Origin of the sequence: Moraxella oculi (genome assembly GCF_023336735.1) — a bacterium.
Lineage (GTDB): Bacteria > Pseudomonadota > Gammaproteobacteria > Pseudomonadales > Moraxellaceae > Moraxella > Moraxella oculi.
In genome coordinates, this window is sequence record NZ_JAMBAQ010000014.1 from 1 (window position 1) to 52,043 (window position 52,043).

72 protein-coding genes are annotated in these 52,043 nt (G+C 42.8%); 52 read left to right on the top strand and 20 right to left on the bottom strand.

All coding sequences use genetic code 11. The annotated features are described in order from the left end of the window. Positions 1 to 79: 79 nt before the first annotated feature. Positions 80 to 478 (bottom strand): hypothetical protein, encoded by a 399-nt coding sequence (locus tag M2R47_RS07135; protein ID WP_249101000.1) that lies wholly within the window; start codon positions 476 to 478, stop codon positions 80 to 82. A gap of 36 nt (positions 479 to 514) precedes the next feature. Beyond that, the gene (locus tag M2R47_RS07140; protein WP_249101003.1) at positions 515 to 844 is read right to left on the bottom strand and encodes a BolA family protein; all 330 of its coding nucleotides are present in this window, start codon (positions 842 to 844) and stop codon (positions 515 to 517) included. A 213-nt stretch (positions 845 to 1,057) separates the two neighbouring features. Between M2R47_RS07140 and M2R47_RS07145 the strand changes: the two genes are divergently transcribed. Together M2R47_RS07145 and M2R47_RS07150 are read left to right on the top strand one after the other, a co-directional pair. After that, positions 1,058 to 1,303, top strand: a complete 246-nt coding sequence (locus M2R47_RS07145) for an oxidoreductase-like domain-containing protein (RefSeq protein ID WP_249101006.1) — start codon at positions 1,058 to 1,060, stop codon at positions 1,301 to 1,303. Then, the gene (locus tag M2R47_RS07150; RefSeq protein WP_249101009.1) at positions 1,296 to 2,537 is read left to right on the top strand and encodes a BaiN/RdsA family NAD(P)/FAD-dependent oxidoreductase; all 1,242 of its coding nucleotides are present in this window, start codon (positions 1,296 to 1,298) and stop codon (positions 2,535 to 2,537) included. Before M2R47_RS07145 ends, M2R47_RS07150 begins: the two co-directional genes overlap by 8 nt. A gap of 5 nt (positions 2,538 to 2,542) precedes the next feature. Here the strand turns inward: M2R47_RS07150 and aat are convergent, their stop codons facing one another. The 8 genes from aat to gatC all read right to left on the bottom strand — a co-directional run bounded on the left by aat (position 2,543) and on the right by gatC (position 8,363). After that, positions 2,543 to 3,286 carry a leucyl/phenylalanyl-tRNA--protein transferase gene (gene aat / locus M2R47_RS07155; protein WP_249101011.1) on the bottom strand — a complete coding sequence of 248 codons (744 nt, stop codon included), beginning with the start codon at positions 3,284 to 3,286 and terminating at the stop codon, positions 2,543 to 2,545. A gap of 199 nt (positions 3,287 to 3,485) precedes the next feature. Next, complete coding sequence (locus M2R47_RS07160) at positions 3,486 to 3,797, bottom strand: hypothetical protein (RefSeq protein WP_249101013.1); 312 nt, start codon at positions 3,795 to 3,797, stop codon at positions 3,486 to 3,488. 6 nt (positions 3,798 to 3,803) lie between these two features. Further along, positions 3,804 to 5,270 (bottom strand): Asp-tRNA(Asn)/Glu-tRNA(Gln) amidotransferase subunit GatB, encoded by a 1,467-nt coding sequence (gene gatB, locus M2R47_RS07165; RefSeq protein WP_249101016.1) that lies wholly within the window; start codon positions 5,268 to 5,270, stop codon positions 3,804 to 3,806. Positions 5,271 to 5,408: 138 nt separating this feature from the next. After that, positions 5,409 to 5,768 (bottom strand): PIN domain-containing protein, encoded by a 360-nt coding sequence (locus M2R47_RS07170; RefSeq protein WP_249101018.1) that lies wholly within the window; start codon positions 5,766 to 5,768, stop codon positions 5,409 to 5,411. Next, positions 5,758 to 5,976 (bottom strand): hypothetical protein, encoded by a 219-nt coding sequence (locus tag M2R47_RS07175; protein ID WP_249101022.1) that lies wholly within the window; start codon positions 5,974 to 5,976, stop codon positions 5,758 to 5,760. The genes M2R47_RS07170 and M2R47_RS07175 overlap by 11 nt, the downstream gene beginning before the upstream one ends. 223 nt (positions 5,977 to 6,199) lie before the next feature. Further along, positions 6,200 to 6,433 (bottom strand): hypothetical protein, encoded by a 234-nt coding sequence (locus M2R47_RS07180; RefSeq protein WP_249101026.1) that lies wholly within the window; start codon positions 6,431 to 6,433, stop codon positions 6,200 to 6,202. 3 nt (positions 6,434 to 6,436) lie between these two features. Next, positions 6,437 to 7,909 (bottom strand): Asp-tRNA(Asn)/Glu-tRNA(Gln) amidotransferase subunit GatA, encoded by a 1,473-nt coding sequence (gatA, locus tag M2R47_RS07185; protein WP_249101029.1) that lies wholly within the window; start codon positions 7,907 to 7,909, stop codon positions 6,437 to 6,439. Positions 7,910 to 8,060: 151 nt separating this feature from the next. Continuing rightward, positions 8,061 to 8,363: an Asp-tRNA(Asn)/Glu-tRNA(Gln) amidotransferase subunit GatC gene (gene gatC / locus M2R47_RS07190; RefSeq protein ID WP_249101031.1), complete on the bottom strand. Its 303-nt coding sequence runs from the start codon at positions 8,361 to 8,363 to the stop codon at positions 8,061 to 8,063. Between the two features lie 479 nt (positions 8,364 to 8,842). On the opposite strand from gatC, the gene M2R47_RS07195 reads away from it, so the two are divergent. The 5 genes from M2R47_RS07195 (at position 8,843) to M2R47_RS07215 (ending at position 13,256) form a co-directional block, all read left to right on the top strand. Further along, positions 8,843 to 9,874, top strand: coding sequence for a rod shape-determining protein (locus M2R47_RS07195; RefSeq protein ID WP_249101034.1), 1,032 nt, complete (start codon positions 8,843 to 8,845; stop codon positions 9,872 to 9,874). Between the two features lie 157 nt (positions 9,875 to 10,031). Further along, on the top strand, positions 10,032 to 10,862 hold the full coding sequence (gene mreC, locus M2R47_RS07200) for a rod shape-determining protein MreC (protein ID WP_249101037.1): 831 nt from the start codon (positions 10,032 to 10,034) through the stop codon (positions 10,860 to 10,862). A gap of 15 nt (positions 10,863 to 10,877) precedes the next feature. Beyond that, positions 10,878 to 11,363, top strand: coding sequence for a rod shape-determining protein MreD (mreD, locus tag M2R47_RS07205; RefSeq protein ID WP_407069033.1), 486 nt, complete (start codon positions 10,878 to 10,880; stop codon positions 11,361 to 11,363). A gap of 33 nt (positions 11,364 to 11,396) precedes the next feature. Beyond that, the gene (locus tag M2R47_RS07210; protein WP_249101046.1) at positions 11,397 to 11,978 is read left to right on the top strand and encodes a Maf family protein; all 582 of its coding nucleotides are present in this window, start codon (positions 11,397 to 11,399) and stop codon (positions 11,976 to 11,978) included. Between the two features lie 54 nt (positions 11,979 to 12,032). After that, positions 12,033 to 13,256 (top strand): Rne/Rng family ribonuclease, encoded by a 1,224-nt coding sequence (locus M2R47_RS07215; RefSeq protein WP_249101050.1) that lies wholly within the window; start codon positions 12,033 to 12,035, stop codon positions 13,254 to 13,256. A 229-nt stretch (positions 13,257 to 13,485) separates the two neighbouring features. On the opposite strand, the gene M2R47_RS09515 is transcribed toward M2R47_RS07215, so the two are convergent. Continuing rightward, on the bottom strand, positions 13,486 to 13,620 hold the full coding sequence (locus tag M2R47_RS09515; RefSeq protein WP_283162932.1) for a hypothetical protein: 135 nt from the start codon (positions 13,618 to 13,620) through the stop codon (positions 13,486 to 13,488). A gap of 93 nt (positions 13,621 to 13,713) precedes the next feature. Here M2R47_RS09515 and rpsJ point away from each other — a divergent pair, with 93 nt between their 5' ends. From rpsJ to rplQ, 28 genes are all read left to right on the top strand, one after another. Then, positions 13,714 to 14,025: a 30S ribosomal protein S10 gene (gene rpsJ, locus M2R47_RS07220; RefSeq protein WP_003656991.1), complete on the top strand. Its 312-nt coding sequence runs from the start codon at positions 13,714 to 13,716 to the stop codon at positions 14,023 to 14,025. A 52-nt stretch (positions 14,026 to 14,077) separates the two neighbouring features. Further along, positions 14,078 to 14,716: a 50S ribosomal protein L3 gene (rplC, locus tag M2R47_RS07225; RefSeq protein WP_249101053.1), complete on the top strand. Its 639-nt coding sequence runs from the start codon at positions 14,078 to 14,080 to the stop codon at positions 14,714 to 14,716. 14 nt (positions 14,717 to 14,730) lie between these two features. Further along, on the top strand, positions 14,731 to 15,333 hold the full coding sequence (gene rplD, locus M2R47_RS07230) for a 50S ribosomal protein L4 (RefSeq protein ID WP_249101056.1): 603 nt from the start codon (positions 14,731 to 14,733) through the stop codon (positions 15,331 to 15,333). Next, positions 15,330 to 15,659, top strand: a complete 330-nt coding sequence (gene rplW, locus M2R47_RS07235; RefSeq protein WP_249101059.1) for a 50S ribosomal protein L23 — start codon at positions 15,330 to 15,332, stop codon at positions 15,657 to 15,659. Before rplD ends, rplW begins: the two co-directional genes overlap by 4 nt. Positions 15,660 to 15,670: 11 nt before the next feature. Further along, positions 15,671 to 16,498, top strand: a complete 828-nt coding sequence (rplB, locus tag M2R47_RS07240) for a 50S ribosomal protein L2 (protein ID WP_249101062.1) — start codon at positions 15,671 to 15,673, stop codon at positions 16,496 to 16,498. A gap of 11 nt (positions 16,499 to 16,509) precedes the next feature. Beyond that, a complete protein-coding gene (gene rpsS, locus M2R47_RS07245) occupies positions 16,510 to 16,785 on the top strand; it encodes a 30S ribosomal protein S19 (RefSeq protein WP_249101064.1) in 276 nt (91 codons plus the stop codon). A 9-nt stretch (positions 16,786 to 16,794) separates the two neighbouring features. After that, positions 16,795 to 17,124 carry a 50S ribosomal protein L22 gene (gene rplV / locus M2R47_RS07250; RefSeq protein ID WP_029102633.1) on the top strand — a complete coding sequence of 110 codons (330 nt, stop codon included), beginning with the start codon at positions 16,795 to 16,797 and terminating at the stop codon, positions 17,122 to 17,124. A 2-nt stretch (positions 17,125 to 17,126) separates the two neighbouring features. Further along, positions 17,127 to 17,852, top strand: a complete 726-nt coding sequence (gene rpsC, locus M2R47_RS07255; protein ID WP_249101067.1) for a 30S ribosomal protein S3 — start codon at positions 17,127 to 17,129, stop codon at positions 17,850 to 17,852. A gap of 3 nt (positions 17,853 to 17,855) precedes the next feature. Then, positions 17,856 to 18,269: a 50S ribosomal protein L16 gene (gene rplP, locus M2R47_RS07260; RefSeq protein WP_029102635.1), complete on the top strand. Its 414-nt coding sequence runs from the start codon at positions 17,856 to 17,858 to the stop codon at positions 18,267 to 18,269. Next, positions 18,269 to 18,466, top strand: coding sequence for a 50S ribosomal protein L29 (gene rpmC / locus M2R47_RS07265; RefSeq protein ID WP_249101070.1), 198 nt, complete (start codon positions 18,269 to 18,271; stop codon positions 18,464 to 18,466). Before rplP ends, rpmC begins: the two co-directional genes overlap by 1 nt. After that, a complete protein-coding gene (gene rpsQ, locus M2R47_RS07270) occupies positions 18,463 to 18,735 on the top strand; it encodes a 30S ribosomal protein S17 (RefSeq protein WP_249101073.1) in 273 nt (90 codons plus the stop codon). Before rpmC ends, rpsQ begins: the two co-directional genes overlap by 4 nt. Positions 18,736 to 18,868: 133 nt before the next feature. Further along, positions 18,869 to 19,237, top strand: a complete 369-nt coding sequence (rplN, locus tag M2R47_RS07275; protein ID WP_029102638.1) for a 50S ribosomal protein L14 — start codon at positions 18,869 to 18,871, stop codon at positions 19,235 to 19,237. 16 nt (positions 19,238 to 19,253) lie between these two features. Beyond that, positions 19,254 to 19,571 carry a 50S ribosomal protein L24 gene (rplX, locus tag M2R47_RS07280; RefSeq protein ID WP_078275916.1) on the top strand — a complete coding sequence of 106 codons (318 nt, stop codon included), beginning with the start codon at positions 19,254 to 19,256 and terminating at the stop codon, positions 19,569 to 19,571. Between the two features lie 19 nt (positions 19,572 to 19,590). Next, a complete protein-coding gene (rplE, locus tag M2R47_RS07285) occupies positions 19,591 to 20,127 on the top strand; it encodes a 50S ribosomal protein L5 (RefSeq protein ID WP_249101076.1) in 537 nt (178 codons plus the stop codon). Between the two features lie 11 nt (positions 20,128 to 20,138). Further along, the gene (gene rpsN, locus M2R47_RS07290) at positions 20,139 to 20,444 is read left to right on the top strand and encodes a 30S ribosomal protein S14 (protein WP_249101080.1); all 306 of its coding nucleotides are present in this window, start codon (positions 20,139 to 20,141) and stop codon (positions 20,442 to 20,444) included. Between the two features lie 11 nt (positions 20,445 to 20,455). Next, positions 20,456 to 20,854 carry a 30S ribosomal protein S8 gene (gene rpsH / locus M2R47_RS07295; protein ID WP_249101082.1) on the top strand — a complete coding sequence of 133 codons (399 nt, stop codon included), beginning with the start codon at positions 20,456 to 20,458 and terminating at the stop codon, positions 20,852 to 20,854. 183 nt (positions 20,855 to 21,037) lie between these two features. Next, positions 21,038 to 21,571 carry a 50S ribosomal protein L6 gene (rplF, locus tag M2R47_RS07300; RefSeq protein ID WP_249101085.1) on the top strand — a complete coding sequence of 178 codons (534 nt, stop codon included), beginning with the start codon at positions 21,038 to 21,040 and terminating at the stop codon, positions 21,569 to 21,571. Between the two features lie 15 nt (positions 21,572 to 21,586). Then, a complete protein-coding gene (gene rplR / locus M2R47_RS07305) occupies positions 21,587 to 21,937 on the top strand; it encodes a 50S ribosomal protein L18 (protein WP_249101088.1) in 351 nt (116 codons plus the stop codon). 2 nt (positions 21,938 to 21,939) lie between these two features. After that, complete coding sequence (rpsE, locus tag M2R47_RS07310) at positions 21,940 to 22,437, top strand: 30S ribosomal protein S5 (protein ID WP_249101091.1); 498 nt, start codon at positions 21,940 to 21,942, stop codon at positions 22,435 to 22,437. Positions 22,438 to 22,454: 17 nt separating this feature from the next. Then, the gene (gene rpmD / locus M2R47_RS07315) at positions 22,455 to 22,634 is read left to right on the top strand and encodes a 50S ribosomal protein L30 (protein ID WP_249101094.1); all 180 of its coding nucleotides are present in this window, start codon (positions 22,455 to 22,457) and stop codon (positions 22,632 to 22,634) included. Then, positions 22,634 to 23,074, top strand: coding sequence for a 50S ribosomal protein L15 (gene rplO / locus M2R47_RS07320; RefSeq protein ID WP_249101096.1), 441 nt, complete (start codon positions 22,634 to 22,636; stop codon positions 23,072 to 23,074). The genes rpmD and rplO overlap by 1 nt, the downstream gene beginning before the upstream one ends. Positions 23,075 to 23,078: 4 nt before the next feature. Then, entirely contained in the window at positions 23,079 to 24,422 is a 1,344-nt protein-coding gene (secY, locus tag M2R47_RS07325) for a preprotein translocase subunit SecY (RefSeq protein ID WP_249101099.1), read from the top strand. 22 nt (positions 24,423 to 24,444) lie between these two features. Further along, positions 24,445 to 24,561 (top strand): 50S ribosomal protein L36, encoded by a 117-nt coding sequence (gene rpmJ / locus M2R47_RS07330; RefSeq protein ID WP_249101101.1) that lies wholly within the window; start codon positions 24,445 to 24,447, stop codon positions 24,559 to 24,561. Between the two features lie 128 nt (positions 24,562 to 24,689). After that, positions 24,690 to 25,046 carry a 30S ribosomal protein S13 gene (gene rpsM, locus M2R47_RS07335; RefSeq protein WP_249101104.1) on the top strand — a complete coding sequence of 119 codons (357 nt, stop codon included), beginning with the start codon at positions 24,690 to 24,692 and terminating at the stop codon, positions 25,044 to 25,046. Between the two features lie 20 nt (positions 25,047 to 25,066). Next, entirely contained in the window at positions 25,067 to 25,459 is a 393-nt protein-coding gene (gene rpsK, locus M2R47_RS07340; RefSeq protein WP_003656963.1) for a 30S ribosomal protein S11, read from the top strand. A gap of 12 nt (positions 25,460 to 25,471) precedes the next feature. Then, positions 25,472 to 26,113 carry a 30S ribosomal protein S4 gene (gene rpsD, locus M2R47_RS07345; RefSeq protein ID WP_249101106.1) on the top strand — a complete coding sequence of 214 codons (642 nt, stop codon included), beginning with the start codon at positions 25,472 to 25,474 and terminating at the stop codon, positions 26,111 to 26,113. Between the two features lie 24 nt (positions 26,114 to 26,137). Then, a complete protein-coding gene (locus tag M2R47_RS07350) occupies positions 26,138 to 27,142 on the top strand; it encodes a DNA-directed RNA polymerase subunit alpha (protein WP_249101109.1) in 1,005 nt (334 codons plus the stop codon). A gap of 17 nt (positions 27,143 to 27,159) precedes the next feature. Then, positions 27,160 to 27,519, top strand: a complete 360-nt coding sequence (gene rplQ / locus M2R47_RS07355; RefSeq protein ID WP_249101112.1) for a 50S ribosomal protein L17 — start codon at positions 27,160 to 27,162, stop codon at positions 27,517 to 27,519. Between the two features lie 339 nt (positions 27,520 to 27,858). Here the strand turns inward: rplQ and M2R47_RS07360 are convergent, their stop codons facing one another. Together M2R47_RS07360 and M2R47_RS07365 are read right to left on the bottom strand one after the other, a co-directional pair. Further along, positions 27,859 to 28,413, bottom strand: coding sequence for a Sua5/YciO/YrdC/YwlC family protein (locus tag M2R47_RS07360; protein ID WP_249101115.1), 555 nt, complete (start codon positions 28,411 to 28,413; stop codon positions 27,859 to 27,861). Between the two features lie 9 nt (positions 28,414 to 28,422). Beyond that, positions 28,423 to 29,148, bottom strand: coding sequence for an elongation factor P hydroxylase (locus M2R47_RS07365; RefSeq protein WP_407069057.1), 726 nt, complete (start codon positions 29,146 to 29,148; stop codon positions 28,423 to 28,425). 128 nt (positions 29,149 to 29,276) lie between these two features. Here M2R47_RS07365 and M2R47_RS07370 point away from each other — a divergent pair, with 128 nt between their 5' ends. The 6 genes from M2R47_RS07370 (at position 29,277) to lysM (ending at position 33,515) form a co-directional block, all read left to right on the top strand. Then, on the top strand, positions 29,277 to 29,813 hold the full coding sequence (locus M2R47_RS07370) for a YceD family protein (protein WP_249101121.1): 537 nt from the start codon (positions 29,277 to 29,279) through the stop codon (positions 29,811 to 29,813). A gap of 265 nt (positions 29,814 to 30,078) precedes the next feature. Beyond that, complete coding sequence (rpmF, locus tag M2R47_RS07375) at positions 30,079 to 30,261, top strand: 50S ribosomal protein L32 (RefSeq protein WP_249101123.1); 183 nt, start codon at positions 30,079 to 30,081, stop codon at positions 30,259 to 30,261. 207 nt (positions 30,262 to 30,468) lie between these two features. Then, on the top strand, positions 30,469 to 31,422 hold the full coding sequence (fabD, locus tag M2R47_RS07380) for an ACP S-malonyltransferase (protein ID WP_249101126.1): 954 nt from the start codon (positions 30,469 to 30,471) through the stop codon (positions 31,420 to 31,422). Beyond that, the gene (gene fabG, locus M2R47_RS07385) at positions 31,419 to 32,147 is read left to right on the top strand and encodes a 3-oxoacyl-ACP reductase FabG (protein ID WP_249101131.1); all 729 of its coding nucleotides are present in this window, start codon (positions 31,419 to 31,421) and stop codon (positions 32,145 to 32,147) included. Before fabD ends, fabG begins: the two co-directional genes overlap by 4 nt. A gap of 211 nt (positions 32,148 to 32,358) precedes the next feature. Continuing rightward, positions 32,359 to 32,592, top strand: a complete 234-nt coding sequence (gene acpP / locus M2R47_RS07390) for an acyl carrier protein (protein WP_249101133.1) — start codon at positions 32,359 to 32,361, stop codon at positions 32,590 to 32,592. Positions 32,593 to 33,017: 425 nt separating this feature from the next. Further along, positions 33,018 to 33,515: a peptidoglycan-binding protein LysM gene (gene lysM / locus M2R47_RS07395; RefSeq protein WP_249101137.1), complete on the top strand. Its 498-nt coding sequence runs from the start codon at positions 33,018 to 33,020 to the stop codon at positions 33,513 to 33,515. A gap of 69 nt (positions 33,516 to 33,584) precedes the next feature. Here lysM and M2R47_RS07400 read toward each other — a convergent pair whose 3' ends face one another. Further along, complete coding sequence (locus M2R47_RS07400; RefSeq protein WP_249101140.1) at positions 33,585 to 33,932, bottom strand: hypothetical protein; 348 nt, start codon at positions 33,930 to 33,932, stop codon at positions 33,585 to 33,587. A 607-nt stretch (positions 33,933 to 34,539) separates the two neighbouring features. Here M2R47_RS07400 and M2R47_RS07405 point away from each other — a divergent pair. Genes M2R47_RS07405 through ilvC form a run of 4 tightly spaced genes read left to right on the top strand, consistent with a single transcriptional unit; the run spans position 34,540 to position 38,139 of the window. Next, positions 34,540 to 36,258, top strand: a complete 1,719-nt coding sequence (locus tag M2R47_RS07405) for an acetolactate synthase 3 large subunit (protein ID WP_249101184.1) — start codon at positions 34,540 to 34,542, stop codon at positions 36,256 to 36,258. Beyond that, entirely contained in the window at positions 36,258 to 36,764 is a 507-nt protein-coding gene (gene ilvN, locus M2R47_RS07410) for an acetolactate synthase small subunit (protein ID WP_249101143.1), read from the top strand. The genes M2R47_RS07405 and ilvN overlap by 1 nt, the downstream gene beginning before the upstream one ends. Next, positions 36,764 to 37,066 carry a putative quinol monooxygenase gene (locus tag M2R47_RS07415; RefSeq protein WP_249101145.1) on the top strand — a complete coding sequence of 101 codons (303 nt, stop codon included), beginning with the start codon at positions 36,764 to 36,766 and terminating at the stop codon, positions 37,064 to 37,066. Before ilvN ends, M2R47_RS07415 begins: the two co-directional genes overlap by 1 nt. Positions 37,067 to 37,116: 50 nt before the next feature. Next, complete coding sequence (gene ilvC / locus M2R47_RS07420) at positions 37,117 to 38,139, top strand: ketol-acid reductoisomerase (protein ID WP_249101148.1); 1,023 nt, start codon at positions 37,117 to 37,119, stop codon at positions 38,137 to 38,139. 112 nt (positions 38,140 to 38,251) lie between these two features. On the opposite strand, the gene M2R47_RS07425 is transcribed toward ilvC, so the two are convergent. From M2R47_RS07425 to M2R47_RS07435, 3 genes are all read right to left on the bottom strand, one after another. Continuing rightward, positions 38,252 to 39,346, bottom strand: coding sequence for an AI-2E family transporter (locus tag M2R47_RS07425; protein WP_249101151.1), 1,095 nt, complete (start codon positions 39,344 to 39,346; stop codon positions 38,252 to 38,254). Positions 39,347 to 39,513: 167 nt separating this feature from the next. Then, positions 39,514 to 41,040, bottom strand: a complete 1,527-nt coding sequence (locus M2R47_RS07430; RefSeq protein ID WP_249101155.1) for a catalase — start codon at positions 41,038 to 41,040, stop codon at positions 39,514 to 39,516. 293 nt (positions 41,041 to 41,333) lie between these two features. After that, entirely contained in the window at positions 41,334 to 42,080 is a 747-nt protein-coding gene (locus tag M2R47_RS07435; protein ID WP_249101158.1) for an epoxyqueuosine reductase QueH, read from the bottom strand. Between the two features lie 112 nt (positions 42,081 to 42,192). Here M2R47_RS07435 and iscX point away from each other — a divergent pair, with 112 nt between their 5' ends. After that, complete coding sequence (gene iscX, locus M2R47_RS07440) at positions 42,193 to 42,393, top strand: Fe-S cluster assembly protein IscX (RefSeq protein WP_249101161.1); 201 nt, start codon at positions 42,193 to 42,195, stop codon at positions 42,391 to 42,393. Positions 42,394 to 42,641: 248 nt separating this feature from the next. Then, complete coding sequence (locus M2R47_RS07445; protein ID WP_249101164.1) at positions 42,642 to 44,210, top strand: AbgT family transporter; 1,569 nt, start codon at positions 42,642 to 42,644, stop codon at positions 44,208 to 44,210. 96 nt (positions 44,211 to 44,306) lie between these two features. Here M2R47_RS07445 and M2R47_RS07450 read toward each other — a convergent pair whose 3' ends face one another. Together M2R47_RS07450 and M2R47_RS07455 are read right to left on the bottom strand one after the other, a co-directional pair. Beyond that, positions 44,307 to 45,329: an ABC transporter ATP-binding protein gene (locus M2R47_RS07450; RefSeq protein WP_249101168.1), complete on the bottom strand. Its 1,023-nt coding sequence runs from the start codon at positions 45,327 to 45,329 to the stop codon at positions 44,307 to 44,309. Between the two features lie 3 nt (positions 45,330 to 45,332). Continuing rightward, positions 45,333 to 46,937, bottom strand: coding sequence for an ABC transporter permease (locus M2R47_RS07455; protein WP_173944629.1), 1,605 nt, complete (start codon positions 46,935 to 46,937; stop codon positions 45,333 to 45,335). A 208-nt stretch (positions 46,938 to 47,145) separates the two neighbouring features. On the opposite strand from M2R47_RS07455, the gene M2R47_RS07460 reads away from it, so the two are divergent. After that, a complete protein-coding gene (locus tag M2R47_RS07460; protein WP_046698538.1) occupies positions 47,146 to 48,144 on the top strand; it encodes an extracellular solute-binding protein in 999 nt (332 codons plus the stop codon). 116 nt (positions 48,145 to 48,260) lie between these two features. On the opposite strand, the gene dapE is transcribed toward M2R47_RS07460, so the two are convergent. Beyond that, positions 48,261 to 49,439: a succinyl-diaminopimelate desuccinylase gene (dapE, locus tag M2R47_RS07465; RefSeq protein ID WP_249101171.1), complete on the bottom strand. Its 1,179-nt coding sequence runs from the start codon at positions 49,437 to 49,439 to the stop codon at positions 48,261 to 48,263. 189 nt (positions 49,440 to 49,628) lie between these two features. Between dapE and M2R47_RS07470 the strand changes: the two genes are divergently transcribed. Genes M2R47_RS07470 through M2R47_RS07485 form a run of 4 tightly spaced genes read left to right on the top strand, consistent with a single transcriptional unit; the run spans position 49,629 to position 52,033 of the window. Continuing rightward, positions 49,629 to 50,507 carry a 23S rRNA (adenine(2030)-N(6))-methyltransferase RlmJ gene (locus M2R47_RS07470; RefSeq protein ID WP_249101174.1) on the top strand — a complete coding sequence of 293 codons (879 nt, stop codon included), beginning with the start codon at positions 49,629 to 49,631 and terminating at the stop codon, positions 50,505 to 50,507. 42 nt (positions 50,508 to 50,549) lie between these two features. Continuing rightward, complete coding sequence (gene pssA, locus M2R47_RS07475) at positions 50,550 to 51,380, top strand: CDP-diacylglycerol--serine O-phosphatidyltransferase (RefSeq protein ID WP_249101177.1); 831 nt, start codon at positions 50,550 to 50,552, stop codon at positions 51,378 to 51,380. A 19-nt stretch (positions 51,381 to 51,399) separates the two neighbouring features. Further along, positions 51,400 to 51,729, top strand: coding sequence for a hypothetical protein (locus M2R47_RS07480; protein ID WP_249101179.1), 330 nt, complete (start codon positions 51,400 to 51,402; stop codon positions 51,727 to 51,729). Beyond that, on the top strand, positions 51,722 to 52,033 hold the full coding sequence (locus M2R47_RS07485) for a hypothetical protein (RefSeq protein WP_249101181.1): 312 nt from the start codon (positions 51,722 to 51,724) through the stop codon (positions 52,031 to 52,033). The genes M2R47_RS07480 and M2R47_RS07485 overlap by 8 nt, the downstream gene beginning before the upstream one ends. The last annotated feature ends 10 nt before the right edge of the window (positions 52,034 to 52,043 follow it).

A 52,043-nucleotide genomic window follows, 5' to 3' on the forward strand; every position in this document is an offset into this window, starting at 1 on the left:
AATACACCACACTAAACAACGTCCATGCGTAAGCATGATTGCGGAGTTGCCTTATATCCACCGCCTGAAGTCGGTGGTTTTACGGCAACGGAGGATAAATGTTGATGTTTTGAGCAAAAGCACAGCTTTTTTGGCGAGCAGCAACGACCATGGCATCATGCTCGCCATATAATCGAGCCAGCTGATTGGTGCGAGCATGGCGATTGGTGGTGCCAGAGCCTATGCCAAGGCTGATGCTTGGGTAGATGCCATGACGACCACCTGTGATGCCAATCCCAATGCCATTCATCGTTAGCGGTGTTTGTTGATGTTGTGTTGCCTTGGCAAGCGTTGTAATGCGAGATACTTCGTTTTGTAAAAAAGAGCAATCATAAGTCAGGTAATTGTTCGGATTAATGTATTGTGGAGTGATGTTGTGCGTGGTTGCACAACCTGATAGCATCAATGCAGCGATCAGAAAAAATGGCGTTTTGTTCATGGATTTCTTTTGGTTTGGTGGGTTAAAATAAAAAGGCTATCGGTTTTTATGTTGACCAGCACAGTTGGGACTCTCTGGCGCTTGGCTTTGAATGGTCCATTCATCAGGCGTATAAGCATGAATGGCGAGTGCGTGAATCGTACCGCCGTTTGCCATCATTAAAGGTTGGGTGAGTGCGTAAATCATCTGATGACGCGCCACCAATCTTTTACCAGCAAAATCTTCGCTGACAATCACCAGTTTAAAATGACTTTCTTTACCTTCAAAATATCCTGCGTGTTGATGGCTTTCATTCTCTAAAGACGAATGGGTTGGGTGTAAGTGCTCAATGGCATTGATGATGGCATCGGCAGTTGGTGCGTTCATTGATACTCCTGGTGCTTAAATGAAAATCATCAAAATGATTTTCGGTGATTGATGGCGAATGTTGACATTAATGATGGCTCAACGATGTTATCATGCTTTAATAGGCTGATCGTCGTTCCATATTCACATAAGGCGTGTATTTTTAGGGCGTTTCAATTATAATAAAAGCCATAATAAATGCAAGTCATGACCATAAAAAAAGTAAAAGCTTTCATGTCAGCCATTCATATCGCCATGATTGATGCTTGGGTGATGACGAACAATTTTAGCAAGATGATAACAGATGATTTGAGATTTATGATTGATTCAGATGACATTCCGCCACCACCAGAACCACCAGAGGATTATGAATGTTGTGATAATGGCTGTGATGAGCTGTGTGTGTTTGAAATTTACCGACTCCAAAAAGCCGATTATGATAAAAAATATGCTCATAAAATAGAGAAAGCCGATGAATGATGTTCAAAAATCGCCAGAAGTGTTTGATGTCATTATCATTGGGGCTGGAGCATCTGGTCTGCTTTGTGCGTTTCAGACAGCGCTATATGGCAAAAGTGTGCTGGTATTAGACCATGCCAACAAAGCAGGGAAAAAGATTCTTATGTCAGGCGGTGGTCGGTGTAATTTTGTTAATACAAACATAACACCAAATGCGTTCGTTGGTCAAAATCATCACTTTGTCAAGTCTGCCCTAAGTCGTTATACCAGCGATGATTTCATCAAATTGGTGCAAAAGCATCGGATTGCTTATCATGAAAAATCACACGGAGAGTTATTTTGTGATGAGTCATCTAAAGACATACTAAACATGCTGCTAGATGAGTGTGCTGTTGCTGGCGTGGTCATTCGCCTAAATACCAAAATTGACCGCATCGTCAAAGATGAGCAAATGAATGTATTTACTTTATCCACATCATCAAAAAATCATCAATCCCATCGTTTGTTATCTCGACATTTGGTCATTGCCACAGGTGGATTATCCATTCCAACGCTCGGTGCTAGTGGCTTTGGCTATCAGGTGGCAAGTCAATTTGGGCATACCATCATTCCTACCGAAGCATCCTTAGTGCCTTTTACTTTCACTGATCAAGTGGGTGAGATGGCTAGACATTTATCTGGTCTAAGTCTTGAGGTGAGAGTCTTTAATGATAAGATGAGTTTTGAGTTGCCCATGCTATTCACACATCGGGGGTTGTCAGGGCCAGCGATGCTACAACTGTCGAATTATTGGCAGTTGGGCGAGATGATTGGTATTGATTTATTACCTAAGCATGAGGTGAGTGAGTTACTGATTGCTGCTAAAAGATCGCACCCAAAACAGCTGATTCGTACGATACTATCGCCTTATTTTCCAAAGAAGCTATTGATGGCGTTGCAGGACTTGTTTTGGCAGGAATTTGAAAATGTTGAATTGGCAAATGTCAAAGATAGGCAGTTGATACAAATTGGAAAGATGATTAACGCTTGGCATATCAAACCTTCTGGCACGGAGGGCTACCGTGTGGCAGAGGTTACTCGCGGTGGTGTCAATACGAATGAAATCAAAGGCAAGACGATGGAAAGCAAATTATGCTCTGGCTTGTATTTTATTGGTGAGGTGTTAGATGTGGCAGGGCATTTGGGCGGTTTTAATTTCATGTGGGCATGGGCGAGTGGTCATGTCGCTGCCCAAGACATTGGCATGAATTGGTAGTTCTTTTAGTCTTTGATGAATGCCAGATGCTGCGTACTCATGCTGCCAGATAAAGGCGGTGTTGGTGTGTGATTAAGAATGGCTAGGGTGGTTAAAAATTCATCTCGTGGCATGAGGGTTGCCCCTAGGCTCATCAGATGTGGATTTTCTAATTGGCAATCAATCAGGCGGATACCACAGGATTTGGCAAAGTTCATGAGTGCCCAAAAAGCGACTTTTGAGGCATCTTTTTGGGTGTGAAACATACTCTCACCACAGAAAATCGCCCCATATTGTACGCCATACAGTCCGCCTACCAATACCTCATCTGCTGTATTGTCCCATACTTCCACACTCATTGCCACACCCAGTTCATGAAGCTTGGTATAGGCATGCATCATCTGAGTATTGATCCAAGTATCATCGCTATAAGTGCGTGGAGCGGCACAAGCTGACATGACAGAGTCAAAAGCACGATTTGTGGTAATGTGCCAAGGCATTTTCTTGGCGGTGCGAATGAGGGATTTGGCAGGGCGAAAGTCATTAGGATGAATGATGCATCGCACAGGTGGGCACCACCAACAAATGGGATCATTCGCCCCAAACCAAGGAAACACTCCGTTACGATACGCATTCAATAAGGTGGCGGTGGACAGGTCTGCCCCCGCACCAATAAAGCCGTCATCATCAGCAAGGTCGATCACCTGCTTAAAATCAAAAGCGGCACGGTTGGCAATCGTATGCAAGTCGGCAAGGTCTAAATATTGCATGAGATGAATCTAGAGATGGGGTTGGTAATCAAGAATGATTCTTAAATGATGTCAATTCTAGCACAACTCTTTAAAAATACCAAGCTGTGAATGCTGTTAAAAAAAAGAGACGCTCTCTCCCTTGTTTTTTTAAGCGATTTAAGAGATGTGCAATGCGATTGACTGCATAATTTTTGACGCCATCTATTTGTTGGTAAATTCAATCACTCTCATCATATTTTTGGTGCAAGGCGACATCTTTTTTATCTTCAATGACAATCAAAAAGTCTTTAATTACCCCAACAAATTCAGGCATACCGACATTACCTATTTTTGATTTTGAGGCGGTTTTTAGGGCATTATTTATTTCTAAAACAGAGCTACCTAGTGCCGAAAAAATTCTCTGCAATTTGTGCGTGTTTGAATAAATCGTACACCCAAAAAATCGGTAGATTTTTCTTTCTTTGCCATTTGTCTTTCCAAATTTCGTTGCAGAAATAAATGCCTTATCTTTAAATAAGGCATTTATCAAAACCACTTACCCAATCAACTTCTTCAATAGTTCATTGACCTGTGCTGGATTGGCTTTACCACGACTTGCTTTCATCACTTGTCCGACCAGTCCATTAAAGGCTTTTTCTTTTCCGCCTTTGTACTCATCAACCATTGTTTGGTTATTGGCAAGGACTTCTTTAATGATGGCTTCAATCGCTCCTGTGTCGGTTTCTTGTTTTAGTCCTTTTTCAGCAATAATCTCATCGGCAGTTTGCTCACTTTCCCAAAGATGACCAAATACTTGTTTGGCAATTTTGCCACTGATGGTATTATCCAAAATACGCAGAATCAATCCAGCCAAGCGTTCGGCAGAGATCGGCGATTGGTCAATGGCCAGTTCGTTTTTATTTAGTGAGCCTAACAAATCACCCATAATCCAGTTTGCCCCAACCTTGGCATTGGCTTGACCGATTTTTTCCACCACGGCTAAGAAATAATCGGAGAGTTCACGGCTGCCATTTAGCACATTAGCATCATAAGCTGATAAGCCCAACTCACTCACAAAACGCTCTTTTCGCACGCTTGGCAGTTCAGGCATATTGTCTTTAATGGCTTGCAAAGTTTCATCAGAAATCATCACAGGGAGCAAATCAGGGCAGGGGAAATAGCGATAATCGTTGGCTTCTTCTTTGGTTCGCATTGCCCGAGTTTCGTCTTTTTCAGGGTCGTATAGACGAGTGGCTTGCACGACTTTGCCGCCATCTTCGATTAGGTCAATTTGGCGTTCAATTTCTGATTTAATCGCCCGCTCAATAAAGCGAAACGAATTTAGGTTTTTAAGCTCACAGCGAGTGCCAAAGGGCGTGTTAGGCTTATGCACCGAGACATTGATGTCGGCACGAAATGAGCCTTCCGCCATAATCGCGTCCGAAATGCCAAGCCAAGTAACCAGCTCGTGAATGGTCTTGACATAGGCAACCGCCTCGTCTGCCGAGCGAATGTCAGGCTCGGAGACGATTTCAATGAGTGGTGTGCCAGCACGGTTTAAGTCCACGCCTGTCATCTGTGGCACGGCATCGTGCACCGATTTGCCTGCGTCTTCTTCAAGGTGGGCACGGGTGATGCCAATGCGTTTGGTGTATTCGTTTTTTGTCCCTGCGTTCACCAAAATGTCAATATGACCTTGTCCTACGATGGGGTGTGCCATTTGGGTGGTTTGGTAGCCTTTAGGTAAGTCAGGGTAAAAATAGTTTTTGCGGTCAAAGGCGTTCATTTGTCCGATTTCGGCATTGACGCCTAAGCCAAATTTCACCGCTTTTTCAACGACATCGCTATTTAATGCAGGCAATACCCCTGGCATTGCCAAGTCAATGATATTGGCTGCCGTGTTTGGCTCTTGCCCAAATTCGGTGCTGGCAGGCGAGAAAATTTTGGTGGCGGTGTTTAATTGGCAATGGATTTCAATGCCGATGACAACTTCATAGCCGTCAATAAGTAGGGATTGGGTCATAATAGGGTCTCTTTTTAACTATTAAATCATAAAGTATGGTAAATTGGTTGCACCAACTTTATCTACAAATTTTTGATAAGTCATCTCATCAATTTTAAAACTTATGTCAACTTTTGGCATTGTTTTTGCCTAAACATATCATTGATAAAATTTTGCCAATTTATCATCAAGTGTCAATAAAGTTAATTGATGTGTTTTTGCAGTTGCCAAAATCAGGGCGTCTGGCAATTTAATTTTGTGTTTTTGGCGAATGGCAATTGCTTTATCACGAATATTGTCATCAAGTGGGTATTGCGTGAATTGGTTGGCAATGTATTTTAATTGCTCACAAGTTTTATTGTCCACACCATAAAACCCAATAAATTCAATATAAGTAATGACGCTAATGGCACATTCAGACAAATAAACGCCTTTTTGTGATAATAAATCAAAACTTTCAGGCGTTTGTTTCTGCAAGCCAATCAGCGTACAAGTATCTAGCAAATATTTACCACTCATCACGCATTGCCCTTTGATATGCCACAGGATCAATACCATTAAATGCGTCTATGGGCGGTTGTTTTTTAAAAAAGTCGGTTAATAAGACATTGTCTTTTTTATCTTGAGTTGCCCATTTTTCAATCAATTGAGCAACGCTTAATTGCTTACTTTTGGCTTGGGCGATGACCAGTTGTTCAATGTGGGGTGGCAATTCTATTAACATCATATTTCCTTAAATACCATTATGAACCAGTATTAAATTTTTATCATTTTCTACCAATTCACAATAGTCAATCAATGTATCCAATTCGGCTAACAATTCATCACGGCATACGATGATTTTTTTCATAATCGCCTTTAAAATCATCATCGCCCACAATCGTAAAATAATTGCCTGTTAAAATAAATTCATTAGGAGCATTGGCAAATACCGCTCGCCAAGCAATGATTCAATTTTTAAAAGGTGTAATCAGCGATTGATTAAACCCTGTAATGCCGTAATAACATAAACCTTGAATGGGGCGTTCCTTATCACAATGAGTAAAGACGGTTATCCAGTTTAAACTGTCCTTTAGATATTGGATAATGTCATCGTGAATAACCGCTTTATTGGGATTGTCATTATTTATCAAAGTATCGTCATTGTTGGCGACAACCGCAAAATAATGCCTTAATCCGCTCATTTTTTACCCCAATTTTGGCATTTCTTTATGAAACGCTGTCGCCCCTTGATAAGCGTGCGTGGTATTTAGCAGGGTGTTTTCCGCCCAATGTTTGCCAATCAGTTGCAAGCCCACAGGCAAGCCACCGACAAAGCCCACAGGGTGCGACAGGCTCGGCAAGCCCGCCAAATTCACGCCAATGGTATAGACATCGCCCATATAGATTTCGGCAGGGGACAGGTTTTCGCCCAATTTATAGGCAACCGTTGGAGCGGTCGGTGTGGCGATGATGTCGCACGATTCAAAAGCCTTTAAAAAGTCATTTAAAATCAAACGGCGTACCTTTTGAGCCTTCACATAGTACGCATCAAAATAGCCTGCGGACAACGCATAAGTCCCCATAATGATGCGGCGTTGCACTTCCGCCCCAAAGCCTTCTGAGCGGCTGCGTGTGTATAAATCTTGCAAATCCTTAGGATTTTCACAGCGATAGCCATAACGCACACCGTCAAAACGAGACAAGTTGGAGCTGGCTTCGGCAGGGGCAAGCAGATAATAAGTCGCCAAAGTAATTTGTGGGTCGGTCAAATGTACATCTACCAAAGTCGCCCCAAGCTCTTGATACACTTTTAAGGCGTCATCAATTTTGGCTTTAACATCTGCATTGAGTCCTGTACCAAAATATTCGGTTGGTACGCCTACTTTTAATCCTGCTAGGGGTTTGTCGCCACCTACTTTATCAAGTTCGCCCACCCAGTTTGGCACTTCTTTGTTTACACTTGTGCTGTCTTTGGGGTCATAACCACTCATCGCCTGCAAAAGATAGGCACAGTCCAACGCTGACCGCCCAAACGCCCCTGCTTGGTCAAAGCTTGACGCATACGCTACCATACCAAAGCGAGACACTCGCCCATAAGTTGATTTAATGCCCGTTACGCCACAAAAGCTGGCTGGCTGACGAATAGAACCGCCCGTGTCCGACCCTGTCGCAACAGGGACAAAGCCACTTGCCACCGCAGACGCACTGCCACCAGATGAACCACCGGGAACTCGGTCTAGGTCGTAGGGGTTGTGTACCGCTCCGAAATAGGATTTTTCATTGTCCGAACCCATAGCAAATTCGTCCATATTGAGCTTGCCAAGACTGATGAAGCCTTGATTTGCAATGTTTTCTACTAGGGTTGCATTATAAGGAGCGGTAAAATTGGCAAGCATTTTTGAACCACAAGTGGTTAAAACGCCCTGTGTACAAAGGTTGTCTTTATGAGCCATTGGCACGCCCAAAAGGGGACGAGTGTCGCCTTTGGCACGAAGTTCATCGGCGGTTTTGGCTTGTTCTAATGCCAGCTCTGGCGTAGCGGTAATAAAGCTATTCACCGCTTTATCGTGCATATTGATGCGGTCTAAAAAATGCTGTGTTAATTCAACCGAGCTAAATTGTTTGGTCTGTAAACCGTCAGCGAGTTCACGAACGGATAGGGTGTGTGGGGTTGTCATCGTGTTTTCTCTAAATTTTTTAAATCAATAAAATGCAGGTAAGCTTGGTCAATCAAATGAACGGCTGGTATGAAAAAGGCGAGCAAAGCTGTATAAATAATACTGCGAGCGAGCCTGACGAAGTAATGGCGTTCATTTGGCAGGTCAAACATTATTCAATCACTTGCGGAACAAGGTACAATCCGTCCTGTGTGGCAGGAGCAATCGCTTGATTGCTTTCACGATTGACCGCCAGGTCATTTAAGTCCACCATATCAGGACGCAGCACCTGCACGCCATCGTGGACATTGGTCAATGGTTTGACATCATCGGTGTTGACATCGGCTAAGACATCCATCATTGACAAAATTTTGCCAATATCACTGGCGTAACTTTCGCAGTTGGTTGCGTCAATATCAAGGCGAGAGAGTTTGGCGACATTAAAAATCTCTTGACTTGTTAAAGTGTCGTGCATGGCGATTTCCCATTAAATTTTTGTTATTAAGGTTTAAGACTGGATTAAATTGCTTATTAATTGTAGCATAACTTTAATGTTTTGGCATTGGCAAAAGTGCCAAGCTGTGAGTGGTTGCAATTTTTTTTGATAAAATGTGTCAAAACATGAAAGTTTCTGAAATTTTTGATGATTGTGCAAAATTTTCTTGCAAAAAATCACAATTTTTTCATAAATACACATGATTTTTTGAGTGTAAATAGGGTATAATTCGCCATTAAACTTTATCTAGCGACGCATCTCATTTTTTGTTTGACCGATTTTAAGCAAATTGAGTGTTTGGGTGATGACACTGATCCCAAAAATCCTTTTGGTGCCTGTTTTATGTGGCATCGGTTGACTTGTTCTTGTGTGAGCTTGAGTTTTAACTGTTTTGGTGAACTATTTTAAAGAAAGTTGCGTACGCTTGTCATTTTGCTTCATATCTGGAAACGCTACCCATGAATCTGTTTGGATTTTTATCAACCAATATCGCCATTGACCTTGGCACGGCGAACACGCTGATTTATACTCCTGGTAAGGGTGTGGTACTTGATGAACCTACGGTCGTCGCCTTGCGTGCCAATCGTACACAAAACCCTACTGTTGCGGCGGTGGGTATCGATGCCAAACAAATGCTTGGTCGTACGCCTGATAATATCACTGCCATTCGCCCTTTAAAAGATGGTGTGATTGCAGATTTTGAGGTTACTCAAAAAATGTTGAAGCATTTCATTACTAAGGTAAAGGCTCGCCGTTTTTTGGCAAATCCAAATGTTGTGGTATGCGTACCATGCAAATCCACATTGGTAGAACGCCGTGCCATTGAAGAGGCGGTGCGTTCAGCAGGGGCGAATAGCGTTCATATTCTAGAAGAGCCGATGGCAGCGGCGATCGGTGCGGGGTTGCCTGTGCATGAGGCAAGTGGCTCAATGGTGGTGGATATCGGTGGTGGTACGACTGAGATTGCCGTGATTGCACTGTCTGGGTGCGTGTATGCTGATTCCATTGCAGTTGGTGGAGATAAATTTGATGATGCCATCATTCATCATGTCAAGAAGACACATGGCTGTTTCATTGGGGAGACTACCGCTGAACGCATCAAGATGGAAGTGGGAACAGCAATTTTTGATGAAAATGAGAACCTTGAGGTAGAAGTGCGTGGTCGTTCAATGGCGGAAGGCGTGCCAAAGACTTTCACGGTCAATGCTAAGGAAATCCAAGTGGCTTTGGCTGAGCCGTTATCTGCGATTGTCTCAAGTGTGAAAGAAGCCCTTGAACAAACGCCGCCAGAATTATCATCAGACATCGCTGAAAACGGCATCATGCTGACAGGCGGTGGGGCATTATTACGCAATTTGGATAAGTTGCTATCTAAAGAAACAGGACTGCCTGTAACAGTGGCAGATGACCCTTTGACTTGCGTTTCTCGTGGAGGTGGTAAGGCACTTGAATTCATCCACGACAAATCATTGAATATGATTTTTGTATGAGGTCTTGACTGCATGAATCGTCATGCGATTGAGTTGTCATGACAAAGCGGTGCATTCACACCGCTTTTTATTTGATGCCAAATTCTTCAAGGTGATGGTTTGTAGGTATTGCTTTGATGGTGTTAATAAATTGGTTTATTGGAATGATTAACATATCATGCTACTGAGTATTTTTTCACAAAAACCTCTGTTCATAAGAGCGACACTTGTTTTTTTGGTGCTGTCGCTGATACTGATGCTATTGGATGGTCAAAAGCCAGAATGGTTTCAGCCGTTTCGTGATGCCAGTCACGCTTCCATGCAGCCGATTTACCAAATGTCGCTCGCACCCTCTTTTGCTGCTCATTACGCTGATGGCACTTTTAAGAGTAAGGAGGCACTGCGTAGAGAAAATGTCCGTCTACAAACAGAGTTGTTACAGGCCAAAGTGCAGTTACAGCAACAAGATCATCTGATTGCACAAAATGCTCGATTAAAAGGCGTACTGTCTACAACAGAATCTGCCAAGCACACCTTATTACTTGCTCAAGTTATCGGCACTGATTCCAATCCTTTGAAGCAAATCGTCGTCTTGAATAAAGGGGCGAATGATGGCGTGAGAATTGGGCAGGCTGTCATTGATGAAAAAGGCATTCTTGGACAGGTGATTAATACCTACCCCAACACTTCTCGCCTTGTACTTATCACAGATGACCAGCAGTCAGTAGCGGTTGTGGTGGCACGCACAGGGCAGCGTGCTGTGGTTTCTGGTAAAGGTCGTCCTGATGGTTTGAGCTTGGATTTTATTTTTAAAACCTCCGATGTTCAGGTCGGTGATGAGCTGATTTCTTCTGGTTTGGGTAATCGCATGCCAGCAGGATATCTTGTTGGTAAGATTGCAGATATTGATACAACTCGTACGGATAATTTTGCTGACATTACGGTTCGTCCAGCAGCAAACATCTTAAACAGTAGCTATGTGCTGATTTTGCAACCAAAACATTCCTAAGGTGGTAGGCTAAGCATGAATTCAAGGTCGTTTTTGTTGTTGGGCATGTTTCTAAGCTTTGTCATTGCGTCAGCATTGAATGTCTATCCGCTGTCTTTTGAGCTTGCTGGATTTAGACCGATGTTTTTGATGATTGTATTGATATTTTGGATCATGTATCGTCCGACCATCATGCGTGTTTGGCTGGTGTTTTTGATTGGATTGAGTGCTGATTTGTTATTGGACACTCATTTAGGTCATCAAGCGTTTTGTGCTGTATTGATGAGTTTTGTATTGCGAGTGCTGTTGATTTATATTAAGGAGCTGAATTTAAAAAATGTGTGGCCATGTGCGGCGATTGCTTTGGTGGTTTATCGAAGTGTTTTATGGGTTTTAGAATCGTTTAGTCATGGTTTTATCTGGACAGGGTTTGGGTCGCTGATGATGAGCATGGTGGTATTTCCGTTGTTTTGGTATCCGCTATATTGGGTGAATGGGCAGCTAAAAGAGCGTGCTTGGTAAGTTAATTTTGACATAATTTGATGAGGCGTATTTATGAAAATCATCTTGGCATCCACTTCTCCACGCCGACAAGAATTATTAAAGATGGCAGGCGTGGACTTTACAACCATGGCGGTGCATATAGACGAGTCTTGGCAGATTGGTGAGCATGCTAATGACTATATCAAAAGAATGGTGGAGAGTAAGTTTGAAAAAGCGTGTGAGCAACCATTGCAAGGTCGAAATTTGCTGATAACAGCAGACACCATAGGCGTACTGCCTGATGGTGGAATATTGACCAAGCCTTGTAGTCAATCTGATGCTTATGCCATGTGGGATAAGATGTCGAATGCAAGCCATGAGGTTTGGACAGCGGTATGTGCTGGGGTGGTGGACGAAGGGTTTTTGATGACTCAACAAAGCATGATTTGTAAAACCAAGGTTCATTTTGTTGAGCTGACCGATGCGATGAAACACGACTATTGGCAATCAGGCGAACCGCTTGATAAGGCGGGGGGTTATGCCATACAGGGCAGAGCAATGGCATGGGTGCGATCAATTGATGGCAGCTATACCAATGTGGTAGGTTTGCCACTGGCACAGACACTTGAATTGATTAAAAATGTACAATCTTAAACCGTGCCATCTTAAATAGCCAGACATTCTTTATTTTTTAAAAACAGCAAACAAATGTCTAAGCAAATCATCATTAGCCATCATCAAGGGCGGACTCAATTGGCAAAGCTTATTAATGGGGAGCTTTGCGAGATTCTGACTGAAAATCAGCAAGATGCCAGTCTTGTAGGTAATATTTATTTGGCAACAGTGGTGCGTGTTTTAAAGGGCTTGCAAGCTGTATTTGTTGATATTGGGCGGCAGCGAACAGCATTTTTATCCATGCGAGATGTTCATGCAGATGATGACCAAGCCAAAATTGAGAAATTGTTCTATCAAAGCCAACCCATCTTGGTGCAAGTCATCAAAGATGAAGTGGGTGATAAAGGTGCTCGTCTGAGCACACGCATATCCATAGAGGGTTGCCATTTGGTTTATTTGCCCAACGGCAACGGCATTGGCGTCTCATCACGCCTTAATGTTGATTTAAAAAAATATTTAAAAAGCGTGCTTAGTGATGAGTTTGCACGCTTAGGATTGTCGGGTGCTGTCATTGTGCGTACCAGTGCCCAAAATGTGGAGACTGGTAAGCTGTTGACAGAATTACACCGACTGTCTGAATTGTGGCATCAGAGTCATCAAAAAGCATCACACGCACGCCAACATAAGGTCAAGTATGAACTACTACATCAATCACCCCCTTTATACTTGCGACATCTGCACGAAATGAAAGATGTGTCAACGCAACTTTGGGTTGATGATGCTGTGCTTTATCAAAAGATATTGGATTTTGTCTGTGCATTTTTACCTGATGCTGCTTTTAGGGTCAATCACTACATACAAACAAAACCTATTTTTAAAGCTTTTGATGTTGAGTGTCAGATGGAACAAGCTCTATGTCGCACGGTTGACTTGTCATCAGGAGGGCAATTGGTGATTGATCATACGGAAGCGATGACTGTGATCGATGTTAATACAGGTGCATTTGTAGGTAAGCATGATCAGGCAATGACGATTCACCGTACCAATATGGAAGCTGCCTTGCAAATTGCACGCCACATTCGCCTACGCAATATTAGTGGCATCATCATCATTGATTTTATTGACATGCTTAACGATGAACACCAAAAAAGCGTGTTGCAGACACTTAAGACTGCTTTAAAAAACGATCCAGTTCAAACCACCATACTGGGCTTTACCCGTCTTGGGCTGCTTGAAATGACACGAAAGCGTACGACAAAAAGCCTAAGGGAATGTGTACAGATTGGGTCTCGTGAAAAAGCGATTCAAAGCGTTTGATGATAAACTTGCCATTAAGTAAGAATGTTTGGTGTTCATTAAAATTTTTTAGAGTGGTTAAATTTGAAAAAGTAACTCTTTAGTGAAAGCAACATGTTGAAAATAATGCTAAGAAATTTCTTGCATTTGCATGGTTTTGATGTATAATATCGTTTCAATTATGTTTTAGCGTTGCACTTTTTAATCCGAAATCGTGATTGAAAAGAATGAATTTGGTAAAAATTGTTCTCTACAAAAAACGATAGAGAATTAAAAAAGACAACGCCACAGCCGAAGCATCGTTTTTGGCACTATGAACAACACCCCTGCTGTCTGGCAACATTTGCATGACGGGCAGGGATTGGATTATTTTGTCAAAACTCATTATCTTTTGGCAAAAATTTATAAAATGGTATAGCTGAACTCATCGTTTCGATGACGGAAGTTTTATAAAGCACTTAATTAGGAGCTTGTTGGCATGGCTAACCAGAGAATCCGTATCCGACTAAAATCTTTCGACCATCGTTTGATTGATCAGTCGGCACAAGAGATTGTCGATACTGCAAAGCGCACAGGTGCACAAGTTTGTGGTCCTGTACCCTTGCCGACTCGTATTGAGCGGTTCAATGTATTGACATCACCACACGTCAATAAAGACGCTCGTGACCAGTATGAAATCCGCACCCACAAACGCATGATTGACATCGTTCAGCCAACAGATAAAACTGTTGATGCTTTGATGAAGTTGGATCTTGCTGCTGGTGTTGATGTTCAAATCGCCTTAGGCTGATTGAACAGAGTCTGGTTTAACTATTAAACTATTAATATTAAAGAGGTCTAAAATGGCGATTGGTCTAGTCGGTATTAAGCGTGGTATGACCCGAGTATTCACTGAATCAGGTGTTTCTATCCCTGTGACAGTGGTTGAGGTCGACGCAAACCGCATCTCGCAAATCAAAACAGTAGATACCGATGGCTATACTGCGATTCAAATCACCACAGGTGAGCGTCGTGACAGCCGTGTAACTGCTGCCCAAAAAGGACACTTCGCAAAAGCTGGTGTGGCTGCTGGTCGTGGCGTTTGGGAATTCCGTGCTGAAGAAAGCGATCTTGAAGGTCGTGAAGTAGGTGGCAACATCCTATTGGATATCTTTGAAGTAGGTCAGTTGGTTGATGTGACTGGTCAAAGTAAAGGTAAGGGTTTCCAAGGTGGTGTGAAGCGTCATAACTTCCGTACCCAAGATGCAACTCACGGTAACTCTGTATCGCATCGTGTGCTTGGTTCTACTGGTCAAAACCAGACACCAGGTAAAGTATTTAAAGGCAAAAAAATGCCAGGTCAGATGGGTAACAAGCGTGTTACTGTTCAGGGCCTTGAAATCGTGTCTATTGACGCTGAAAAAGGTGTACTGGTCATCAAAGGTGCGCTTCCTGGTGCTAATGGTGGCGATGTTATCGTCCGTCCGTCAGTCAAAGCCTAGTAAAGGGGATTAACGTGAATTTAAAAACTGTTACAGGTGCGGCGGTTGAACTGTCAGAGACTACTTTTGGTCGTGAGTTCAATGAAGCCTTGGTACACCAAGTAGTAACTGCTTACCTAGCTGGCGCTCGTCAAGGTACTCGTGCACAAAAAACTCGTGGCGAAGTATCTGGCGGTGGTAAAAAGCCATGGCGTCAAAAAGGTACTGGTCGCGCTCGTGCTGGCTCTATCCGTAGCCCGATTTGGGTTGGTGGCGGTCGTGCGTTCGCAGCAAAACCACAAGATTGGTCTCAAAAAGTAAACCGTAAAATGTATCGTGGTGCCATGCAATGCATCTTAGCTGAGCTGGTACGCCAAGATCGTTTAGTTTTGGTTGATGATATTACTGTAGATTCGCCAAAAACTAAAGGTTTGGTTGCTAAGTTGGCAGAACTGAACGCACCTCGTGCCTTGATTGTTACGCACGAAGTGGATGAAAACCTATACTTAGCTGCACGCAACATTCCGCATGTCAATGTATTGGGTACTCGTGAAGTTGATCCAGTAAGCTTGGTTTCTTTTGATAAGGTTATCATGACTGTAGAAGCTGCCAAACAATTTGAGGAGACACTAGCATGAGTAACGCAAGACTATATCAAGTGCTAAAAGCCCCTGTATTCTCTGAAAAATCTCAGCGTTTGGGGGATAGCCTTGGCGTGCAAGTTTTCAAAGTTGATAGTAATGCCACCAAACGCGACATCAAACGCGCAGTTGAGTTGATGTTTGAGGGTGTCGAAGTTGTTAAAGTAAACACTCTAAATACCAAGGGCAAGACCAAGCGTTTTGGTCGTGTTGTTGGTAAGCGTTCTGATGTCAAAAAAGCGTATGTAACCCTAAAAGCAGGTTCAGACGTACAAATCGGTGCTGGTGAAGAAGTCACTAGTGAAACAGCGACTAACGAATAAGGATTCATATCATGCCTATCGTAAAAGCAAAACCTACATCACCAGGTCGCCGCTTTGTTGAAAAAGTAGTGCATCCACACCTATATAAAGGTCGTCCTTATGCACCACTTGTTGAATCAAAGGCAAAAACTGGTGGTCGTAATAACAACGGTCGTATCACGACCCGTCATATTGGCGGTGGTCATAAGCAACACTATCGTTTGATTGACTTTAAGCGCAACAAAGATGGTATCATTGCAACTGTTGAACGCATTGAATACGACCCAAACCGTACCGCACACATCGCACTACTTAAGTATGCAGATGGTGAGCGTCGTTATATCATTGCACCCAAAAAATTGTCTGTAGGCGATCAAGTGCAATCTGGTGAAGGTTCTCCCATCCGTCCAGGTAACTGCTTGCCACTTAAAAATATCCCAGTAGGTACCATCATCCACAACATTGAGTTAAAAATCGGCAAAGGTGCACAGATTGCTCGTTCTGCTGGTGCAGGTGTTCAGCTTTTGGGTAAAGACGGTGCTTATGTGATCGTTCGCTTGCGTTCTGGCGAAACTCGTCGCATCCATGCGAATTGCCGTGCGGTGATTGGTGAGGTTTCTAACACAGAAAATAACCTAAAATCACTTGGTAAAGCAGGTGCAGCTCGTTGGCGTGGTGTTCGTCCTACTGTTCGCGGTACTGCGATGAACCCGATTGATCACCCACACGGTGGTGGCGAAGGGCGTAACTTTGGTAAGCACCCAACCAGTCCTTGGGGTCAGAAAGCTAAGGGTCTTAAGACTCGTTCTAATAAGCGTACTGACAATATGATCATCCGTCGCCGTCGTGCCAAGAAATAAGGAATAATTTAATGCCTCGTTCATTGAAAAAAGGTCCATTTATCGATGCGCACTTGTTTGCTAAGATCGAAACCGCTCTTGAGACAAACAGCCGTAAGCCAATCAAGACTTGGTCTCGTCGCTCGATGATTCTACCACAAATGGTGGGTCTAACCATCTCAGTTCATAATGGTCGTACTCATGTGCCAGTCATTGTGAGCGAGCAAATGGTTGGTCATAAACTTGGTGAATTCGCTCCGACCCGTTCGTATCGTGGTCACGGCGTTGATAAGAAATCTAAGAGATAAGGTGCTACCATGGAAGTAACTGCAAAATTACGCGGTGCCGCTATTTCGGCACAAAAAGTAAGATTGGTTGCGGACGAAGTTCGTGGTAAGTCAATCGAACGCGCTTTGGATATCTTGACTTTCAGCAACAAAAAAGGTGCTAAGTTAGTTAAAAAATGCTTACAATCAGCAATCGCTAATGCTGAGCATAACAATGGTCTAGACATTGATACTCTGCGTGTTTCTACCATTTATGTTGATGAAGGTATTACCCTAAAGCGTATTATGCCCCGTGCTAAAGGTCGTGCTGACCGTATCAGCAAGCGCACTTGTCACATCACTGTTAAAGTAGGAGCATAATCATGGGTCAAAAAGTTCATCCAATTGGTATTCGCTTGGGCGTTATCAAAAAGCACAACGCTAACTGGTATGCAAGCCCAAAGCAATATTCAGAATACCTACTAAACGACTTTAAAGTGCGTGACTTCTTACGCAACAAGCTCAAAGAAGCTATGGTGAGTAATATTAGCATTGAACGCCCTACTGGTGCGGCTAAAATTACCATCCATTCAGCACGCCCAGGTGTCATTATTGGTAAGCAAGGTGCTGACATTGAAGCACTACAAAAAGAGCTTACTAAGATCATGGGTGTGCCTGCCCAGGTAAATATCCAAGAAATTACTCAGCCTGACCTAGATGCTCGTCTGGTGGCTGTCGGCATTGCTAACCAGCTAGAACGCCGTGTGATGTTCCGTCGTGCGATGAAGCGTGCGGTTCAAAATAGCATGCGTTCAGGTGCACAAGGTATTAAAGTTGAGCTGTCTGGTCGTCTAGGTGGTGCAGAAATTGCTCGTACTGAGTGGTATCGTGAAGGTCGTGTGCCTCTACATACACTCCGTGCTGATATTGATTATGCAGAAGTTCGTGCAGAAACCACTTATGGCACCATTGGTGTGAAAGTTTGGATTTTCCGTGGTGAAATTCTAGACGGCATGAACAGTGTTTATAACCCAGTGGTTGAAGAAAAGGCTCGTGCACCAAAACGCCGCGGTCGTAGCAACAACCGTCGTAATTCAGACAAGGGGTAAGCCATGTTACAACCAAAACGTACCAAATTCCGTAAAATGCATAAAGGCCGCAATACAGGTCTTGCTCAGCGTGGAAACACCGTTGCATTTGGTGAAATTGGTCTAAAATCTATCGGTCGTGGTCGCATGACTGCTCGTCAAATTGAAGCGGCTCGTCGTACCATTACTCGTCGCATTAAGCGTGGCGGTAAAATTTGGATTCGTGTATTTCCAGACAAACCAATTACCGAAAAACCTCTAGAAGTTCGTATGGGTAAGGGTAAGGGTCCTGTAGAGTACTGGGTAGCAGAAATTAAGCCAGGTAAAATGCTTTACGAAATTCAAGGCGTTAGCGAAGAATTGGCTCGTGAAGCTCTAACTTTGGCATCAGCGAAACTACCTTTTAAAACGACTATTGTTAAACGGACGGTTATGTGATGAAAACCAACGAATTACGCGAAAAATCAGTAGAAGAGTTGGCTCAATTGCTTGAAGAAAAGCAGCTTGATGCATTCCGTCTGCGTATGGCAAAAGCTACGGGTCAGCTGGGTAATACTCATGAAGTTAAGGCAAATCGTCGTACGATTGCAAAAATCTTAACTTTGATTAACGAAAAACAAAGAGGCGACGCATGAGCGAGAACACCCAAACTCAAGAAGTTGGCGTTGTAACTGGTAAAGTAATCAGTAACAAGATGGATAAATCTATTACTGTTTTGGTTGAACGCCAAATTCGCCACCCAATGTATGGCAAGCAAGTTCGCCGTTCTACGAAGCTTAAAGCTCACGATGAGAACAATGTTTGTCAAGAAGGCGATATCGTTCGTATCAAAGAAACTCGTCCTATTTCAAAGACCAAAACTTGGACTTTGGTGGATGTGGTTGAGACTGCGGTAAAAATTTAAGTTATTTGCATTAAAGGTCATTTGTTAGTATAATGTGCATCTTTTTAGATGTTCATCCATCGAGTATGTATAAACATGCTGCATATTCGATGGCGAATGGCTTTTATTGCTTTATTTATTATGGAGTAATGCGATGATTCAGACTGAAACAATGCTGGAAGTTGCAGATAACAGTGGTGCAAGACGTGTTCAGTGTATTAAAGTGCTGGGCGGCTCGCATCGTCGTTACGCATCAGTTGGCGACATTATCAAGGTAACGGTTAAAGAAGCCATTCCTCGTGGCCGTGTTAAAAAAGGCGATGTGATGAATGCGGTTGTTGTACGCACCAAGAAGGGCGTACGCCGTCCAGATGGTTCTGTACTACGTTTTGATGACAATGCGGCAGTTATCTTGAATAATAACAAAGCCCCAATTGCAACTCGTATTTTTGGACCTGTTACTCGTGAACTACGTGGTGAGCAATTCATGAAAATTGTTTCACTAGCACCTGAAGTACTGTAACCTTTTAGAGGCTATTATGGCAAAGTTACGCAAAGGCGACACCGTGGTTGTGATTGCTGGTAAAGATAAAGGCAAGCAAGGCACAATTTTGGCGGTTAAAGCAGACCGTGTAAAAGTTGAAGGCATTAACATTGTAACCAAACACCAAAAACCTAATCAAATGTTAGGTAAAGAAGGTGGTATTGTTAAGCAAGAAGCATTTTTACACATTTCAAATGTTGCGATTTATAACGCAGCAACCCAAAAAGCAGATCGTATTGCTTATCAAGTAAACGAAGAGGGCAAAAAAGTCCGTATCTATCGTTCTACTGGTGAAGTAGTGGCGACTGCATAAGAAATAAGGGTATATAGTAATGGCAAGATTAAAATCTTTATATAATGATAAGCTAAAGCAACAGATCAAAGATGAGCTTGGCTTAGAAAATGTCATGCAAGTGCCAAAAATTACCAAAATCACTTTGAATATGGGTGTTGGTGGTGCTGCACAGGACAAAAAACTATTGGAAGGTGCGTTGGCTGACATGACTGCAATCGCAGGTCAGAAGCCTGTGGTAACCAAGGCACGCAAATCAGTTGCTGGCTTTAAAATCCGTGAAGAGTGGCCAATTGGCTGCAAAGTTACTCTTCGTGGTGAACAAATGTATGAGTTTCTAGATCGTCTGATTGCTATTGCAATTCCTCGTATTCGCGACTTCCGTGGTTTTTCATCAAAAGCCTTTGATGGTCGTGGTAATTATTCACTAGGCATCAAAGAGCAGATCGTTTTCCCAGAAGTTGATTTTGATAAAATCGATCGTATCCGTGGTTTGGACATCACGATTACTACCACAGCTGCTAACGATGATCAAGGTCGCGCATTGCTAAAAGCATTTGGCTTCCCATTCAGATAAGGTAAAACGTTATGGCTAAAAAAAGCATGATTAATCGCGAATTAAAACGCGAAAGAACAGTTGCTAAGTACGCCGAGAAGCGTGCAAAATTAAAAGCAATCATCAGCGATATCAATGCAAGTGATGAAGAGCGTTTGGATGCAATGCTTTCTTTACAAGCACTGCCACGCAATTCCTCACCAGTTCGTCTACGCAATCGTTGTGGCCTAACTGGTCGTCCACATGGATATTTCCGTAAATTTGGTCTATCACGCAACAAATTGCGTGAACGAGTAATGCAAGGTGATGTGCCTGGCGTTCGTAAAGCAAGCTGGTAAGGAGTATCACAATGAGCATGCAAGATCCTGTTGCTGATATGCTAACCCGTATCCGCAATGCACAATCAAGAAACAAACCATCCGTCACAATGCCTGCCTCTAAGTTGCGTAAATCCATCGCTGACCTATTGGTTGTTGAGGGTTATTTGGCTTCTGCAGAAGTTAGTGACATTGAAAATGGAAAAAAAGTTTTGACTGTTGAGCTGAAATATTATCAAGGCAAAGGTGTCATTGAGACTTTGAAGCGTTACAGTCGTCCAGGACTTCGTCAATACCGTGGTAAGGATGAGCTACCAAGTGTTCAAAAAGGCTTGGGTGTTGCCATCATTTCTACAAGTAAAGGCATCATGAGCGATCGTGCAGCTCGTGCAGCTGGTATTGGTGGTGAAGTAATTGCATTGGTTGCTTAATTAATTGGCATCAATAAATTACAAAAATACATAATCCTTGGTTTACTCCAAGGATTTTTTTTGTTATAATGTCGTGCTTTTCTAAATATCTTGAAACACATCAGTTATATCAAGATGGTAGAAAGTCACTTGTTTTACTGCCATCATGTCGATGGTTTTTATTATCATTAAAGGAAAATTCCTATGTCTCGTGTGGCTAAAGCCCCTGTAACGCTTCCAGCTGGTACAAGCGTTACTTTGAACGGTCAGCAGGTTGAAGTGAAGGGTAAGAATGGTTCTTTATCCCTACGCCTGCATGATTTGGTCGAGCTAAAACAAGAAGAGAGTGTGGTAACACTTTCTCCTGTTGCTGATACTAAAGAAGCGTGGATGCACACTGGTACAGTGCGTGCATTGATCAATAACATGGTTCAAGGTGTTAGTGAAGGTTTTGAGCGTCGCCTACAGCTGATCGGTGTTGGTTATCGTGCACAAGTTGCAGGTAATAAAATCAATCTGAACTTAGGCTATTCTCACCCAATTGAATACACGCTACCTGAAGGTGTAACTGCTGAAAGCCCAAGTCAAACTGAAATCGTTTTAAAATCAAGCGATAAACAAAAATTGGGTCAGGCAGCAGCTAAGATTCGCAGCTTCCGTCCGCCAGAGCCTTATAAAGGTAAAGGTGTTCGTTATAGCGATGAAGTTGTTCTTCGTAAAGAAGCTAAGAAAAAATAAGTAAGGTGAGCAAAAATGTTCGATAAAAAATCAGCTCGTCTTCGCCGAGCAAAAAAAACCCGTGCACATATCCGTCATTTAGGCGTTAACCGTCTGACTGTGACTCGTACTCCACGCCATATCTATGCACAAATCATCTCACCAACTGGCGGTGTGGTTGTGGCCCAGGCTTCAACGCTTGATTCAACACTTCGTTCTGGTAAAACAGGTAATGTTGAGGCGGCAAAAGCAGTTGGTGCGTTAATTGCAGAGCGTGCAAAAGCAGCAGGTATAACCAAGGTTGCTTTTGACCGTAGTGGTTTTAAATATCATGGCCGTGTTAAAGCTTTGGCTGACGCTGCTCGTGAAAATGGATTGGAGTTCTAATCATGGCAAAGTTTGAACAAACTGACGGTTTGGTAGAGAAATTGGTTGCTGTTGACCGTGTTGCAAAAGTTGTAAAAGGCGGTCGTATTTTCTCTTTTACTGCGTTGACAGTGGTTGGTGATGGTAATGGGCGCGTTGGTTTTGGTCGTGGTAAAGCTCGTGAAGTGCCTGCTGCCATCCAAAAAGCACTTGAGGCCGCTAAGCGTAATATGATTACTGTTGAGTTGTCAGGCACAACGCTTCAACATCCAATCAATGCTCGTCATGGAGCATCAAGAGTATACATGCAGCCAGCTTCTGAAGGTACTGGTGTGATTGCAGGTGGTGCGATGCGTGCCGTTCTTGAAGTTGCAGGTGTCCAAAATGTATTGGCAAAATGCTATGGTTCAACCAATGCAGCTAATGTGGTTCAGGCAACTTTTAAAGGTCTTCGTGATATGGTTTCACCGGAGCAAATTGCTGCTAAACGCGGTAAATCCGTTGAAGAAATTTTGGGTTAAGAAGTAGGTAAGTTACGATGAAAAAAATTAAAGTTACTCAAACAAAATCGAGTAGCCATCGCTTAGCAAGCCACAAAGCTTGCCTAAAAGGTTTGGGGCTGCGTCGCATTGGTCATACTGTTGAAGTTGAAGATACTCCTTCGATCCGCGGTATGGTAAATCGTGTGAATTACATGGTTAAGGTGGAGGAAGCGTAATGGGTCTTCGTTTAAATGAACTGGCACCTGCGTTAGGTGCAAAAAAGACCGCTCAACGCCGTGGTCGTGGTATTGGCTCTGGCATTGGTAAGACTGGTGGTCGTGGTATTAAAGGTCAAACTTCGCGTTCAGGTTCAAGCATTCCAGCGGGATTTGAAGGTGGTCAAATGCCCATCTATCGTCGCTTGCCAAAATTTGGTTTTACCAGCCAGATGGCATTGACTACCGCGGAAGTTCGTTTGTCTGAGCTGAATAAAATTGAAGGCGATGTTGTTAGTCTTGAAGCATTAAAGAGTGCCAACATCATTCGTGGCGACATGAAGCGTGTTCGCATCATTCTATCTGGTGAGATTAATCGTGCCTTGACCTTTAAAGGTGTTAAAGTTACCAAAGGTGCAAAACAAGCCATCGAAGCTGCTGGCGGTAGCATCGAGGAGTAATATCGTGTCCAAACAATCAGCGTCCAAATCTAACATTCCTCTAAATCCTCTCATATTCATTCGAAGGTACGATGAACTGTGGAATCGTATGTTATTTTTAATTGGAGCGTTGATTGTTTATCGTCTGGGTTCGCACATACCTGTACCTGGAATGGATCCGATTCGTTTGGCTGATTTTTTTAGAGCTGGCGAAAACACATTCCTGGGAATGTTTAATATGTTTTCTGGCGGATCTTTAGAGCGTATGTCCATCATGGCTTTGGGTATCATGCCTTATATCTCTGCATCTATTGTGGTGCAGATGATGTCAGTTGTCGTACCTTCTTTGGAGGCTTTAAAAAAAGAAGGCGAAGCAGGGCGTAGAACATTAAACAAATATACACGCCAAGGTACTTTGGCCTTGGCTTTTGTGCAGGCTGTCGGTATGTCAGCAGGATTGATTTCTCAAAATCTAACATTGTCAACTGGATTGAGTTTTTATATACCTGCTGTTACTTCGCTTGTTGCGGGTTCAATGTTCCTAATGTGGTTGGGTGAGCAAATTACAGAAAGGGGTATTGGTAACGGTATCTCAATGCTAATTCTTGCTAGCATTGTTGCAAGCGCTCCATCCATGATCGCAGGAATTTTTGTTGGTAGTAATGGTGGTAGTAAGGAATTGCTAACAGCCTTAGTATTTTTATTGTTGGGTATTGCGGTAACTGCAGCGATTGTCTTTATTGAAAGGGCTCAGCGTAGAGTTCCAGTCAACTATGCGCAAAAGCAACAAGAAGGTCGTAAAGTTTATGCTCAACAACAATCACATCTGCCATTGAAAATTAATATGGCAGGTGTCATTCCTGCAATTTTTGCCAGCTCTTTGTTAATGTTGCCTGCAAGTCTTGGACATTTTATTGTACCAACGGAAAACCCAACGCTTTTCCAAAGTATCATTCAGAATCTTGCCTTGGTTTTACATCAAGGTGAGCCACTTTACTTATTGGTATTTGGTGCTATGGTTATATTTTTCTGCTATTTTTATACGGCATTGATGTTCAATCCTAAGGAAGTCGCAGAAAACTTAAAGCGTAGTGGTGCATACATTCCTGGTATTCGACCTGGACAACAGACAAAACGCTATTTAGATTTTGTTTTAAATCGCCTAACCTTTATTGGTGCGATGTATATGGCAATCATTTGTTTGATGCCAATGGTTGTGCAATCATCTTTCGGTGCTGCCATTCCTTTGGGTGGTACTTCTTTGCTGATTATGGTGGTTGTTTTGATGGATTTTATTGCACAGATAAAAGCACATCTGATGAAACATCAATATCACGACCAAACCTTAATTAAATCGCCAAATCATTAGGGCGTACTTTTAGGAGCATGACATGAAAGTTCAAGCATCAGTTAAAAAAATTTGTGGCAGCTGCAAAATCATTCGCCGCAAGGGCAAAGTTTTGGTTATTTGTAGCTCAGAGCCACGCCATAAACAAAGACAAGGTTAATTTTTACAAATTAATTCTTGCAAAATAGTAGCGGATAATGTATTATCCGCTACTTGCCATGCTGTTATGATGCAGCAGTAGAGTAAACTAGCAAATGCAAATGCGTTTGTGCTAATGGAGAGAAATCAATGGCTCGTATTGCCGGTGTAAACATTCCGGACAACAAACACGCAGTGATTTCACTAACTTACATTTTTGGTATCGGTCGTACTACCGCCAAGCAAATTCTTGCTGCCGTTGGTATCAACGAAACTACTAAAATTGGTCAGTTGGATGATGCACAGCTAGATGCTGTCCGTGCAGAAGTTGCAAATTACACTACTGAGGGTGACCTTCGTCGTGAAATTTCAATGAATATTAAGCGTCTAACCGATTTGGGTTGCTATCGTGGTCTTCGTCACCGTCGAGGCTTGCCTGTAAACGGTCAGCGCACAAAAACTAATGCGCGTACCCGAAAAGGTCCACGCAAAGCAATTAAAAAGTAACTAATTTAGGAAGCTAAAAGATGGCAAAAGACACTCGTAGCCGCAAAAAAGTGGCTCGTCGCTCGGTATCTGAAGGTATCGCCCATATTCATGCGTCTTTTAATAACACCATTGTAACCATTACTGATCGTCAAGGTAATGCATTGGCTTGGGCCACCTCAGGTGGACAAGGCTTCCGTGGTTCACGCAAATCAACACCTTTCGCTGCTCAGGTTGCTGCTGAAGTTGCTGGTAAAACAGCACAAGAAACCTACGGTGTTAAAAATGTTGATGTCTTGGTTAAAGGTCCAGGACCAGGTCGTGAGTCTGCGGTTCGTGCATTAGGTGCATTGGGTTATAAGATTAATAGTATCAGCGATGTTACCCCAATTCCACACAACGGTTGCCGCCCACCTAAGAAGCGTCGCGTTTAAGGAGAAAGACACATGGCCCGTTATATTGGTCCAAAATTAAAATTGTCACGTCGTGAAGGTACTGACCTGCAGCTAAAATCAGGTGTTAAGCCTTATGATGTAAAAACTAAAAAAGCAAGTCGTGCACCTGGTCAGCATGGCAACAGCCAAAATAAAACTTCTGAATACGCATCACAGCTTCGTGAAAAGCAAAAAGTCAAGCGCATGTATGGCGTACTTGAGCGTCAATTTTCTAATTATTATAAAGAAGCTGCGCGTATGCGTGGTGCAACTGGCGAAAACTTGCTTGGTATGCTAGAGCGTCGCTTAGATAATGTTGTCTATCGCATGGGCTTTGGTGCAACTCGTGCAGAAGCTCGCCAGTTGGTCAGTCATCGTGCAATTCTGCTAAAAAAAGCAGGTCGTGATGAGTTTGTTCGTGTGAACATTCCTTCAATTCAAGTGCAAGATGGTGATGTGATTGCTGTTCACGAGAAATCAAAAGAGCAACTTCGTATTAAAAATGCCATTGAGCTGGCAACACAGCGTGGTATTCCAGAATGGCTTGATGTTGATCATAGCAAGCTTCAAGGTACTTTTAAAACTGCACCAGAACGCAGTGAACTACCTGCTGAAATCAACGAAAGCTTAATTGTTGAGCTATATTCTAAATAATCCGAACTAAATCGAGGTGACACTATGACAAACGCAACTGAGTTTCTAACACCTAGCACCATTCATGTGGATGCGGTTAATGAAACGACTGCCAAGGTCACGCTCGAGCCGTTGGAAAGGGGCTTTGGGCATACACTAGGAAATGCCCTTCGTCGTATTCTACTTTCTTCATTGTCCGGTGCTGCAGTCATTGAGGCGGAGATTGAAGGTGTGGATCATGAGTATTCTACACTTGAAGGTCTTCAAGAGGATGTGCTTGATTTATTACTGAACTTAAAAGGTTTGGCAATCATATTACATGATCAAAATGAAGCATATCTGACTTTAGATAAGCAGGGTGCAGGTGTTGTTACTGCTGCTGATCTTGAGTTGCCACACAATGTTGAGATTGCCAATCCTGATTTGGTATTGGGTACGCTTAGCGAGCGAGGGCATTTAAAAATGCGTTTGCGTGTGGTTACAGGTCGTGGCTATGAGCCTGCCAATCAGCGTCGTGAAGATGCGAACTCAAAAGCAATTGGACGCTTAAAACTTGATGCAAGTTTTAGCCCAATTCTGCGAGTTGCTTATGATGTTGAGAATGCTCGTGTTGAGCAGCGTACTGATCTAGACAAGCTGATCATTGAGCTTGAAACTAACGGTACGGTTGATCCAGAAGAAGCAATTCGCAAGGCGGCAACCATTCTACAGCAACAAATCGCAATTTTTGTTGACTTGGAGGCTGAAGAAATCGTTGAACCTGTCAAGGAGAAAGAAGAAATTGACCCTGTGATGTTACGCCCAGTGGATGATTTAGAACTGACGGTTCGCTCAGCAAACTGCTTAAAAGCTGAAAATATTTATTACATTGGCGATTTGGTACAGCGCTCAGAAACCGAGCTACTAAAAACCCCAAATCTTGGTAAGAAATCATTGACCGAAATTAAAGATGTCCTTGCATCTAAAGGTTTGGAGCTTGGTATGCGTCTGGAAACATGGCCACCAAGTGATCTTAGGGTTGATGATCGTTTCTCTTACCGTAGCCGTTAATTTAAAGGATACTGACCATGCGACATCGTAATAGTGGCGTTAAGCTGGGTCGCACCAGCAGCCATCGTAAGGCAATGTTCCAAAACATGACTAACTCTCTGTTTGAACATGAACTAATCAAGACTACTTTGGTTAAGGCGAAAGAGCTGCGCCGTGTAGCTGAGCCTCTAATCACTTTGGCGAAAGAAGATACTGTTGCCAATCGCCGTTTGGCATTCAGCCGTACTCGTAACAAGGTAATCGTTGGCAAGTTGTTCAATGAATTAGGCCCTCGTTATCAAACTCGCCCAGGTGGCTATTTGCGTATCATTAAGTGTGGCTATCGTGATGGTGATAATGCACCGATGGCTTATGTTGAGTTGGTGGATCGACCATAAACACGGCTTGACCTTAATGAAAAAACCAATTTATGATGAACTTTAGATCTTGAATTACAAATTAAAGGCTGGGTTCAGCAAACTAAGTGGTTTTGTTAAGGACTAAGTTTCTTGTGAAGTTCAAAGAACAATACAAGAGACTTAGTCCTTTTTAATTTGTCCTTTTGGTTTGCTATGCATTTCATCATAATCACAGGGCAATCAGACACAATCACTCATTTCAGATCCAGTCATGTCCATTGTTTATTCCTAAAAATACCCCAAAGGTTGGGATTAACCTTTGGGGTGCGGTTTTATAAATCTGGGATTTTTATTAGTGGTAGTGCTGTCTGTGCTTGGCTACTCAATCAGATTTTTAGTGCTTAATGGTGAGGGATTGATGGTTCCAGCATCAACTAAAATGTCAATGTGTTGACTAAGATTTTCCTGTATTTCATAGGTTGTGGTAGTGTCAATAATTTCATGGTGCAGTTCGTGAATGACCACAGGGGTCTCTAGTAAGTCGATTAAAGCATTCGTCAAAGGGTGGTTTGTGATGTGGATGCCAATCGCATTTTTTGTATTAAGGTACTTTGGCGTTTGTTTTGTGGGGCTTAAAATAAAACGAGCGATGTCGTTTGATTGATTTTTAATGATTTTAAATTGCTGATTGTTAATATCTGCGTATTGAGCAGCGTCGCTCAAGCTTCTACACAGTAAGGTGTGATGAGTGGTATTAATGATTTGATGAATCGTTGAGATTTTATGAAGGTTATTTTTTGCGTTCATATGACTTAATATGGCATAACCCATTTGTGTTGGGTAAATGATGAGTTGTGCATCGTTTAGGGCGTTGGCAATTTGTTTTAGTAATCTTGGCTGTGGGTTTTGTGGGTGTAAATAAAGGGTTTGCATGGTCAATCCTTAATGGCTTGGAAATTTTTGGCAAATATATAAGAAGATCCAAAGAAGGCGTTGAGCATCTTTTGGTAATGTATTTGGACTGGCTAAGTAGATTTTTGCTTGATGATGGACATCATGGGCAAAAGTGCTTTGGCTGGTGTCGAAATCTGCATCTAAATTATCTTGTGATACATAAAAGTAGCGTCCACACGCCTGATTGAATAAGCATTCAATGGCTTGTGGTTTGATTTCTACCTTCTCAAATAACGCTTGTGTTTGAGCGTTTCTTCCATCTTTTTCATACCAGTAGCCAAAGTCATTTAAGGTGCGTCTGTATTTACCAGCCATGCACCAATGACTGATTTCGTGTAATGCACTGGCAAAAAACCCATGGGCAAATTCAATGCGTGCAGGCATTTCATCGTGAGCGGGAAAATATTCGGGTTCATCATCCCCACGAACTAACATGGTTGGAATTGCTGTGTTTGTCTGACTGAACAATTCGTTAAATAGTGAGATGAGCCAGTCGGTCAATGCCTTATCATCATCAACCTTAGCTTCTTGCCAAGTTTGGTGATGGCGTTGCCAGTCGCCTGCATCAAAATGTCGTGTGAGGTTTGCGATGTCGGCACGAACGCAGTCGTCATCAAAGAAATTTTGCCAGCATGTCAGTATTTCGGCAACATCATCGCTTGGATTTAGTTTGTCGTTTGGCGATAAATCATAAAAATTAACAGCAGTTGTCATGATTGGTATTGGAGTCAAGTATGATCATGGCTATTATAACATCATTTATTAAGTTGCAAATATTTTTGAAATTGGCGTGAAAATTGTTAGAATTTATGAAATAATACGCAAAAATATTGAGGATTGTCATGAATATGTATGGCCAAAACAAAGACTTACCTGAAAATATCATGCTAGATAAATGGGCGGATATTGGTTTTGCATGGTCGGGAACTGTGCCTGTTTCAATTTTTGAGCGTTTATCAAGTCAAAAGATGTCTCAAGAAATCGGCAGTCAGTCGTTGCAGGTGCAAGTACTATTGAAAAAAGAGCAAGGCATTTTATGGTTGCACTTTTCAATAACAGGAGGGCTTGCGGTAACTTGTCAACGCTGTCTTGATTCAATGGTGATTGATGTGACTGATGAATATCGTTTGGCAATTTTATCTGATGAGCAACAAATTGAGCAGATTCAAGATGCTGAATATGTGCTGATTGAGGAATTGGGCTTGGGAAGAGTGTTGCCAATTAAAAATATGCTAGAAGATGAATTGTTGCTTATGTTGCCGTTGTCACCACGCCATGAGGCGTGTGATCTGCCAATTGAAATGACCCAAGAAGACGGCAATGATTTGGAAGGCCATCCATTTGCTGCCTTACAAGCACTTAAAGGCAGGCTTAACTGATGATGCAAAACTAGTGGGTTTTGAATTCTTGATAAATTTTTTATGATATTTTTTTAAATTTATCTTTGAAAATCATCGAAGTTTTCTGTATAATATGGCATTTATTGTGCTTGCTAGGTATTAAGGCAAAAGGTGCTGTGTCTTAATGTCATCATTTCATTTGAGTACAAACAGTTTTAATACGCATTTTAATTAAATGCCTTTTTTTGGTGATTTGACCGTTAAATCATAAATCACCTTAAATGTGTCGAATTTAGGAGCTATCATGGCAGTTCAACAAAACCGTAAAAGTCGCTCACGCCGCGACATGCGTCGTTCACACGACCGTATCATTTTGAATGCATTAAGCATTGATTCTACTACTGGCGAAAAACACATTCGCCACCACGCGACCAAAGATGGTTTTTATCGTGGTCGTCAGCTATTCAAGGTAAGCCAAGAAAGCTGATTGGTAGGTAATATTCTCAACATTAAAAAAGCCAAGTTGCATTGTCTCAATGTGCTTGGCTTTTTGATTTAAAAAATCAAGCAAAATGAACTGACATAATTTCAATATTGCTTAAAAATTAGTAAACAAGTGTTTATTTTTTATGGTAAACTAGGCACCAAATTTTTGTTTGATAGATGAAAGTATAAAGCATAAGATGGGTATTTTATGACACAAAGTAACGCCTTAAAACGAGTGGCTATTGTTTTTCCTGGACAAGGTTCGCAAACAGTAGGAATGATGAATGAACTGGCTGAACATTTTGCCGTCGTAAAGGATGTTTTTGATGAGGCAAGTGCTGCACTTGGGTTTGATTTGTGGGCGGTGACACAAGATGAAGATCGATTGCATCAGACAAAGTATACACAGCCTGCACTTTTGGCATCAAGCATTGCGATTTGGCACATTGTTTTTGATAAGCTAAAATCGCAAGGCATTGAGCCTGTATGTTTGGCAGGGCATTCTTTAGGTGAGTACAGTGCTTTGGTGGCAAGTGGCGTGCTTAGTCTGTCTGATGCAGTCAAACTGGTGCATGAGCGTGGCAAGTACATGTCAGATGCGGTATTAGGCATTGAGACGCAAATGGCAGCAGTGCTGGGCTTGGAAGATGAGCAGGTGGTCAGCTTATGTGAAGATGCGACCGCAAGTGTGGGCATTGCTAACGCTGCTAATTTTAATAGTCCAGGTCAAGTGGTTGTGGCTGGTACTGAAATTGGTGTATCTCATGTGTTGTCTGCTGTTGAGGGCTTGGGGAAAAAGGCGGTGCCTCTTAAGGTATCGGTACCTTCACACTGTGCTTTAATGAACCCTGCGACCGACAAGTTGGCAGCTTTATTGAATCAAACGACATTTGAAATGGCACAAATTCCAGTGATTCAAAATCGCCACGCTGCCATTCATGAAACGATTGATGACATCAAAGCCGCATTGATTGAGCAGCTTTCTATGCCAGTACAATGGGCAAAAACCATGCAAAAACTGGTGGATAAGCACATCGATGTCATCATTGAATGCGGTCCTGGTAATGTGTTATCAAATATTGCTAAGCGTCAAGCAGAGCCAATCAGTGCTTTGCCAAGTGACAAGCTGGTACGCCTTGAAAAATTGGAGAATTTGGCATGAGTAGAAAAATTGTTTTAGTAACGGGTGCTTCTCGTGGTATTGGTCGAGCGATTGCTCAGCGTTTTGCCAATGAGGGCTGTTTTGTGATTGGCACAGCCACCAGCGAAAAAGGTGCAGAGTTGATTGCAGACTACTTAAGTGAGTTTGATGGCATTGGTCGTGTGCTTGATGTGTGCGATGATGAGGCGATTGATAAATTGTTTGATGAAATAGACAGTGTCTATGGCGGTCTCAATGTTTTGGTCAACAATGCAGGGATTACCAAAGACGGTCTTTTGATGCGGATGAAAAGTGAGGATTGGTCAGCAGTGATGGATACCAATTTAACTGCAATTTATCGTACTGCTCGCCGTGCCATTCGCAGCATGATGAAAGCACGCTTTGGTCGCATCATTAACATCACTTCGGTGGTGGGGCAGATGGGCAACGCAGGTCAGACGAACTATGCTGCTTCTAAGGCAGGTGTTGAAGGCTTTACGCGTGCACTTGCTCGTGAGATCGGCTCTCGTGGGGTAACGGTGAATTGTGTTGCGCCTGGATTTGTGGAAACAGACATGACTGAAGAGCTTGATGAGCGTTTGGTCAATTCAATGCTAGATGCTGTGCCATTGGGGCGTATGGCACAGCCAGAAGAGATTGCGGCTGCCGTAACTTTCTTGGCAAGTGATGAAGCCAGCTACATCACAGGAGAAGTGCTGGCGGTTAATGGTGGCATGTACATGTGATTGAGCGTGCAATTTGCTGAAAATTAGAAATGACTGGCATGCTGATCATGTGATGTTTTTTTAAATAAATGTGAACAACTGTATTCATAAAACTTGCACTCTTGGTAAAAATGTTTTATGATATGCACCACTTGAATTGTTATGATAAATCGCCAAAGTCGACATGGTGTCGATGTGAGCATTTGTCCATTGATTAAAAAAGGAAAATTCTATGAGTGATATTGAAGCAAAAGTAAAAGATGCTGTGGCAGAGCAACTTGGTCTGAATGTTGCCGACATTAAAAATGACGCATCATTTATGGATGACTTAGGTGCTGACTCGCTTGACCTAGTAGAGCTTGTGATGGCGTTTGAAAGCAATTTTGGCATCACCATTCCCGATGAAGATTCAGCGGAGCTGACCACTGTTCAAAAAGCAATTGATTATGTAACGGCAAAGCTTTAATCTAGCCATAAAAACCCTTATCAAACACACCCCAAAAGTTAGGCACTAACCTTTGGGGTGTTTTGTATCACAAATACGCAGCAGATTTTAAACTGTTTATCATCACTCATCATCACACTGTTTGAAAATTTTGGCGTGAGGAATAAGGTTCATGTGTGCGAACACATCATCATTTTTATTGATCTTTTAAAAAGATGTATGGTTTGTCAGGCAGTCTTAATGCTTGTATCATTAAGTTGCTAAGATGGTCATTTCAAATCCATCAGGCTTTATTGTGATGCATTGGTAATAATAGCTACATTTCATAACAAATTGATATCAAAATTTAGCGGTGCTAGATGAATTTTTCAAGTAAGATGATTCACATTCCTCATTTAGTAATCGTTTAGCTGATTAAGCGATGATGTCATACAAGGAGTCTATTTATGGGTATTTTTAGCTTTGCCAAAGATATTGGTGATAAGATTTTTAATCGTAATAAAAAAGATGCGGCGGCCGATTTGGTAAACACGCAGGCGACGCAAACGCCAGCTGAACCAACCGCACAAGAGATTGCCAATCTACTACTCAATCGCATTCAGGCACAAAATGTACAAATCAGTGGCTTATCTGTCAATTATAACGCAGACACAGATACCGTCACATTGACGGGTACTGCCAAGACGCAAGCTGATCGTGAGCGTGCTCGTCTTGCTGTGGGTAATGTGCAATATGTTGAGACGGTTGTTGATGATATTGTGGTGGAAGTTCAAGAGCAGGAGTCTCGTTTTTATACCGTTCAATCTGGCGACACTTTATCTAAAATCGCTAAAGAAATGTACGGCAATGCCAATGATTATATGAAAATTTTTGACGCAAATAAACCGATGCTGTCAGATCCAGATAAAATCTATGTTGGTCAAGTGTTGCGTATTCCTAACTGATTGACATGATTGACATTAGGATATTGGGCAAAAAAAGACCGTGATGATCGGTCTTTTTTATTATTTTGTTCATTGACAATGCTGTTGTAAGGCAGTTTTGGTTTGTGATGTACGCAATGCGACCTCATCAGCATTAAGTAGTTTTTGATTGCCTTGTTCGTCCATTTCCTGTATGACACCACCTGCACTAAGGACGGCAAGATTATCACGCAAAATCTGACATTGTTTTTGAAGTTCTGTTGGGAGTTGTTTGGATTTGGGTAAGTAAAAATTTAATATCACATATTGTCCGTTCGGTGGGAATTGGCTGTAAGTAGGTTCGCCATGTTTTCCAATGCTTTGGTAGATGGTGATGGCGTTACTGCTTTGGGTGCTGCATGCCAGCATGAGTAATAAGCACCAATAAAGAACATTCATGAGTGGATGGTTAACCGTGATTGAATTTGATCATATTGTAGCATCATTTTATCATTGGTGCTTGAATCAAAAACGATGCATGCAAGCGTTTTGCTTGAATAAGCTTGTTAGCTAGAATAAAAAAGACTGATTGTGCGTTTTTATGCGTTACAAAAATTTTGCCTTTTCTGTCTAAAATGTTCTTGGCAAAGTGTTGGTTTTGCGGTAATATAAATATCAATAAAAATTGATTCTGATGACTTATCTTGATAAGTTTGATGCTTCATCACCGATGGTTTTACCATTCATCAAAGTCGGCGTAGCGATCATCCTTTGGCTGCGTTTGTTGAAGAAAAGTAGATAGATTACCGTTTATTGATGCTTGATTTAACATTGCTTTGGACTTACCGGTCTGCAAGACGAACTCCTGCCAAATTCTTGTCAGTTTCTTGCTTATTTTTTGTCTTTAGCAATTTGGTTTGTGTTAATCATCTACTTAGTACAAGGAATAGCGATGACAGAGCATACCACACAAGCCCCCAATATGACAGGGCATACTCAGACGGCAGACGCCGCCAAAAATTTTTATGATAATCAAGCCAAGCTTGCTCGTGGCGAAACTGTTGCGATGTCTGGGGCTGAACTTTTGGTTCAGGCGTTGATTGATGAGGGTGTAACTCATATCTTTGGCTATCCAGGTGGGGCGGTTCTACATATTTATGATGCCTTATTTAAGCAGGATAAAATCGAACATGTCTTGGTGCGTCATGAACAGGCGGCAGGACATATGGCTGATGCTTATAGTCGAGTGACGGGCAAGACGGGTGTGGTTTTAGCGACCTCGGGTCCAGGAGTTACTAATACTGTAACAGCAATTGCCACTGCCTTTATGGATTCGATTCCTATGGTCGTTTTGGCAGGTCAAGTGCCCAGCACACTCATTGGTGATGATGCGTTCCAAGAATGTGATATGGTCGGCATCTCTCGACCTGTGGTAAAGCATAGCTTTCAAGTGCGTAACCCTGCAGACATCCCCACCATCATAAAAAAGGCTTTTTTTATTGCCAGTACAGGCAGACCTGGACCAGTGGTGGTAGACATTCCAAAAGACATGACCAATCCTGCTGATAAATTTGATTATGTCATGCCGCAGTCTGTGTCTTTACGCTCCTACCAACCGACCTCCAAAGGACATGCTGGCCAAATCAAAAAAGCGGTAGAGTTATTACTATCTGCCAAGCGACCAGTGATGTACTCAGGAGGTGGTGTTGTGCAAGGCAATGCGTCTGATGAATTGCGTGCACTTGCCAATCTGTTAAAATTACCAGTAACTCATACTCTGATGGGGCTGGGGGCTTATCCTGGTACGGACGATCAGTTCATTGGTATGTTAGGCATGCATGGTACTTATGAAGCAAATACAGCCATGCATCATGCCGATGTCATCTTGGCAGTGGGTGCCAGATTTGATGATCGTGTCACGAATAATACCAAAAAATTCTGTCCGCACGCGACCATCATTCATATTGATATTGATCCTACTTCCATCTCAAAAACCATTTCGGCACACATTCCGATTGTTGGTGATGTCAAGGCTGTGCTTAATAAAATGATTGCACTCATCAAGTTGGGCGATAGACGCTTGGATGAATTTGCTTTGGCAGACTGGTGGTGTCAAATTAATGAATGGCGTAAGCGACATGGATTGCGATATGGCTCTGATACCGATGCCAAAATTCATGCCATCATGCCACAGCGTGTTGTGCAAACCTTATACCAACTGACAGATGGTAAAGCGATTATCAGCTCTGATGTTGGACAGCATCAAATGTTTGCCGCCTTATATTATAAGTATGATGAGCCACGCCAGTGGTTGAATTCTGGTGGCTTGGGTACCATGGGTGTGGGTCTGCCATACGCAATGGCTGCCAAATTGGCTTATCCAGAAAAGACCGTCGTGTGCATCACTGGTGAAGGTTCAATTCAGATGAACATTCAAGAGTTGTCTACTTGCTTACAATATAACCTGCCTGTTAAAATTTTGAATCTGAATAATGCCCAGCTTGGCATGGTTAAACAGTGGCAGGACATGCTTTATGAGGGTCGCCATGCTCAAAGCTATATGCAGTCTTTACCTGATTTTGTCAAGCTTGCCGAAAGCTATGGGCATAAAGGTGTTAGAATTACAAACCCCAAGACAATGGAGGCTGAGCTAAAAGCGGCCTTGGAGATGGAAGGTTTGGTATTCATTGATGTGTATGTGGATAAAGCGGAGCATGTGTATCCGATGCAGGTCGCTGGTCAGTCCATGCGTGATATGTGGCTATCAAAAGGGGAGCGTACCTAATGGCAAAAAAACATCTAATTTCTGTATTGATGGAAAATGAAGCAGGGTCGCTGTCTCGTGTGGTAGGGCTGTTTAGTCAGCGTGGTTATAATATTGACACACTCAATGTCGCAGCCACAGAAGACCCAACACTTTCTCGATTGACGCTGACAACCATCACTACGGCCGATCGAATTGAGCAAATCACCAAACAGCTACACAAGCTGATCGAAGTGGTGAAGGTTCAAAATTTGTCCGCCATTTCTGGCGGTGGGCACATTGAGCGTGAGCTGATGCTTATTAAAGTAAGAGCCATTGGGGTACATCGTGATGAACTGTACCGCACGGCGGATATTTTTCGTGCGCAAATCGTTGACATCAGTCCAAACTTATACACCATTTTGATTACAGGCGATGCTGGCAAATTAGATGCTTTTATCGATGTGATTGGACGAGATAAGATTTTGGAGGTGGTGCGTTCTGGCGTGATTGGGATTGCCAGAGGCGAAAAAATATTGAGTTTGTAATGCATAAGGTGATACTAACTGGCTTTATCATCATTGATGCTAAGGATAAAGCGTTAATACTACAAGCACTTGAAACACACATTCAACTGACCAGACAAGAAGCAGGGTGCATCAGATTTGATGTTACGCCTGATATGAATGACGCAAGAAAATATTGGGTTCATGAAGAATTTGTGGATAAGGCGGCTTTTGACTTTCATCAATCTCGGACAAAAGCATCATCATGGGGTCGGATTTCTGCCAATGTTGAACGACATTATCAACCTTTGGTGACAGTGTCGGCTGACTCATTTTTTGAATAAACATTTTAACCAACCGCCAGTCATGGCACATTTAAACAAGGAAAACTCGTATGAGCTTAAATATTTACTATGATAAAGATTGTGATTTATCAATCATTCAAAGCAAAAAAGTTGCCATCATTGGCTATGGTTCACAAGGTCATGCCCATGCATTAAACCTAAAAGACTCAGGGGTGGAAGTGACTGTTGGCTTGCGTGAAGGTTCGGCATCATGGAAAAAGGCCGAAAACGCTGGCTTGAAAGTCGCCCAAACTGCCGATGCTGTTAAAGGGGCGGATGTGGTGATGATTTTAACACCTGATGAATTTCAAAAGCAATTGTATAATGAAGTGATTGAGCCAAATATCAAAGAAGGTGCAACGCTTGCTTTTGCTCATGGTTTTGCCATTCATTATAACCAAGTCGTTCCACGCAAAGATCTTGATGTGATCATGGTTGCTCCAAAAGCACCAGGTCATACAGTGCGTTCAGAATTCGTCAATGGTGGTGGTATCCCTGATTTGATCGCTGTTTATCAAGATGCATCAGGAACTGCCAAGCAAGTGGCGTTATCTTATGCTTCTGGTGTAGGTGGCGGTCGTTCTGGCATCATCGAAACCACATTCAAAGATGAGACTGAGACTGACCTATTTGGTGAGCAAGCTGTCTTGTGTGGTGGTGCTGTTGAGCTGGTCAAAATGGGTTTTGAGACTTTGGTGGAGGCAGGATATGCACCAGAGATGGCTTATTTTGAATGTCTGCATGAATTAAAGCTGATCGTAGATCTCATGTATCAAGGCGGCATCGCAGACATGAACTACTCGATTTCTAACAACGCTGAATACGGTGAATATGTAACAGGCTGTGAAGTCATCAATGACAAGTCTCGTGAAGCGATGCGTCATGCTCTAAAACGCATCCAATCAGGAGAGTATGCCAAGATGTTCATTAGCGAAGGTCAGCTGAACTATCCATCAATGACGGCTCGTCGTCGCCAAACTGCTGAACACGAAATCGAAAAAACAGGTGCTAAGTTGCGTGCGATGATGCCTTGGATTACTGACAGTAAAATCATTGATAAAGAAAAAAACTGATTTGATGCTTTATCTTAAAAAACAAAACCGCTCAAAAGAGCGGTTTTGTTTTTGGTGTTGAGTGTGGATTCCCAAGGCGTGTAGACCATTACATGACTTGGTGGTTATGATGCTAAACATCATTTTGACCCATGATGTTTAATTGATGGTCGCCTAGGGTAAATTTGATATAAAGCACTTGCACCCAGACGATGACCACAACCATGAGTGGCGTTGCCAATGCGATTCCTAGAATGCCCGTCATCGAACCCATGATGATTTGTGATAATAATAAAGCCACTGGCGGTAAATCCACCAATCTTTGCTGGACGATTGGAGATACGATATAGCTTTCGGCTTGTTGTACGACGATGATCATCAATAGCACCCAAAGCAACATGTCTGGAGCAACCAATAGCGTGACCAGTAAAATGGGCACGGCTGACAACCAAGGACCAATCACAGGCACGAAATCAAGCACAAAGGCAATCACGCCAAGTGCCAATGCAAAGCTGATGTCCATCAACCACAGTGCAATCGTCGTTGAAACACCGACGAAAGCCATTACTACCAGTTGACCTACCAGCCATTGTTTAAGTGCATTATAGCTACACTCAAGCAGGTATTTGGCTTTATCTCGATGTGCTTTTGGGACTAGGGCGATAAAACTACGCTGATACATTGTCGGATGCAATGCTAAAAACAACCCAAGTAGCAAGATGACAATGAAAGTTCCCATGCCGCTGATGAATCCACCAAGTAGCATTGAGATGCTTCCAATGGCATTCTGTCCAAACTGAGAAAATAGTAACTCTGGGTTTTGACGCACTTCAACAAACCACTCTCGATTCGTTACCCACTCATAAATGGTTGGGTAACCTTGTAAGTAGCTATCAACACTGATGAAGGCGGCGGGAATCATTTGCTTGATGTCGGCGAACTGATCGGCCAGCTCATTGCCAAAATTTGCCACAAAGCCACCGATGATTAATAGCAATATGCCAGAGACCATACCAACCAAAAATGTGTGTGGTAAGCGTTGTAGATATTTACCCAGCTTGGGTATTTTTTTGGCGTAGTCAGTCAATCCTAGCAAAAATACGGCGAACAGTACAGCACCAAAGACGATGAGCCAGACTTGCGTCAAATAATAAAAGCTTGCAAGTAATAACAGGATTGCAAAGCCAAACACAATCAGCGCTCTAGGAGGTAGATAATCCGTTGTCATGAAATACTCTGAATCTTATTTATTAAAAGTGCATCATACCAAAATTTTGTCAAATAATGGTGAATAAAATCAAGATGAAGTGATGATGGTGGACGATGTTTGGTCATTTGATGTCTAAAAACCGCCTTGGATCACAAAGCGGTTTTTAGGGTCTATTGTTTGATGGTTCATGGAGCAAGGCAACTTGCTAAATGCTTGGCTGGATCGGTGTCATAAGCCTTGATGGCATCTTTTACCGTCATTCCCAAGGCTTTTGCCACCCCTTCACCATAGGTCTGATCGCAGAAGTAGCAGTTGCGAATGTGGCGGTATTTGATGAAGTCTAAGGCATCACCCAGCGCTCTTGCGGTATTATCAAATAAAATCTGTTTTTGTGCATCGGTCATTAGATGAAACAGGGCTCTTGGCTGGCTAAAATAGTCGTCATCATCTTCACGAAAATCCCAATTTTTGGCATCGCCATCAATTTTAAATGGTGGTTCGGCATATTGAGGTTGTTCCTGCCATTGCCCAAAGCTGTTTGGCTCATAATGCAGACGACTGCCATAATTGTCATCAACACGCCCTTGACCATCTCTGTGGTTTGAGTAGACAGGGCAGCGAGGAGCGTTGACTGGGATTTGATTGCGGTTCACTCCCAAACGATAACGCTGTGCGTCAGCGTAGTTGACAAGGCGTGCTTGGAGCATGCGGTCAGGCGATACACCAATGCCGGGAACAAGGTTGCTGGGGGCAAAGGCGACTTGTTCCACATCTAAAAAGTAATTGTTGGGGTTGCGATTGAGTTCAAATTCGCCCACTTCAATCAAGGGAAATTGTTTTTTTGACCAAACTTTGGTTAAGTCAAAAGGGTGAAAATCCACGCTGTTTGCTTGTTCTTCTGGCATTACTTGAATGTACATTTTCCATTTTGGATAGTCGCCTTTTTCGATGGCATCATACAAATCTTTTTGGCTGCTTTCACGGTCTTTGGCGATCACGGCTTCTGCTTCAGCATCGGTTAGGTTTTTAATGCCTTGCTGAGTGTGAAAGTGAAATTTTACCCAAAAACGCTCATTTTTATCGTTAATGAAACTATAAGTATGGCTGCCAAAACCGTGCATATGGCGGTAGGATTTTGGAATGCCACGATCACTCATGACAATGGTAACTTGATGCAACGCTTCTGGTAGGAGCGTCCAAAAATCCCAGTTGTTGGTTGGGCTACGCATATTGGTGCGTGGGTCTCTCTTGACTGCTTTGTTTAGGTCGGGGAATTTGAGCGGGTCTCTTAAAAAGAATACTGGGGTATTATTACCAACCATGTCCCAGTTGCCTTCTTCGGTGTAGAATTTTAGAGCAAAACCACGAATGTCTCGCTCAGCATCGGCCGCACCTCGCTCACCTGCAACAGTGGAGAAGCGTGCGAACATTTCGGTTTGTTTGCCAATTTCGCTAAAAATCTTGGCTTTGGTGTATTGGGTGATGTCGTTTGTTACGGTAAAAGTACCAAAAGCACCAGAGCCTTTGGCGTGCATGCGTCGTTCTGGAATGACTTCACGCACAAAGTCGGCAAGTTTTTCGTTTAGCCATAGATCCTGCATTAAGATGGGGCCTCTTGCCCCTGCGGTCAAGGAATTTTGATTGTCAACGACAGGGGTGCCATTGCTGCGAGTAAGTGGCGTGCCTGAATAGGGACATTTCATTTCTGACATGGGTTTTCCTTATTGGTTGGGTGGTGTGATGATTTAAGTATAGCAAATACCAGTTCAAACCTTGGTTTGTCTTATGTAACTAATGAAAATGACACTCACTATGAATTGGTGTCTATCATGATGTTGTATGAACTGATGATTTGTGCTGATGTTGATGATAACTGATTTAATTATTAAATAAATTATAATAATTTTAATTTATTTTTTAAATATTGTAATGGTTTTTATGCGAATAAAAAAAAGACCATCAGTTCATGACAGTCTTTTTTTGGCAAGAGTGGGTGGATTAACCCTTATTCATCATCACCATAATATTTCACGCCGATTTTAATGGGTTCACGCCCTTGGCTACGGCGAAAATTATTGGTATCACGGAGCGAATAAGCACAGCCACAGTATTCTTGTTGATAAAAATGCTCACGCTTGCTGATTTCAATCATACGGCTACTGCCACCGCCTTTACGCCAGTTAAAATCCCAGTAGTCCAATCCCTCATAAGGGGCGACGGCACGATGACCACAGTCATTGATTTGAGCCATGTTTTTCCAGCGACTAATCCCGAGCGAGCTTGTCATCACAGGGAAGCCATGTTCATGGGCATATAGGGCGGTGCGTTCAAATCTCATGTCAAAACACATGGTGCAACGAGGACCTCGTTCAGGGTCTTTTTCCATGCCTTTGGCACGAGCAAACCAATTATCCATATCATAATCAGCATCAATGAAAGGAATGCCATGTTTTTTGGCAAAAGCAATATTTTCATTTTTGCGAATTTCATACTCTTTTTTGGGGTGGATATTAGGATTGTAAAAATAAATGGTAAACTCAATACCACTGGCAATCATGGCTTCCATCACCTCCCCTGAGCAAGGGGCGCAGCATGAATGCAACAAGACTTTTTTATGTCCGTTTGGCGGAGTTAAAATTTCACGGTCAATCGGTGTCAAATGTGGATTACTGGGGTCGGCTTTGGCGATTTGCTTGCCTTTTTTTTGAGCGGATGTCTGGGTTTGTGTAGGATGGTGTTTATGTACAGTCATGATCTTTTGCAATTTTTATGAAAAATAGTAATGAGGGGGTTATTATAGCATTGATTGAAAAAATTTGCTAAAATTGGCTAAATCTCTCTTTGCATAGACAGTAGGGTCAATCATGAAATTAACCTGGCAAAACCCTTTGGACATCGCCATTGAACTGGCTGAAAAATATCCTGATATTGATGTGCAGTACATTCGTTATACGGATTTGCATCGCCATGTTTGTGAGCTGGAAAATTTTTCAGACGATCCAAATAAATCCAATGAGGCCATTTTAGAGGCGATTCAGATGGCATGGCTTGATGAGTTGGATTGACCAATCATCAGTGAGCATGTTTTAAAAGATGGCTTAATGCCATCTTTTTTTATAAACCAAATTGACACAAAATTTTTACTTTTTATAACAAAATGTTTGTTTTTGTTGCATCATTGTGTTTTAATACATTGAGTAAATGGGCGTATGAAGTGATGCAGGCGTGTTGGTGCGCAAGCATGCGTTTACTTAATGCACAAGTGATTGATGGATATTGGACAATGTCTGTCTAAAATGAGAAGGGAAATGTTATGCAACAAAAAAATTCGGGTCGCATGGGACGCTTTTTAAAGAGCGTGGAATGGCTAGGCAATCTTTTGCCACATCCTGCGATTTTATTCGTGTGGATGTCAGCGATTTTGCTTGTGTCATCGGCGGTCATGTCATATCTTGGCGTTTCAGTGGTCGATCCACGCCCAGTGGGAGCGAAAGGTCGTAGTGAAGATGGCATGATTTATGTTGTCAATCTACTCAATGGTGAGGGTCTTGCTAAGATTGTTGAGAATTTGGTGTCAAATTTCACAGGATTCATTCCGCTAGGTACGGTATTGGTTGCCTTACTTGGTGTGGGCATTGCTGAGCGTTCTGGAATGATTTCGGCTGCTTTGCGTGGTCTGGTGATGAATGCACCACCTAAGATGGTAACATTTGTGGTCATTTTTTCTGGAATCATGTCAAATACGGCGGCGGAGCTTGGTTATGTGGTATTGATTCCGCTGGCAGCGATGATTTTTCATTCGCTTGGGCGACATCCTTTGGCAGGGCTTGCAGCGGCTTTTGCAGGCGTGTCGGGCGGTTATAGTGCCAATTTATTGCTAGGTACGGTAGATCCATTATTGTCAGGGATTAGCCAAGAAGCTGCACGCATCATTGATCCTGATTATGTCGTAGGTGCAGAAGCCAACTGGTATTTCATGGCGGTCAGTACCTTTTTAATCAGCGGTCTTGGTTATTTTGTTACCGAAAAAATTGTCGAGCCAGCCTTGGGTAAGTACAACCCTGCCGATGCTGATGATCCAACCGTGCTAAATAATAAGGTTGAGCGTCTGACGGCTGATGAGAAAAAAGGCTTGATGTGGGCAGGCGTATCAATGGTGATTTTCTGTCTGTTGCTCGCCTGGACGATTGTTCCTGATGATGGCATTTTAAGAAATGCGGAGACGGGTTTGGTGGCAGGGTCTCCATTTTTGCATGGTATCGTGGTATTCATATTCGTATTTTTTGCCATTCCAGGCTATATCTATGGCCGTATAACTGGGTCGTTAAAGAACGGTGGCGATGTGGTTGATGCCATGAGTCATGCCATGAGTTCGCTTAGCATGTACATCGTATTGGTATTTTTTGCAGCACAATTCACCGCCTTTTTTAACTGGTCTAATATCGGTCAGATCATGGCGGTGTCTGGAGCCAGCTTTTTGAATAATATTGGCCTTACTGGTCCTTTATTGTTGGTTGGATTTATTTTGGTTTGTGCTTTTGTCAATCTCATGCTGGGTTCGGCATCTGCCCAGTGGGCCATTACCGCACCGATTTTTGTACCCATGCTCATGCTCACAGGTTATGCACCTGAAATGATTCAAGCAGCATACCGTATCGGCGACAGTACGACAAATATCATCACGCCGATGATGAGCTATTTTGGTTTGATCATGGCGGTGGCAATTCGTTATAAGAAAGACACAGGTGTTGGTACGCTGATGTCATTGATGATTCCTTATTCACTGATTTTCTTAGTGGGTTGGACGGCGTTGTTTTGTATTTGGGTGTTTGTTCTTGGCTTGCCTGTTGGACCAGGAACAGCGACTTATTACACCCCGTGATTGAATGGATAAAACATCCCCTAAAAACTTTAGGGGATGTTTTTTTGTTAGTGATGGTATTGTGTATCGCTTTTAATGCTTGGTGATGACGGTGTGCTAGAAAGTTGCTACTTGGTGAATCATGATGTGGATGATATCACCTATTTGTTGTTTGTGATGATTTTTGGTCATGGCAGTTTGCATGAGTAGCTGATTGCCTTGTTCGTCTTGCAGGGTATAAAGCCAATTGCCGCCACGAAAATCTTTATCCATGATGCGAAAGTCCATGCCTTGACCGCCTGTGCAAATCTGCACATCATGTGGTCTGATGAGCATCTGCGTGTCTTGATTGGTGTTTGGCATAAGAGGAATGAAACCAATCGCACACTCCATACCGTCAGCATGTATGTCAGTAATGTCATATAAGACGCCTTCGCCAACAAAACTGGCAACATGGGCATTGGCAGGACTATGATACAGCATCTCTGGGTCTGCCCATTGTTGAATCATGCCTTCTGATAGTACGCCAACCGTATCTGCCATGGCAAATGCCTCAGATTGGTCATGAGTAACCAAAATGGCACTCACGCCTTGTGATTTTAGTAATTTACGAACTTCTTTGGATAAGGTGGTGCGTAGTTCAATATCCAGATTGGAAAAAGGTTCATCAAGTAGTATGAGCTTTGGCTTGGGTGCAAGTGCACGCACCAATGCCACACGCTGTTGCTGACCACCTGACAACTCATGGGGGTAACGATCTTTATACTCACTTAAATCAACCAATGTTAAAAGCTCATCAATACGAGCATTTTTCTCTGAATGACTTAACTCATTTAATCCAAAGCCAATATTCTTTGCCACCGTCAGGTGTGGAAATAAGGCATAGTCTTGAAATACCATGCCAATGTGTCGTTGGTGGGCGGCGACATTGGTGGTGTCATTGAATAATGTTCGCCCATCTAGCATCATCGTTCCTGATTTTGGCGTCTCAAAACCAGACAGGCAGCGTAAAATTGTCGTTTTGCCACAGCCAGAAGCACCCAGCAGACAAGCTATCTCGCCAGTCTGCAAGGAAAAATTGACATCATTTAAGATGATTTTTTTGTCAAATTCAACAGATAGGTGTTGTACGGTCAGCATAAGTCAGTTCTTTTGTCCTATTTTGGTGAATAAAATCACAGGAATCAGTCCTGTCAATACGATGGTCAATGCTGGCAAGGCGGCGGCTTCATACATGCCTTCACTTGTAAAAGAATAAATGCGTATTGCCAGCGTATCCCAATCAAAAGGGCGCATCATCAAAGTGATGGGCATTTCTTTCATGGTGTCCACAAACACCATGAGCAAGGTGGTACCCAGTGAGCCTTTTATTAAAGGTAAATATACTTCAAAAAGTGAGCGAATCGGTGTCGCCCCTAGACTTTTGGAAGCTTCTATGTGGGCGGATTTGATACGCTTCATGCCTGCGTCCACGGTCTGCACACCCAACGCCAAAAATCGAATCAGATAGGCGATGAGTAACGCTAACACCGTCCCCTTAAAGATGGCACCGTGCTCGGCGAATATCGCCACATGCTCAATGAGATAGTTATCAAAAAAAGCCACAGGAATGAAAACTCCGACCGCCAGCACCGAGCCGGGAATGGCGTAACCAAGCGTTGAGATTTTTGCACTGCCCAAGGCGAATTTACTGGCATCATGTCGAACGCTTAGGCTGATAAAAAAAGCAACCACGGTAACTAATATGGCAGCACATAGGCTGGCGATGACAGAATTTTTGGTTTGTTCAAAGATGACACCAAACTCAATGCCTTGCCAAGTTTCAACGACCCACACGCTTAGCTGAATGATGGGCAGGATAAACGCCAAAAATAAAATGCCGGCACAATAGCTAAAAGCCAGCCATTTTGTTAGACCGTGTAGAGCAATGTGTCGATGATGACCACCACGACCGACGCTTTCAAAGTTTTTGCGTCCACGACTAAGCTGTTCTAATACTAAAAAGATGAACACTAAACCAACCAAAAGACTGGCAAGCTGTTTGGCAGTATCAAGGCTAAAAAAGCCATACCAAGCCTGATAGATGGCGGTAGTAAAAGTATCATAGCCAAAAATCGAAACCGCCCCAAAGTCTGCCAGCACTTCCATGAGTGCCAAGATGACACCACTGACTACCCAAGGTTTTGCCATTGGCAGAGCAAGCTTAATAAACGCCTGCCAGTTTGACAACCCCAAAGAAGCACCAACCTCTAAAATGCGATTGCCCATGCTTCCAAAAGCATTTTTGGACAATAAGTAGACATAAGGATATAAAGTTAGACTCATCACCAAGGCCAATCCTCCACCATGCCTGATGTCTGGCAGACCATTTTCAAAGCCCCATGCCTGTCGCAAATAGGTACTGATGGTACCTGTGTAATCAAATATGCCAAGCTGTACAAAGGCAAGAACATAAGCAGGCACCGCCAAAGGCAGCATCATTGCCCAGCTAAAAATACGCTTAAGCGGAAAGTCATACATGGTGGTCAGCCATGCAGTGCTGGTGCCAAGCACTGTTACGCCAATGCCTACCGACAAAACGAGCCATAGAGTATTTTTTAATAAACTGGGCAACTCATGATCCAGTAGGAATTGCCAAATTTCAGCATCAAATTCGCCTATTGAAGATAAAATTACCCCCAAAGGAATGATGACTAATAAAGAACAAAGTCCAAGCCATAATCGTGCAAGCAGTGTTGAGTGTGTCATAAGCGTGTTGCGGTCATATTATGAGTGATTATTATTATCAAATAGATACCATAATGATAATAATCATTGTTTAAAAATGGATATGGTATTATAATACAACAGGAAATAGCAATCTTTTTAGGATTTTTTTATCAAAAAGAGAGCGTTTCATGTGTTGTAGATTATGTTTTTTTTAAGCCATGAAATGGCGTTTTAGAAGGATGAATTTATGTTAAAAAAAATCTTAATCGCTCAGGTGGCTGCATTGATGGCACTACCAGCATTTGCTAGTGAATTGGTGGTTTACTCATCTCGTGCTGACGAGTTATTAAAGCCGATCGCTCAAGCCTATGAAGCAAAAACAGGAACAAAAATCACGCTGGTCAATGATAAAGCTGGGCCTTTGATGGCAAAAATCCAAGCAGAGGGTCAAAATACCAAAGGCGATGTCTTAATCACGGTTGATGGTGGCAACCTTTGGAAAGCATCAACCATGGGTTTGCTACGCTCAATCAACTCACCAACCTTAAAAAATAACATTCCAGCACACCTAAGAGCAAAAAATAATCAATGGTTTGGCTTGTCGGTGCGTGCGCGTACGATTTTTTATAATCCTAAGACGGTCAATCCTAGCGAATTATCTACTTATGCCGACCTAGCCAATCCAAAATGGAAAGGTAAATTATGCTTGCGTACATCTAATAATGTATACAACCAATCGCTGGTCGCTACCATGATTGCTAATCATGGTCAAAAAGCCGCCACCCGCACAGTAACAGGCTGGGTAAATAATTTGGCAACCACACCATTTTCTAATGACACTTCCATGTTAGAGGCCATTAATGCTGGTCGTTGTGATGTGGGCATTGCCAACACCTATTATTATGGTCGTTTGGTCAACAAGAATCCTGAAGTGGCCAATAATGTCAAAGTATTTTTTGCTGATCAAAATGGCAAGGGTACGCATGTCAATGTCTCTGGTGCAGGCGTGCTAAAATACAGCAAAAACCCTGTTGAAGCCCAAAAGTTCATTGAATGGCTATCAAGCCCAGAGGCCCAAAAGCTGTATGCTGATCGCAACTTTGAATATCCTGCCAACAATCGCACCAATGCGGCTCCGCTGGTGGCCAGTTGGGGTTCTTTCAAGCAAGATGTCATCAATGTTGCGGTAGCGGGTAAAAATCAGCAAAAAGCCATCATGTTGATGAAAAAAGCAGGGTATAACTGATTTTTTGAACTCATCATGCCTAGGAGCAGAATGTCTTTTGGGGTGATGTGCTAAAAAATCTTTACCAAAGAAAGCCATGCCATTTAAGCATGGCTTTTTTGATGTTGGTTGACATGCTAGCTGATAAGCGTGTCTAAAATTTGCTCATAAATTAAAGTCAGCTTTTCCAAATCATCAACCGCCACATGCTCATCGATTTGATGAATGCTGGCGTTTAATACGCCAAGCTCAACCACTTGGGCATTCATCACAGGAGCGATGAATCTGCCATCGGAAGTGCCACCACTTGTAGAAAGTTTGGCGGTGGTATTGGTAACTTGTTTGATGGCATCGCAACAAGCATCAACAAATGTGCCTTTTTGAGTCAAAAAAGGTTCTCCTGACAGATGCCATTGTATGGTGTAGTTGGCAGCACTTTGTGCAAAATGCCTGTCAAAAATCTCATGCGTTTTTTCTTTTAAGCTGTCGGCAGTGTTTTGAGTGCAATAACGAAAATTGAACAAGACTTGGCAGTCTCCTGCGATGACATTGGTTGCGCCTGTGCCACCATGAATGTTGCTGATCTGCATGCTGGTAGGTGGAAAATGGTCGTTACCATCATCCCATTTGGTATTGATCAGCTCGGCAAGGGCATTGGTCATGGCGTGAATTGGGTTGATTGCCAAATGGGGATAGGCGATATGCCCTTGCTTGCCTACGACGGTTAAGGTGGCATTTAGCGAACCACGCCGACCATTTTTAATGACATCACCCAAGACGGCTGTGCTAGATGGTTCGCCCACCAAACAATAATCCATTTTCACACCACGCTTGGCAAGCACTTCTACGACTTTTTGAGTGCCATTGCGTGCCACACCTTCTTCGTCAGCGGTGATGAGCAGGGCGATACCGCCTTGATGATTGGGATGCTTTTTGATGAAATTTTGGCAGGCGGTTACAAAGCAGGCTATGCCAGTTTTCATATCAGCCGCACCACGACCCCACAGATGACCATCGGCGATGGTTGCTGAAAATGGCGGATAAGTCCAGCGGCTTTCATCACCGGTAGGAACAACATCAGTGTGTCCAGCAAAGCATAAGACGGGTGCATTTGGGCTTGTGCCTTGGCGATATGCCCATAGGTTTTTGACTTGGGCGTTAATGCCAGTATCATCTGCATCGCCAAAATGCATGAATTCGGTCTCAAAGCCCAATTTTTCAAGCTCTTGGGCTAGGATCTCTTGGCATTCATGATCATTAGGGGTGATGGAGGGCTGCTGGATCAGTTTGATCGATAGGTTTAGCGTAGGAGTCATTGATTTTCCTAGATGGTCTGGTATGTCTTATGTTGCAATGATTTGATCGTTGTAAGCTGATTGTCTTGGCGTGGCTGGCTTTCATCATCAAGATCAGATGATGCATGAAAATAAAAAAATAGCCAAACATCGTGAGTTATGCTAACATAAGTTATTTAAAATTACACCACATTTAAGTTAAGTTGAACGATGAATTATAAACACGCCTATCATGCTGGTAATTTTGCTGATGTTGCCAAACACGTCTTGTTATTGCAACTACTTGCCCAATTTTCTGCAAAAGGCAAGCCGTTCTATGTGTTAGATGCCTATGGTGGACGAGGCCTGTATTCACTACAAAGCACAGAGGCAGCTAAGACTGGTGAGGCGGATAGGGGCATTCGTGCTTTGGAATCTGCGGATATTACCAACCCCCCAAAAGCGATTGCTCAATATTTGCTAGGTTTGCAGACCGCACGCAAAACATATGACCAATATGTCTATCCAGGATCTCCTTGGTGGATTGCCAATCATTCTTTAAATCACAGTCAAGATGCAGCACTTCGTGCAGAGGCGTTTGAGGCGGTGGCAGATGAATATGATGCACTCAATTATCAGCTGCATCAATTACCGATTGGCATTCATCATCGTGATGCTTTTGAGGGTGTGCCTGCTGTATTACCCCCAAAAGAGAAGCGTGGCATTGTCCTACTAGATCCGCCCTTTGAGCAGGAACATAAGGATTTTGGACGCTTGGTAGATTTGTTGACCGTCAGCCATAAAAAATTCGCCACAGGGACTTTTGTGTTGTGGTATCCAATCAAAAATAAAGAAGCGGTAACGCTTTTTCACAAAAAAATGAAACGCACCGAAATCCGCCGCCAGCTTATTTGTGAATTAAACCTATACCCCAATGATGTGGCGGTGGGCATGAATGGCACAGGGCTTCACATCATCAATCCGCCTTGGCAGTTTGATGAACATGCCAAAGATATTTTACGAACACTTGCACCCATCTTAAAACCAGCAGACGCACCTACCATGAGTCTTGATGAGATGGCGGTGGTTAAATGGTTGGTGGGCGAATAACCGCTGATAACATGATAAATCATCACAGCTGAAATTAAAATTATGAATAATAACAATAACTTATCAGAAAATCAGCCACGGCATGATCATGATGTCGATGATCATGATGGCATTACCTTTGAGGTCGTGGAGAGTGAGGCGATTGATGGGCATAAACAAGTGCGGCGTGGTGTTTACCTAGTCCCCAATCTCATCACAACCGCATCCATGCTTTCGGCTTTTTTTTCCATCATAGCAAGTAGCGAAGGGCGGTTTTATCAGGCGAGTTTGGCAATATTTTTATCAGCGATTTTAGATGGCATGGACGGTAGGGCTGCTCGCTTACTCAATGCCCAAAGTCTTTTTGGGGAGCAGTTTGATAGCTTGGCGGACTGTATCGCTTTTGGTTTGGCACCTGCGATGTTGATGTATCATTTTGCTTTGCACGAGCTTGGGCGTTTTGGTTTGGCATGTGCTTTTGTCTTTACGGTGTGTGCAGCGTTTCGCTTGGCAAGGTTTAATGTACAAATCGGCTCGGTGGATAAAAAATATTTCATCGGATTGGCAAGTCCTCTGGCGGCGATTTTGGTGGCGTCAAGCGTGATGGTTGCCATCGATCATGCCGATTGGGTGGGCGTCATTGGTCAGAGTGTGGGCGTGGGCGAGTTTGCGTTTGCAGTGTGGACAGTCGCATGTGGCTTGCTTATGGTCAGTAATGTCAAATATTATAGCTTTAAGGAATTTGACCGCCAAAAAGTTCCTTTTGTCGCACTCATCTTGGGTGTGCTGGTAATGGGTATCGTGCTTTATGACATTCCTGTGGGCGTGCTGGCGATTGGCGTGGTTTATGCACTGTCGGGTTTTTGGATGACATTCTTTGCCAAGAAGTCGTGATAAGTCTTGATGGTTAGGTATGATGAGTGTGTTTTGTTTGGTGATTTTACTATTGACAAGTGTTAAAATAATCGTATCCTGCTTCAGCGTTCAGCGTTCAGCGTTCAGCGTTCAGCGTTCAGCGTTCAGCGTTCAGCGTTCAGCGTTCAGCGTTCAGCGTTCAGCGTTCAGCGTTCAGCGTTCAGCGTTCAGCGTTCAGCGTTCAGCTAAATTATTCCTAAAATTCGTTAAAAGTCAATACCTTAACGGTTTAAATTTCCTATTTTCAAATAAAAGCCCGTCTTTGCACGGGCTTTTTTCGTGCCTAAAATTTACCCAAAATCTATCAAAGGAGGTGCTAAATGATTAACACCGTCCAAACCAATAATAAACAAGTCAAATCCAAAAAACGAGTGGCTGATTTTGGCGAAGTGTTTACAGCCGAGCGAGAAGTAAACGCAATGCTAAATCTGCTACCTGACACCATTTGGCATAACATCACCGCCACATTTTTAGAGCCTGCGTGTGGCAATGGCAATTTTTTGGCAGAAATTTTAAGCCGAAAATTAAATGCCGTCCTTGAACTTTTATCCTCCGTTGCCGTAAAACCACCGACTTCAGGCGGTGGATATAAGGCAACTCCGCAATCATGCTTACGCATGGACGTTGTTTAGTGTGGTGTAT

What these genes read in the sequence shown, in the direction of transcription:
- M2R47_RS07135 (WP_249101000.1), bottom strand. Translation starts at nt 478, where the DNA reads ATGAACAAAACGCCATTTTTTCTGATCGCTGCATTGATGCTATCAGGT.
- M2R47_RS07140 (WP_249101003.1), bottom strand. Translation starts at nt 844, where the DNA reads ATGAACGCACCAACTGCCGATGCCATCATCAATGCCATTGAGCACTTA.
- M2R47_RS07145 (WP_249101006.1), top strand. Translation starts at nt 1,058, where the DNA reads ATGTCAGCCATTCATATCGCCATGATTGATGCTTGGGTGATGACGAAC.
- M2R47_RS07150 (WP_249101009.1), top strand. Translation starts at nt 1,296, where the DNA reads ATGAATGATGTTCAAAAATCGCCAGAAGTGTTTGATGTCATTATCATT.
- aat (WP_249101011.1), bottom strand. Translation starts at nt 3,286, where the DNA reads ATGCAATATTTAGACCTTGCCGACTTGCATACGATTGCCAACCGTGCC.
- gatB (WP_249101016.1), bottom strand. Translation starts at nt 5,270, where the DNA reads ATGACCCAATCCCTACTTATTGACGGCTATGAAGTTGTCATCGGCATT.
- M2R47_RS07170 (WP_249101018.1), bottom strand. Translation starts at nt 5,768, where the DNA reads ATGAGTGGTAAATATTTGCTAGATACTTGTACGCTGATTGGCTTGCAG.
- M2R47_RS07175 (WP_249101022.1), bottom strand. Translation starts at nt 5,976, where the DNA reads ATGATGTTAATAGAATTGCCACCCCACATTGAACAACTGGTCATCGCC.
- M2R47_RS07180 (WP_249101026.1), bottom strand. Translation starts at nt 6,433, where the DNA reads ATGAGCGGATTAAGGCATTATTTTGCGGTTGTCGCCAACAATGACGAT.
- gatA (WP_249101029.1), bottom strand. Translation starts at nt 7,909, where the DNA reads ATGACAACCCCACACACCCTATCCGTTCGTGAACTCGCTGACGGTTTA.
- gatC (WP_249101031.1), bottom strand. Translation starts at nt 8,363, where the DNA reads ATGCACGACACTTTAACAAGTCAAGAGATTTTTAATGTCGCCAAACTC.
- M2R47_RS07195 (WP_249101034.1), top strand. Translation starts at nt 8,843, where the DNA reads ATGAATCTGTTTGGATTTTTATCAACCAATATCGCCATTGACCTTGGC.
- mreC (WP_249101037.1), top strand. Translation starts at nt 10,032, where the DNA reads ATGCTACTGAGTATTTTTTCACAAAAACCTCTGTTCATAAGAGCGACA.
- mreD (WP_407069033.1), top strand. Translation starts at nt 10,878, where the DNA reads ATGAATTCAAGGTCGTTTTTGTTGTTGGGCATGTTTCTAAGCTTTGTC.
- M2R47_RS07210 (WP_249101046.1), top strand. Translation starts at nt 11,397, where the DNA reads ATGAAAATCATCTTGGCATCCACTTCTCCACGCCGACAAGAATTATTA.
- M2R47_RS07215 (WP_249101050.1), top strand. Translation starts at nt 12,033, where the DNA reads ATGTCTAAGCAAATCATCATTAGCCATCATCAAGGGCGGACTCAATTG.
- M2R47_RS09515 (WP_283162932.1), bottom strand. Translation starts at nt 13,620, where the DNA reads ATGAGTTTTGACAAAATAATCCAATCCCTGCCCGTCATGCAAATGTTG.
- rpsJ (WP_003656991.1), top strand. Translation starts at nt 13,714, where the DNA reads ATGGCTAACCAGAGAATCCGTATCCGACTAAAATCTTTCGACCATCGT.
- rplC (WP_249101053.1), top strand. Translation starts at nt 14,078, where the DNA reads ATGGCGATTGGTCTAGTCGGTATTAAGCGTGGTATGACCCGAGTATTC.
- rplW (WP_249101059.1), top strand. Translation starts at nt 15,330, where the DNA reads ATGAGTAACGCAAGACTATATCAAGTGCTAAAAGCCCCTGTATTCTCT.
- rplB (WP_249101062.1), top strand. Translation starts at nt 15,671, where the DNA reads ATGCCTATCGTAAAAGCAAAACCTACATCACCAGGTCGCCGCTTTGTT.
- rpsS (WP_249101064.1), top strand. Translation starts at nt 16,510, where the DNA reads ATGCCTCGTTCATTGAAAAAAGGTCCATTTATCGATGCGCACTTGTTT.
- rplV (WP_029102633.1), top strand. Translation starts at nt 16,795, where the DNA reads ATGGAAGTAACTGCAAAATTACGCGGTGCCGCTATTTCGGCACAAAAA.
- rpsC (WP_249101067.1), top strand. Translation starts at nt 17,127, where the DNA reads ATGGGTCAAAAAGTTCATCCAATTGGTATTCGCTTGGGCGTTATCAAA.
- rplP (WP_029102635.1), top strand. Translation starts at nt 17,856, where the DNA reads ATGTTACAACCAAAACGTACCAAATTCCGTAAAATGCATAAAGGCCGC.
- rpmC (WP_249101070.1), top strand. Translation starts at nt 18,269, where the DNA reads ATGAAAACCAACGAATTACGCGAAAAATCAGTAGAAGAGTTGGCTCAA.
- rpsQ (WP_249101073.1), top strand. Translation starts at nt 18,463, where the DNA reads ATGAGCGAGAACACCCAAACTCAAGAAGTTGGCGTTGTAACTGGTAAA.
- rplN (WP_029102638.1), top strand. Translation starts at nt 18,869, where the DNA reads ATGATTCAGACTGAAACAATGCTGGAAGTTGCAGATAACAGTGGTGCA.
- rplX (WP_078275916.1), top strand. Translation starts at nt 19,254, where the DNA reads ATGGCAAAGTTACGCAAAGGCGACACCGTGGTTGTGATTGCTGGTAAA.
- rplE (WP_249101076.1), top strand. Translation starts at nt 19,591, where the DNA reads ATGGCAAGATTAAAATCTTTATATAATGATAAGCTAAAGCAACAGATC.
- rpsN (WP_249101080.1), top strand. Translation starts at nt 20,139, where the DNA reads ATGGCTAAAAAAAGCATGATTAATCGCGAATTAAAACGCGAAAGAACA.
- rpsH (WP_249101082.1), top strand. Translation starts at nt 20,456, where the DNA reads ATGAGCATGCAAGATCCTGTTGCTGATATGCTAACCCGTATCCGCAAT.
- rplF (WP_249101085.1), top strand. Translation starts at nt 21,038, where the DNA reads ATGTCTCGTGTGGCTAAAGCCCCTGTAACGCTTCCAGCTGGTACAAGC.
- rplR (WP_249101088.1), top strand. Translation starts at nt 21,587, where the DNA reads ATGTTCGATAAAAAATCAGCTCGTCTTCGCCGAGCAAAAAAAACCCGT.
- rpsE (WP_249101091.1), top strand. Translation starts at nt 21,940, where the DNA reads ATGGCAAAGTTTGAACAAACTGACGGTTTGGTAGAGAAATTGGTTGCT.
- rpmD (WP_249101094.1), top strand. Translation starts at nt 22,455, where the DNA reads ATGAAAAAAATTAAAGTTACTCAAACAAAATCGAGTAGCCATCGCTTA.
- rplO (WP_249101096.1), top strand. Translation starts at nt 22,634, where the DNA reads ATGGGTCTTCGTTTAAATGAACTGGCACCTGCGTTAGGTGCAAAAAAG.
- rpmJ (WP_249101101.1), top strand. Translation starts at nt 24,445, where the DNA reads ATGAAAGTTCAAGCATCAGTTAAAAAAATTTGTGGCAGCTGCAAAATC.
- rpsM (WP_249101104.1), top strand. Translation starts at nt 24,690, where the DNA reads ATGGCTCGTATTGCCGGTGTAAACATTCCGGACAACAAACACGCAGTG.
- rpsK (WP_003656963.1), top strand. Translation starts at nt 25,067, where the DNA reads ATGGCAAAAGACACTCGTAGCCGCAAAAAAGTGGCTCGTCGCTCGGTA.
- rpsD (WP_249101106.1), top strand. Translation starts at nt 25,472, where the DNA reads ATGGCCCGTTATATTGGTCCAAAATTAAAATTGTCACGTCGTGAAGGT.
- M2R47_RS07350 (WP_249101109.1), top strand. Translation starts at nt 26,138, where the DNA reads ATGACAAACGCAACTGAGTTTCTAACACCTAGCACCATTCATGTGGAT.
- rplQ (WP_249101112.1), top strand. Translation starts at nt 27,160, where the DNA reads ATGCGACATCGTAATAGTGGCGTTAAGCTGGGTCGCACCAGCAGCCAT.
- M2R47_RS07360 (WP_249101115.1), bottom strand. Translation starts at nt 28,413, where the DNA reads ATGCAAACCCTTTATTTACACCCACAAAACCCACAGCCAAGATTACTA.
- M2R47_RS07365 (WP_407069057.1), bottom strand. Translation starts at nt 29,148, where the DNA reads ATGACAACTGCTGTTAATTTTTATGATTTATCGCCAAACGACAAACTA.
- M2R47_RS07370 (WP_249101121.1), top strand. Translation starts at nt 29,277, where the DNA reads ATGAATATGTATGGCCAAAACAAAGACTTACCTGAAAATATCATGCTA.
- rpmF (WP_249101123.1), top strand. Translation starts at nt 30,079, where the DNA reads ATGGCAGTTCAACAAAACCGTAAAAGTCGCTCACGCCGCGACATGCGT.
- fabD (WP_249101126.1), top strand. Translation starts at nt 30,469, where the DNA reads ATGACACAAAGTAACGCCTTAAAACGAGTGGCTATTGTTTTTCCTGGA.
- fabG (WP_249101131.1), top strand. Translation starts at nt 31,419, where the DNA reads ATGAGTAGAAAAATTGTTTTAGTAACGGGTGCTTCTCGTGGTATTGGT.
- acpP (WP_249101133.1), top strand. Translation starts at nt 32,359, where the DNA reads ATGAGTGATATTGAAGCAAAAGTAAAAGATGCTGTGGCAGAGCAACTT.
- lysM (WP_249101137.1), top strand. Translation starts at nt 33,018, where the DNA reads ATGGGTATTTTTAGCTTTGCCAAAGATATTGGTGATAAGATTTTTAAT.
- M2R47_RS07400 (WP_249101140.1), bottom strand. Translation starts at nt 33,932, where the DNA reads ATGAATGTTCTTTATTGGTGCTTATTACTCATGCTGGCATGCAGCACC.
- M2R47_RS07405 (WP_249101184.1), top strand. Translation starts at nt 34,540, where the DNA reads ATGTCTGGGGCTGAACTTTTGGTTCAGGCGTTGATTGATGAGGGTGTA.
- ilvN (WP_249101143.1), top strand. Translation starts at nt 36,258, where the DNA reads ATGGCAAAAAAACATCTAATTTCTGTATTGATGGAAAATGAAGCAGGG.
- M2R47_RS07415 (WP_249101145.1), top strand. Translation starts at nt 36,764, where the DNA reads ATGCATAAGGTGATACTAACTGGCTTTATCATCATTGATGCTAAGGAT.
- ilvC (WP_249101148.1), top strand. Translation starts at nt 37,117, where the DNA reads ATGAGCTTAAATATTTACTATGATAAAGATTGTGATTTATCAATCATT.
- M2R47_RS07425 (WP_249101151.1), bottom strand. Translation starts at nt 39,346, where the DNA reads ATGACAACGGATTATCTACCTCCTAGAGCGCTGATTGTGTTTGGCTTT.
- M2R47_RS07430 (WP_249101155.1), bottom strand. Translation starts at nt 41,040, where the DNA reads ATGTCAGAAATGAAATGTCCCTATTCAGGCACGCCACTTACTCGCAGC.
- M2R47_RS07435 (WP_249101158.1), bottom strand. Translation starts at nt 42,080, where the DNA reads ATGACTGTACATAAACACCATCCTACACAAACCCAGACATCCGCTCAA.
- iscX (WP_249101161.1), top strand. Translation starts at nt 42,193, where the DNA reads ATGAAATTAACCTGGCAAAACCCTTTGGACATCGCCATTGAACTGGCT.
- M2R47_RS07445 (WP_249101164.1), top strand. Translation starts at nt 42,642, where the DNA reads ATGCAACAAAAAAATTCGGGTCGCATGGGACGCTTTTTAAAGAGCGTG.
- M2R47_RS07450 (WP_249101168.1), bottom strand. Translation starts at nt 45,329, where the DNA reads ATGCTGACCGTACAACACCTATCTGTTGAATTTGACAAAAAAATCATC.
- M2R47_RS07455 (WP_173944629.1), bottom strand. Translation starts at nt 46,937, where the DNA reads ATGACACACTCAACACTGCTTGCACGATTATGGCTTGGACTTTGTTCT.
- M2R47_RS07460 (WP_046698538.1), top strand. Translation starts at nt 47,146, where the DNA reads ATGTTAAAAAAAATCTTAATCGCTCAGGTGGCTGCATTGATGGCACTA.
- dapE (WP_249101171.1), bottom strand. Translation starts at nt 49,439, where the DNA reads ATGACTCCTACGCTAAACCTATCGATCAAACTGATCCAGCAGCCCTCC.
- M2R47_RS07470 (WP_249101174.1), top strand. Translation starts at nt 49,629, where the DNA reads ATGAATTATAAACACGCCTATCATGCTGGTAATTTTGCTGATGTTGCC.
- pssA (WP_249101177.1), top strand. Translation starts at nt 50,550, where the DNA reads ATGAATAATAACAATAACTTATCAGAAAATCAGCCACGGCATGATCAT.
- M2R47_RS07480 (WP_249101179.1), top strand. Translation starts at nt 51,400, where the DNA reads ATGATGAGTGTGTTTTGTTTGGTGATTTTACTATTGACAAGTGTTAAA.
- M2R47_RS07485 (WP_249101181.1), top strand. Translation starts at nt 51,722, where the DNA reads ATGATTAACACCGTCCAAACCAATAATAAACAAGTCAAATCCAAAAAA.